This is a genomic window from Gloeomargarita sp. SRBZ-1_bins_9, assembly GCA_039794565.1.
Lineage (GTDB): Bacteria > Cyanobacteriota > Cyanobacteriia > Gloeomargaritales > Gloeomargaritaceae > Gloeomargarita.
This window is the reverse complement of sequence record JAUQVX010000003.1, coordinates 173,015-223,915: the sequence shown is the minus strand read 5'-3', so window position 1 is coordinate 223,915 and position 50,901 is coordinate 173,015. Positions and strand designations below refer to the sequence as shown.

The following is a 50,901-nucleotide window of genomic DNA, read 5'->3' as shown; positions in this document are numbered from 1 at the left end:
ATCGTTGCTCCCATAGCCACTCCGCCCATTGCCAGGCTTGGATAAAACTTCTGGGGTCGGCCTTCCCTTGACCGGCAATATCAAAGGCGGTGCCGTGGTCGGGTGAGGTGCGCACTAGCGGTAGCCCCAAGGTCACATTCACCGCCTGGGCAAACGCCAGGGCCTTGACGGGAATCAACCCCTGGTCATGGTACAGGGCCAGGCAGGCATCCCAAGGGGGTGGGTTATCGGCGGACCACCAGGCCTGGGCGGGGGCTACCCACAACGTATCGGGCGGCACAGGGCCGATCAAGGTCACCTGGGGAAACTGACGCCCCATCTGCTCCAGCCAGGGGATGAGGATGTCCTGCTCCTCCGTGCCCAAATAGCCCTGCTCGCCGCTATGGGGATTGAGACCAGCGACGGCAATCCGGGGATGGGTAAGACCAAAATCCCGTGCCAGGGATTCCACCAACAGACCCAACTTCTCCGTCAGACGGGCGGGCGTCAACTGCTGAGGCACCTGGGCCAGGGGAATGTGGGTGGTAACCAGCAACGTCCGCAACACCCACCCACTGTGGGGCGAACGGGCCAGAAAGAGCATGCCGGTTGCGGCTGATCCCGTCGCCTGGGCCAAAAATTCCGTTTGCCCAGCATAGGCATAACCCGCCGCCTGCCAGTAACCCTTGGCGATCGGTCCCGTCACCAACGCCTGGGGGCCTAGGGTCATCGCCCTTTCGAGATAGCGGACGCTTAAGGCACCGGTCAAGGGGGAAGGACACCCCGGTTGAATAGCCGCCGGCGCCGGCACATCCACCACCGTGAGTTTAGCCGGATCAACCGCTGGCTGCCCCCATGACCGCAACCGCTCATAGGTGCGCACCAATACATCTCCCGACCCGACCACCTGCACCGGCCAACGGGGTTGGTACAGGGCAGCCGCCCGTAAAATTAGCTCCGGTCCAATCCCCGCCGGGTCGCCCGTGGTCAGGATGAGGGTCACCGTAGGAGGAGTCGAGGCAATTTAAGAGGCAGCAGCTTTGGCTTCGGCTTTACCCTTGGCCGTCTTGCCGTTGCGTTCGACCTGGGTGAGGTGGATATGTTTATAACCGGGCTTAATTTCAAACTCATCCCCCGGCTTGAGGCCCATCTTTTGGGTGTAGGCCGCACCGATCACAATTTGACCGTTGCGATGGACCGTCACCCGATAGGTCGGTTCGCGACCGCGGCCGTCCCGTGTATTATCAATCTCTACACCTTTGGCCTGCAAAACCGCATCCATAAACTCGGAGACGTTAATCCGTATCCGGTCCCCTTTTATGCGGTAGTAGCCGCAGTATTTCGCCTTCTCCCGCCGGCTGAGATGACGTAGCTCCTCCAACTTTTTCAGTAGGGCTTTTCCCGTCAACGGTTCCTTGGGCAATTCCGCGAGATTTTCCATCGGCTTCTTCCTGCTAAATCCTGCAATTTCTAGCATAGCAGAATCACTTTTGCCATCCCAAGTGCAGCACCAGTTTTCTGGAAGCAAACCCCCTCAGGGTGTACGACCGGCCAGGGTTTTGAGATATTCGGTGTTGACCCCCGACTCGCGCACCAGGGCAATTTTACCCGTGCGGGCCATCTCCCGGATGCCAAACTTCTGCAACATCTGTATGATTGCCGCCATTTTACCTGGGTCGCCGGTCACCTCCAGGGTGAGGGAATCCTCGGCCAGGTCCACCACCCGGGCGCGAAACACCTGGGCAATTTCCAGGATTTCTCGCCGACTGACCGGTGTGGCGTTCACCTTGAGGAGCATCAGTTCCCGCTCGACACAGGGGATGTTGGTGATGTCTTGAACCTTGAGGACGTTGATCAGTTTGTAGAGCTGTTTGGTGAGCTGTTCAATGGCCCGGTCATCCCCCGGGACCACCATCGTGATCCGGGAGATACCTGGCTGCTCCGCTGGCCCCACAGCAAGGCTTTCGATATTAAACCCCCGCCGGGCAAACAACCCAGCAATTCGGGTCAGGACACCGGCTTCATCTTCCACCAGAACCGAAAGGGTATGTTTCATGGCGACAGGGACGAATTGCTGATTTCATTATCCCCGGAAAGGGTAGGGCGGGTCATCTGTTCCGGTTGCACCCAGGCGGCAAATTCCTCGGGGGTAAAATAGCCCAATTCTACACCGGCTTGGCAGAGGCTTTTTTGCTCCCGGTAGGCTTTTTGGGCAACCCGGGCGGCCCGGTCATAACCGATGTGGGGATTGAGGGCGGTCACCAGCATCAACGATGCCTGAAGATGACCTTGGATTTGGGTCAGGTTAGGGGTCAACCCCTGCACACAATGCTGGCTAAAACTACGGCAGGCGTCCCCCAGCAGGTGCAATGCTTGGAGTACGTTATAGATAATGAGGGGTTTGCAGACGTTGAGTTCCAAATTGCCCTGACTGTGGGCGAAATTGACGGCGCTGTGGCAGGCCATGACCTGGAGGGCGACCATGATCAGGGCCTCGGCTTGGGTGGGGTTGACTTTGCCGGGCATGATGGAACTCCCGGGTTCATTGGCGGGCAGGTGTAGTTCCCCCAAACCACAGCGGGGACCCGAACCCAACCAGCGGATGTCGTTGGCAATTTTGAGGAGGGAACCGGCCAGGGCCGCCAGGGCACCGCTGAAATGCACTAGGGCTTCGTGGCCGGCTAAGGCGGCAAAGGGATTGGTGGCTCTAACCCAGGGGATACCTGTCCATTGGGCTAACCGCGCTGCCACCCGTTGCCCAAATTCGGGATGGGTGTTGAGGCCGGTGCCGACGGCAGTACCGCCAATGGCCAGTTCGTAGAGTTGGGGGAGGCAACTTTCCAGGTGGGCCTGGTGGTGGGCCAGGTGGGCGGCGTAACCGGAAAATTCTTGCCCCAGGGTTAAGGGCACGGCGTCCATCAAATGGGTGCGGCCGATTTTCACAATGTTCCACCAGGCCTGGACTTTCTCCTGAATCGCCTGCTGGAGTTGGGCCAGGGCCGGTTGCAGGTGGGTGCGGTAGGTCAACACGGCGGCCAGGTGCATGGCGGTGGGAAAGACATCGTTGGAGGACTGGCCCAGGTTCACATGGTCGTTGGGATGGACGGGAGCTTTGCGGCCCAGGGGCTGGCCCAGGAGCTGGTTGGCCCGGTTGGCAATGACTTCGTTGACGTTCATGTGGGTTTGGGTGCCGGACCCAGTTTGCCAGACCCGCAGGGGAAATTGGTCGTCCCAGCGCCCTTCGGCTACCTCCTGAGCCGCTTGTTGAATGGGGCCGGCCAATTCGGGTGCCAAACAACCCAGTTCTTGATTCACCGCCGCCGCCGCTTTTTTGATCAACCCCAAGGCATGGATCACCGCCCGGGGCATCAATTCTTGGCCAATGGCAAAATACTGGAGAGCGCGGGCGGTCTGACTCCCCCAGTAGGCCTGGGCAGGAACGCTGACGGTTCCTAGGCTGTCGGTTTCGATGCGCATGTCGTTCATGACCCTTGACATCCCCCGTTTGGGTGTTAAAATAACGCATTACATTTTCCCAGACTTGGGCCGATCATGCCGGACCATCCCCGAACCGCCACAATGCAGGGGGTTTTAACCCTAAAGGAATTGGTGGCCCGTTCCCAGCGGGAGCATCGCAAGGTGCAGGAACTATTAAGCTACCTGGGGTCGGCGCTGCGGAATTTGCATAACTTGAATCAATTTTTGCAATTAATTCCGGTGATTGCTACGCGGGTTTGTGATGGGGAGGGAGCGGCCCTACTGCTGTGGAATGAACCGGAACAACGGCTGGTGCTGCACCAATTTCACAGTCACCGGCCGGAGGGATGGGCCACCCTGCGGGCGCAACTGGCGGATTATGTCCAGGGTTTACCGGCAACAACCCCGCCACAGGCCTTGGGTGAGCGTTTGGAACGGGAATTGCCGGTGGTCCTGGGGGTGGAGGTCGCCAGTACACCGGTGATCGTGGGGGGTCAGGTGCAGGGGTGGCTGGTGGTTATGAGCGAGCAACCGGGGGTGGTGACTACGGACGCCCGTCGGCAACTCCTCAACCTGGTGGCGGACCAGACGGCCGTAGCGATTGAGCAGGAACATTTGCGCTTGGCCCTGCGGGAACGGGAGCGGCTGGACCGGGAGTTGGAACTGGGGTCGGAGATCCAAAAACACCTCCTGCCGGAGTGTTGCCCGGAGATTCCCGGTTTGGCGCTGGCGTCTCGGTATGCCATGGCCCAGCGGGTGGGGGGGGATTACTACGACTTCATTCCGGTGGCGGGCGGGCAGCGTTGGGCCATTGTCATCGGCGATGTCATGGGCAAGGGGGTGCCGGCGGGGTTGATCATGACCATGACGCGGGGAATGTTGCGGTCGGAGGTGTTGCGGGGGCATTCGCCGGCGGACATCCTTAGCCACCTCAACCAGGTCATGTACGAGGATTTGACCAATTCCCACCGGTTTGTCACGTTGTTTTATTCGGAGTACGACCCCCAGACCCGCCGGTTGACCTTTTGCAATGCGGCCCACAATCCCCCGTTGCTCTGGCGTAGCTGTCCCCCTGCTATTCAAACCCTGGATACGGCGGGGATGATCATCGGCCTAGAACCCAACAGTTGCTATGAAAACGGCACGGTTTATCTCCAAGCGGGGGATGTGTTGGTGTATTACACGGATGGCCTGACGGATGCCATGAATGCCTATGGTCAGCGGTTTGAAATTGCCGGTTTGACCCAGGCGGTACAGGAGGCCTGCAGCCTACATACCCAACCCCAGGACATCCTGGAGTATCTGTTTATGCGGGTGAAGGCCTTTGTGGGACCGCAGGGGCGGTCGGAGGACGATATGACCCTGGTGGTCGCGCGGGTGATTGATTAACCTTGGCCTTCGATGTCCTCCTGGAGACGCGCTAACTCCTCCGGGGAGAGTTGTGCTATCTGATGCTCCAGCCAAGCTCGCTCATACTGTTCCCGCTGGCGGTGGTAGGTCATATCCTTACGCACTACCCGTACTGCATAGGTACTGATCCAGAGGATGAGACCGCCCATCAAAATCCCCTGGGTCCACACCCCTGCCGTCAGCCCCTCTAGCCCCAACAGCCGCAACAGGGCATAGATGACCCCCCCCGCTCCCAATACCCCCAGGCCAATGAGCAAGACATCAAGGCGCCGCATCGTCGGGTTTAGATGCTCCTTTCCCAGTCTAGTGTAGGGCAACTGGTTCTGGGTCATTCAGGGGGATAGATAGCGCAGGCAGGCTTCGGGGTAGAGAAGGAGTTCCCCCTTAAGAAATCGCTCCACCGGCACCCACAGGGCCAATTTCCGGCGCTCCCCCTCCTGAAAAGGGATGGAGTCCAGGGCGTAAAATTTGGGGTCGGCAAAGCGACAGCGATAAAGCTGGATGATCTCGTGGCCCGGTTGGCCGTTGTACACAAAGATGTTTTCCAGACAGCCCAGGTACGTGATGTCCGTCAGGGAGGCTTGCAACTCTTCCCAAAATTCCCGCTGCAGGGCCTTGAGGCTGGGTTCGCCGAACTCCACCCCCCCACCCAGCGCCCGGTAAAACGTCAACTGCCGCGCCGGGTCATAGCCCTGGGAAACAAAGACTCGGTCCCCTTCCTGGATCAACCCCAGGGCCAGCACCCGAATCTGACTCATGGGCGGAACTTGCGAAACGCCAGGGTGACATTGTGCCCGCCAAAGCCGAACGAATTGGACAAGGCCACCTCCACCAACATCGCCCGCGCCTGGTGAGGTACGTAATCCAAATCGCACTCTGGGTCCGGATGGTCCAGGTTGATGGTGGGGGGCACCCGGTCGTGGTAAACCGCCAGCACCGTTGCCACCGCCTCAATGCCGCCTGACCCCCCCAACAAATGCCCCGTCATGGACTTGGTGGAACTCACCGCCACCTGGTAGGCATGGTCCCCCAGTGCCCGCTTAATGGCCTTGGTTTCCGTAATGTCATTCGCCGGGGTACTAGTGCCGTGGGCGTTAATGTAACTCACCTGATCAGGGCGCAAATTGCCATCCTTTAAAGCCAATTCCATTGCCCGCGTCGCCCCCTCCCCATCCGGCACCGGCGCGGTGATGTGATAGGCATCGCAGGTGCACCCATAGCCCACCAATTCGGCATAGATACGCGCCCCCCGGGCCTGGGCATGGCTGAGGGCCTCCAGCACCAAGACGCCCGCCCCCTCTCCCATGACAAAACCATCCCGGTCTCGGTCAAAGGGACGGGAAGCCCGCTGGGGGTCCTCATTACGCAGGGACATGGCGCGACAGGCCGCAAAGGCCGCCATACTCAAGGGGGTAACTGCCCCTTCCGTACCGCCGCAGACCATCACCTGGGCGTACCCCTGCTGGATGAGCCGAAAGGCATCCCCGATGGCGTTGGCCCCCGCCGCACAGGCCGTCACCGGACAGGAATTGGGTCCCTTGGCCCCCAAGTGAATGGCCGTCAAACCCGCCGCCATATTGCAGATCATCATGGGCACAGTAAAGGGACTCAAGCGGTCGGGACCTTTTTGCTGCAACACCTGGTGCTGTTCCTCCATAATCCGCAGGCCACCGACCCCTGTGCCGATCACCACCCCCACCTGGGCAGCGTTTTCCGGGGTGATGGTCAACCCCGCGTCCTGAACCGCCTGCAAACTGGCGCACACGGCGAACTGAGCGAAGCGGTCCATGCGTTTGGCGTCCCGCCGCTCCAGGTACCCACAGGGGTCAAAATCCTTGACTTCCCCGGCAATGCGGCAGGCGTGGCCCGAGGTGTCAAACAAGGTAATCGGCCCGATGCCACTGCGCCCCGCCAGCAGTCCTGCCCAATAATCCGCCACCGTATTGCCCAGGGGCGTAATGGCCCCCAGACCTGTGACCACCACCCGCTCGCGACCTGCCATCCCCTACGCCGCTACCTTTTGTTGAGCAATATAATCCACCGCCTGCTGCACTGTGGTGATCTGTTCGGCGGCGCTGTCGGGAATTTCAATGTCAAAGGCCTCTTCCAGTTTCATCACCAGGTCCACCGTCGCCAGGGAATCCGCCCCCAGGTCATTGGCGAAATGGGCCTCGGGGGTCACCTTTTCCGCCGGCACGTCCAACGTATCGGCCACGATTTCTTGCACCTTGGCAAAAATTTGCTCCTTGTCCATGCCATCACTCCACGGGTCATTCTTAGCATCTTATCGAAATTGGGGGCGCTTGCTCCATGGTCATCCCGAAAACCCGCTCCATCTGCTGCACCAGGGCCTGTTGCACATGCATCACCGTTAACCCCGGACAGAACTGCACCAGGTTGCCCACCGGATAGGCGGCGATCCCGCAGGGAACAATCCGGCTAAAGGCGGCCAAATCCGTACAGACATTGACGGCAAACCCATGCATGGTCACGCCCCGACGCAGGGCAATCCCAATGGCCGCCACCTTGGTATCCCCGACCCACACCCCCGTATAACCGGTTTTCCGTCCCGCCGCAATAGCGTAGCTCCTGAGCGTCTGGATAATCACTTCCTCCAGGGCGCGCAGGTACTGGTGGACATCCAGCCCGTAGCGGGACAGGCGCAAGATGGGGTAGCCCACCACCTGCCCCGGCCCGTGATAGGTGACCTCACCTCCCCGCTCGGTGCGATAGACGGGAACCCCCAACTCCGCCAAGGGCAGGCGTAAAAACTGGAGGGACGCCCCCCGCCCCAGGGTATAAACCGGTTGATGCTCCAGCAGGGCCACCACATCCGGCAACTGGGGGTCGACCAAGCGCTGTCGCACCTGCTCCCGTTGCCAGGTCCAGGCTTGGGTATAGGGGATCCCCGGCCCCCACCACGCGTAATACACTTGGGTCATGGGGCGGATGCCACCGGACACCATCCCCTATACTAAAAAATATCTATTGCACATTTCTTGCAGCTATGCGGATCCTCAGCGGCGTCTTTACCGGGTTTTGGCCGTCCGCCAAGGGCAAGTTGAAATATATCCGCATTCATGACGGGGCGCAGGAGTACCCGGTGAAGCTGCCGAAATACCTGCGAGCGGGGTTGCTGCGAGAACTCCAGCCGGGAATGGCGGTGAAGGTGGCCGTGCGCTGGCATGCGGGGGGATGGCAGGCCACCGATATTTTGATTTTTGCCCCTGCGGAACCCCTAACCGTTACCGTACCCCCCTGTCGCGTGCAAGTCTGTCAAAAGGGCCGTTGTCGCCAGCAGGGCAGTGGGCCGTTGTTGCAAGAGTTAGGCGAGAAGGTGCGGCAGCGGGGCTGGGACGAGTGGGTGTTCGTCGAGGCCAGTGGTTGTCAAAAAGCTTGCAAGTACGGTCCCAACGTCTGTATTGACGGTCAAATGGTGCACCGGGCGCAGGTGGCCGATGTGTTGGCCTACTTAGCGCAACGGGTGTCCCAGCCGGTGGTTTGAATTTGAAGAAACCTGAAGAAGTACGGGCGGGGGCGAGGGTTCTGGTCTAAGCCTATAGATAGATTGGGCTGTGGGAGGACGTCAATGATTCGCAAAATTTTGTTGGCCGTATCGGGTACGGGTCACACGGAAGAAATGCTCAACGCCCTGATTGATTTGCCCGGCCTTCGCCAAGCCCAGGTGACAGTCCTACACGTGGTGACTCCCCAGGCGTCAGCCCAAGATATGGTTGCCAAACAAGCCGAAGGGGTGGAAATCTTGAAAAACGCTCTGGCCAAGATTCACATCTGCCGTGACGAAGGGGTTAGCACCGGTTGTTTGCCGCCTACGCAAGTGACCACCATGTTACGGGAGGGGGACCCCAAGGATGTTGTGCCCCGGGTTGCCGACGAACTGGAGGTGGATTTGATCATCATGGGGTCGCGGGGGCTAGGCCGGTTGCGGGCGATTCTGGAAAATTCCGTTAGCCAATACGTTTTCCAACTGGCATCCCGGCCCATGCTGCTGGTGAAGGACGACACCTATGTCGAGCGCATCCAGCGGATTCTGGTGGCCTATGACGGTTCCCCTGCCGCCCAGCAGACGTTGGAGCTGGCCCTGTTTCTCCTGCAGGACCTCAAGGGGGGCGAGCTGGTGTTGGCCGACATCAACCCGCGCCTGGAGGGGGTCACCCTAGAGGAATTGGCCCAGCGCCCGGAAGCCAACCCCATCCTAGCCGCAGCCATCCAAAAGATCCGGCAACGGGGTTTGAAGTACCGGTGTATAGTGCGGGAGGGCAACCCCGGCGTGCAACTATGCCAAATCGCCCAGGAGGTCAGCGCCGACCTGGTCATGCTGGGCTCTCCCGACCGCCGGCCGACCATCGCCCGGAGTTTGGTGGACCTGGACCGGTTGCTGGGCAATTCCGTGTCCGACTATGTACGGGTGCATGCGGACGCTCCGGTGTTGTTGGTGCGCGCCCCAGCTCAAAGTTAACGTTGACCTTCCCCGCGGCTGGCCGTTTGCACGTAGAGGATGATCAAAAACGCGCTGGGAATCAACACCAGCAACGCCGTGCCAATCAATGCCAGAATGTTGGTTTCCATGGGTTGTGCCCTCAAGTCCTCCAAGCTCTACTGTAGCCCAGAAACGGCCAGCCCCATTTCACGACGTTTATAATTGCCAGGCATCACCTACCCGGAGAGTTGACAGGCAGCCCAGTTTCAGCACCAACCCCAGGCAGTAATCCCATCCCCACCCCTATTCCCGGCACAATACCTAGAGTCCCTATCCTTGGCCTCAAAAATTACATAAACCCCTATAAACCAGAAAGGGGGCTGACGACTATCCAAGTTTCGTCTCAGACCCCTCACTGGTTCGCTCCTCACACAAACGAAGTGTAGCAGGAACCCCCCAGCTCTGTCAGCCCCCGGCCAGGCCAATAGCTATAAAAGTTTCTTATCAGAAAAACCCTAGCCGGCAGGGTTATGACGCCCATACCCCTGATGTGATCCCCTCGGCAGGGTCGGCAACCAGGGCAGGGTGGGGTCCCCAAATTCAGCCAGTGTTAACAGTTGGATGCCATGTTGGCGGGCCGTTGCCATTTGGGCCGGTGTGGTGTAGCCCCAGGTGGCCAGGAACAAGGGCACATCCTGCAAGGCCGGTGTTTGCTGCACCGCCAGGAGAGTCTCCAGCCGATCCTCCACCAGTCCCAGCACCGGTGCCTGTTGGCGTAACCGCTGTAGGGTGGTGGTTTTGGGTTCCCCAGCGCTTTTGCCGTAGAGCCACTTCTCCGGCCAGGTGATACCTACACTTTGCCATAGGGCCTGGACGAACCGTTCCTGCTTGGTGGTCACAATCACGGGCACAAAAGGGGCCTGGGTCAACCAACGCTGCACCTGGGCCGCCACCCCCGGATAAAAGCTGTGTAGGGCCAACCAGCCCTGTTCGTCCTGGGCGATCCAGGCATCCCGGGTGACATCCACCGCCTGGCCCAGTTCCTGGGGCGACCACCCCGTTTCCCGCAGTAAGCGCTGCTGCACCTGGGGCCAATCCGTCGCCAGGGTCTGGGGGTCTTCCCCTTGGACCAGGGCGTGCAACAGCAAGGGCATTTCCCAGCCGTGGGTCACCACCGGTCGCAACCGGTAAAAGGCTTCCCGGAAGGATGCCAAGCGGCCCTGGCAGCCCACCTCCGGGCACCACTGGCAATAGACCGCCGCACTTACCGCAAAGTATTCCGCCAGCCCATCACACAGAACCCCGTCGAAATCCAGGGCCAGCAGCGGCAGGTGACCCATGGAGCTAGTTGTCGGGAGAAACTGGGGTGCAAGGATTCGAACCTCGGAATGGCTGGACCAAAACCAGCTGCCTTACCACTTGGCGACACCCCATTGCCAATGCATTAGCTATATTAACAAGCTTGAAGCGCGACTGGCAACGGGGTATGCTGGCGGTATGGGGTGGGTATCCTGGGTCAATCGGTTGAGTCAGCGCGCCGGTCAAGTAGCCATGGCTCTGGTGCCCCTGCTGGTATTAATCGGCGCGTGGAATGTGCTCGGGCGCTACGTGGGCCGGGCGGTGGGCCGCAATCTTAGTTCCAATGCCTTTTTGGAATTGCAGTGGTATCTGTTTAGCGCCATTTTTTTCCTGGGGGCGGCCTACACCTTGCTCCACAACGGTCACGTGCGAGTGGATGTGCTGGTCAACCGCTGGTCAGAACGCCGCCGCGCCTGGATGGACCTGTGGGGGACGCTGCTGTTTCTCCTGCCTTTTGTGGTCTTGTTGATCTGGGTGACGGTTCCCCCGGTTGTGGCGTCCTGGCAGGTGGGGGAACAATCCCCTGACCCCGGCGGTCTGCCCCGTTACTGGGTAAAAACCCTGCCCCTGGTGGGATTTGGCTTGTTACTGTTGCAGGGGATCGCCCAGGTGGTGCAATTGGGGCAATTCCTGCGCCGCCGGCCGGATTAAAGCCTTAACATTGCGTTACTTTTGGGGACGGTGGGGAACCCCTTGACCTACCCTGAAGGAAGTCCCTGACTGGAGTGGTGTCCATGACGTTACCGTTGCTTGCCTACCGACCGACAACCCAGAACCATCGGGTGCGGGACTTTGGCCCGGCGGAAATCAACGAAGACAGCCCCCGCATTTATCGTCTGGAGGATGTGAGTACACCCGACGAAATGGATGCCCTGATTTGGGCGGCCTACCGGCAAATTTTTAGCGAGCATTTAATTTTGCAGTCCTGTCGCCAGGTGACGTTGGAATCCCAGTTGAAAAACCGGGCGATTACGGTGCGGGACTTTATTCGGGGACTGGCCCAATCGGACCCCTTTTACCGGCTGGTGGTGGCCGCCAATAACAACTACCGCCTGGTGGATATTTGCCTGCGGCGGATTCTGGGGCGGGCGGCCTATAACCGGGATGAGGAAATCGCCTGGTCTATCCGCATTGCCACCCGGGGGTTTCGCGGGTTTGTCAATGAACTGATAGACAGTGACGAATATACGGAAACTTTTGGGGATAATGTGGTGCCCTACCAGCGCCGCCGGATGCAGGGTCGTCCCTTTAACCTGGTTACCCCCCGTTACGACGGCAACTACCGGGCCAAGGAGGGCATCGGCTTTATTGATTGGAATTACGTGCTGATTCGCTTCTATCAGCAGCAGGCGCAAACCCGGCGGCGGAGGTTGGCGAAAGCGGGTGACCCGGAACTGTATCGTTCCCTGGCCCAGCAGGTGGCGACCCAACCCCAGCCCACCCCCAACGTGCGGGTACAGGAACTGGACTTTTTAGCCAAGGTGCCCCGGCGGCGGTAGTGGGACAGGGATTTCTGGGGAGCCTGGTCTTTTCCATGGCCTTACAGGTGGTGTACCCGCCGGCGTCCCATGAGACCACCGCCCCCCGCATTTTTTTGATTGGCACCCATGACCCCCGGGAACCGGTGTGGGTGAACGGGGAACCGGTTAAACGCTCGAGCGCCGGACACTTTGCCCCTTCGGTGCCCCTGGCGCTGGGGGACAACCTGATCACTGTGCGCGGGGGGTCGCAAACCCGAACGCTGCGGGTACGGCGGGTACTGCCTAGACCCCAAGCCACGCCCTTGGCGCCGGCGGTGGATGTGGCCCGTTTGCCAGGGGAACCCCTCTGTTTTCAGGCGGTGGTCCCTGCGGGTGCGGAGCCGGTTTTCGTCCGTTTGGGGTCTCTGCAGATGCCCCTAACGCCGGTTACGTCTGGGCTACCCCTGGCCAATGCGGACGTTTTGTTGACGGCAGCGCCTGCCACCGGAATTACCACCTTCTATCGGGGCTGTGGGCGGGGGTCTCAACCGGGTGTACTCGGGCGACCGGAACTGGTTTGGCGGGGACAGACCTGGCAGAGTCCCGGCGTCGTGACCGTCTTGGACCCCGACGACTTAGCCCTTGCCACGCTACAGGAGGAGGGAATTGCCCGCACGGGGCCTGGCACGGACTACGCTCGCCTGACGCCTTTACCGGTGGGGACGCAGGACCAGGTTACCGGCTGGGAGGGGGACTGGTTGCGCCTGGGCTATGGGGGTTGGCTGCACCGCCGGCAGGTGAGTCTGCACCCCAGCAGGGCCGTACCTCACACCGTTTTGCAGGGTGTCCGCAGTCAAGTGGGGGCCGAATGGACGGAAATTCACTTTCCCTTGGCCACCCCTATTCCCATCACCATTCACCAGGAACCCGGCGTGATCCAAATCACCCTATGGCACACCACCGCCCAGACGGATTTCATTCGCCTGGACCCCAGCCCCGCCGTACGCTTTTTCACCTGGCAGCAGGTGGCGCCCGGCCAAGTGCGCTATCGCTTTTATGCCCCCGGTGCCCAGCTATGGGGGTATGGGGTGAGCTACCGGGACAACGTCCTCGTTTTGCACCTGCGGCATCCCCCCCGTTTGGCAGTGGATTCCCTGCGGGGTGTGCGCATCCTGATTGACCCTGGGCATGGGGGGCCAGAGGACCTGGGCGCTTTAGGACCCGATGGCACGCCGGAAAAACAGGTGACCCTCCAGATATCCCAATTACTGGCGGAACGGTTGCGGCAGCGGGGGGCAGCGGTTTTTCTGACTCGCACCCAGGACGTGGCGGTTTCCCTGGCCGAGCGTGTGCGCCTGATCCAGGAGCGGGAACCCCATGTGGCCCTCAGCCTCCACTACAACGCCCTACCGGATGCCGGCGATGTGTGGGCCACCCAGGGTATCGGCGCTTTTTGGTATCACCCCCAGAGTCAGGACCTGGCCCGTTTCTTGCACGACTACCTGACCCGGCACGCCCAGCGCCCCAGCTACGGCGTCTTTTGGGGCAATCTGGCCCTGACCCGGCCCACCGTTTGTCCCGCCGTTTTGCTGGAGTTGGGCTTTATGATCCATCCCGAGGAATTCGAGTGGATTGTCAACCCGTCAGCCCAACAACGCTTAGCGCAGGTCCTCGCCCAGGGGATCGAAGCCTGGTTACGGCAAGCCGTGACTAGCACCGCCAGCGCTGCCAGGGGTCCAATACATCCTTAATCAAGGCCTCTTCAATCCAGACCCGGAACACCACCAGCAACGGCAAGGCCAAAATCAGCCCCGGCAGTCCCAAAAACGTGGTGAAAAAAATTTGGCCGATCAAGGTCAAAGCCGGCGGCAATTCCAAATGCTGCGACATGACATAGGGCGTCACCACATAGGCGTCATTTTGCTGAATAAGGAAATACAAAACCACCACAGCAATGGCCTTCCAGGGGGCATCCAACAGGGCCACCACCGCCGGGGGAATGACACTCATCGTCGGACCGATATTGGGGATCAAATTCAGCAGCGCAGCAATCAGGGCGTGGGCAAAATACAGGCGCACCCCCAGGAGGGAAAGACCAATAAAACTCAAAATTCCTACCACCGTCATAGCTGTGAGCGCCCCCAGCATCCAGGAACGCAAATTCACTTCGCAGCGCTGGAGAATGGTATCCACCCGATGGCGATAAAAGGAGGGAAAAAGACGAATAAACCCCCGGCGATAGGTGGTTGGGTCGGCCAAAAACATTGCCGCCAACGCCAGAATCAAAATCACCGACAACAGCCCACCAATGGTATTGAAAAAGAAATCAATCCCCCGCCCCAAAAAAGGTGCTAACAGGTTTTGCAACTGTCGGATTACATTCCCATTGTTGGTCACATCAAACACCATTTCGCCCAGTAATCGCATCTGTATTTCTGCCGACCAGCGGGCCAGGGCCTGAAATCCTTTGGGTAGCAATTTCACCAGCTCCTGAAATTCCTTGGTAAAGGGGGGCAATAACCAACTAATCAAAGCGCCGATCAACCCCAACAGGGTAAAAAACGTGAGGGCAATGGCCAGGCCTCGGGGAATCCGCCAGCGCCGTAACTGCTGCACCACCCCCTGCAACACCACCGCCAAGACCACCGCCGCAAACACCAGCAGCAGCAGCAGCCGGATTTCCCACAGGATGTACAGGGCAATGAGAAGAGCAATTAGGCCAACCCAATCCCCCAATTTCATAACCATTCCCGCCCTAAGTACGGTTGCAACACCTCCGGGACTTGAAGGCGACCGTCGGGCCGCTGGTAATGCTCCAAAATGGCCGCCATGGTCCGTCCCACCGCCAGGGCCGACCCGTTGAGGGTATGGACAAACTCTGTACCTTTTTTGCCCGTTTCCCGGTAGCGAATCCCCGCCCGCCGTGCCTGGAAATCCCCAAAGTTGGAGCAACTGGAAATTTCCCGGTAGGTGTTTTGGGACGGCAACCACACCTCCAGGTCAAAACACTTTTGCGCCCCAAACCCCAGATCCCCGGTGCACAACTCCACCACCCGATAGGGCAACTTTAACGCCTCTAGCAACACCGCCGCATCCCGCACCAGTTGTTCGTGTTCCTGGGGGGAGGTCTCCGGGCGGACAATTTTGACCAGCTCCACCTTGTTGAATTGATGCAGCCGGATGAGGCCCCGGGTATCCCGTCCGTAGCTACCGGCCTCCCGGCGAAAACAGGGCGTCCAGGCACAGTGGTAAATGGGCAATTGTTCGGCGCTGAGGATTTCCTCCCGGTAGAGGTTGGTCACGGGCACCTCGGCAGTGGGAATCAGCCACAGGTCGTCGTCCCGGCAGACAAAACTTTCCTGGGCAAATTTGGGCAGTTGTCCGGTGCCCACCATGGCCTGGCTATTGACCAAAAACGGCGGCAGGACCTCCACATAGCCCCGGGCGATATGTTGGGCCAGCATCCATTGAATCAGCGCCCGTTCCAGTTCGGCCCCGGCCCCCCACAGGGTCACAAACCGGCTCCGGGCCATTCTCGTCGCCCGCTCCGTGTCCAAAATCCCCAATTGCTCGGCAATTTCCCAGTGGGGCAGCACCTGGGTTTTGGGCTTGTACTCATCCCCCCAACGGTAGTGCTCCACATTGGCCGTTTCATCCTGACCAACGGGCACATCGGGCGCCGGCAGATTGGGCAACTGCAACAGGAGGTCCTGCAGTTGGTGGCGCAGTTCCCGTTCCTCCTGCTCCAGGGTCGCCAGCAGGTGTTTAATTTCCTGTCCCCGTTCCCGCAGTTGGGCAATGGTGTCGGGGTCGCCGCCGCTGCGCAGCAGTTGCCCCACCCGTTTGCCGATGTCATTGCTCTCGGCCTGGAGTTGGGCGCGTTGTTTTTCCCGCTGGCGCACCTGGGCATCCAAAGCCAAGAGGGGTTCCAGGTCAATGGCCATCTGCCGAGTCGCCAACCGCGCCGCCACCTGCTCCGGCTGTTCCCGAATTAATTTGAGGTCCAACACTGCACCTTACTTGCCCGACGGGCCATTTGCGATTGTACCGGAAGCCGGTTCAAAACTCGCGCAGCCCTGGCATGGCCCTAGGGGATTGACGGCACAGCGCAAAAGTTCCGACCGGGCATTGTAGAGACAGCGTCCATCGCCGATGATCCATTGACCCCGCCAGCGGTTGCGGTCCGGGTGGGCTACTTGCACCAGCAGGGCCATTTTGTGGAGTTGGTAGCGGCCCCCCCGGTATTGGTAGCGATGGCGGCGCTCTAAGACCATATAGAGCTGGCCGTTGACTTCCAGGGCATGTCCCGGTTGGGGTTGGTCGGGCAACAGAAACTCCCCCAGGAATTCCGTGGTCGGATTGAGGAGGATTTGCGTGGGTATGGCGTCGGGGGTCATGGGTTCCAGGGCAGGCCACCTTACCTTTAGGGTAGCGGCTTGGGCGTGTATTGGCCCTGAAGAAAATCATAAAGGTCCTGGTAAAACTCCCGCTCCAGGGGGTCGTCATGGACCGCCATGCGCTCGAGGGAGCGTTGCCCGAGAAAGTAAGCGCAGGCCGATTCGGTCATATAGCCGTAGAGTACTCCCCCATTGAGGTATTCCCGGAAGCGGCGCTGGCGTTCCCCTTGGACGGCAATCGGTTCGTCCAACTCCAGGTAGTACTCGATCTCGATGCCGGCGTTGCGTTGCTGGGCGGCCTGGGCGGCCTGGGCCAGATTCACCCCCCGCTGGTAGAACATGTAGTTGGGTTGCAAAAACGCCAGGTCAAAGTAGTAGTTTTGGTAGTCGTCGAGGAGGTGCAGGTTGTAGCTGCTGTAGAAGGGGATCCAACAAAACGCCCAGCCCATTTGGTGGATAAAGCGGCGCAATTCCTTGAGCAGCCAGTGGTCATCCACATCCCAACAGCGAAACACCGTCTCAAACATCCAGTACATCCCCAGGATGTGCACGTACTGTAAACGGGGTAGGCGCTTTTGCAATTCACTGATAAACCACTGGCAAGCGGCCAGGCGTTGGCGGGTGGCCCGGTCTAGGTTTTGGCCTTGGGTGGAAAAGTTCCAGCCCTGATAGCCGAAGTCCGTCTGGGTGATGTGGGGATAGGGAATCATCAAAACAGCGTTGCGCTTGTGGGGCAAGGGCTGGGGGATATGGGGGAGCAACTCGGCAATGGTTTGGTCGAGAGTGCGCAGGGTTTGGGCGTAAAAATCCAACAGTTCTTCCCACTCCTGGACACCGGCAGGCTGGGGCGAACAAACGGCAAAGAAGTCCCCTTCGCCGCTCATGGTGGTGCCCAGGTTGACATCGGCGCGATAGTCCCGCCCGGTGCTACTGGTGATGTTCAAAAACAGAAACGAATCAAATAGCCAGTCATGCCAGGTCCCCTGGGGGGATTGATGGGCCACGTAGAACTGTAAATCGGGAACCGTCCAGGGCCGGCTGGCATGGCCGTACATCAGGACAAGGTGCTGCAGATAGTTGTACGTGGGCTGACGGGGGGCAAGGTAGGACATGGGATGCAGCCGTGAGTTCTATTAGGCCTATGTTACCGGAAAGGGCTGTGCTAGGTTAGAAGCGGTTAGGGGGAAACGGTCATGGACGCACGCCGGCTGGGTTTGGGGCTGCTATGGCTGGGATTGGTGGGGTATGCCTTTTTCGGGGCGCCGCCGCCACAGCCAGATACGCTTGAGCTTATCCAGCACCTGGTGCGGTTTCAGGTGGAGGGGATCAATCCGCTCGTTGTCGCCCTGTTTAATCTGATGGGGGTTTGGCCGGCCCTGTACGCGGGGGTGTTGCTGACCGATGGGCAGGGACAAAAACTGCCGGCCTGGCCTTTTGTTGCCCTGGCGTTTGGGGTGGGAGCATTTGCCCTATTGCCCTATCTGGCGCTGCGCCGCCCGTTTCTACGCTGGCAGGGGTCGGAGTCTTTAGGGTTGCGCTTTTGGAACAGCCGGGTCTTGGGGGGTCTATGGCTGCTGCTATCGCTGGGGCTACTGGGGTATGGTCTCACCCAGGGAAGCTGGGCGGAGTGGTGGCAGGCCTTTCAGACCAATCGGTTCATCCACGTGATGAGTTTGGACTTTACCCTGCTGTGGCTGTTGTTTCCCCTGGCGGCCTGGGATGACCTGCAGCGGCGGGGGCTGGCACCTGGGGGGTGGTTGGCCCTGATGGCCCTGCCGGTGGTGGGGGCAGCTTTGTACCTGACGCTGCGACCGCCTCTGCCTAACGCCGCGCCTGGGACTGCTGGTGCGGAGTGAGCACGTGATACATCTGGCTGAGGGTGCGCAAACGCAGGGCGGCTAGCCGTCGAATTTGTTCTGGGGTCAAGGCCAGGTGGGGACTAGGGCGCCAGAGACTATCCCTGGTCCAGTGGGCCTGTTGTTCGGGGGTAAGGAGCGCGACGGCATCCGCCTCCGCCAGGGTTTGAATCTCCTGAATTTGCTCTTGCTGGGCAGGGGTCAAATGGAGTTCTGCCGACGGGAGGGGGTTGAGCACCGCCGCCGGACGCACTAATGGCGTAGCCACCACCAGCCCCAGTAGGACTGGCAACAGGAAAATATCCATCTGTGGAAAACCTTGAGCGCAACACCAGCCCCTTAGACGGTTCGCGCGGCCCAGAGTTCCCCCGGGCGTGCTACAGTACAACCAAATTGTGGTCAGGAGAAGCGATGGTGCTCCCCCGGGTGCAAATCGGCGTCATCGGTGGCAGCGGCCTGTACCGGATGGAAGCCCTCACCGACGTGGAAGAACACCATATCCCCACGCCCTTCGGCGACCCATCGGATGCCCTATTCATTGGGAAGTTGGACGGGGTACCGGTGGCATTTCTGGCCCGCCATGGGCGACACCATCACCTGTTGCCGACGGAACTCCCCGCCCGCGCCAACATCTACGCCATGAAGTTGCTGGGGGTGGAATATCTAATCTCGGTGTCGGCGGTGGGGTCGCTGCAGGAGGCGGTGAAACCCCTGGACCTGGTGGTGGTGGACCAGTTCATTGACCGGACGCGTAACCGGGTTTCCACCTTTTTCGGGGAAGGGATCGTCGCCCACATTACGTTTGAACATCCCGTATGCCCGGCGCTGGCCCAGGTGCTGGTGGAGGCAATCCAGGCGCTGAACCTGCCGGGGGTCACGGTCCATCCGCGCGGCACCTATGTGTGCATCGAAGGGCCAGCCTTTTCCACCCGTGCCGAATCGGAACTCTACCGCAGCTGGGGCGCGACCGTGATTGGCATGACCAATCTGCCGGAGGCCAAATTGGCTCGGGAGGCGGAAATCGCCTATGCCACCCTGGCTCTGGTGACCGACTACGACTGTTGGCACCCAGACCACACCAGCGTGTCGGTGGAGATGGTGCTGGCCAACCTGCGGCAGAATGTGGCCAATGCCCAGGCGGTCATCCGGGAAGCGGTGCGGCGCATTGCCCAGGTCCCCCCCGTCTCCAGGGCGCACCGGGCGCTGAAAAATGCCATCTTGACCCCCCTAGACCAAGTACCGCCCGCCACGATTGAAAAATTACGTCCCCTACTGGCGCGTTATCTGCCCGGTTAATATGTTCCCCATGAGGGGTTCAGTCTCTATCGCCAGGGCCGTCTGCGCCAGCGTAAGGTGAACCGGGAGGTGTTCTGGTTTGACCTACAGCGGGTGGAGGGGAGCTGGAAAATTTACGACCGTCGAGCTTTACGTTGATGTCCATGAACGGGTGGTTCGTGGTGACGGCAGTCGTAGGGGTGGCGATGGCCCAGGGGCAGGTTGCCGCCTTACTGCGCTCCTTACCCCGACCACCCGGCAGCCGCTCGGTTAATTTGGTGCGGTTAGGTCAGGCGCTGGGCCGGCAGTCTTTGGTCTATCACGTCTCCCTCCAGCCCGAGCAGGCCCTGCAATTTCTCCAGGAAACCTTGGGACAGCAGGGGTATCGCGAACGGTCTATCAATACCCTGAGCGGTCCTTGGGGATTTTATGCGGTGTTTGACCTACCCCCGACAACCCCCCTGGTGACGAGTACTCCCGGCCAGACGGTCATCCTGGTCTATCGGGGCACCGTGACCACCCCGGGGAATCTGCTGATTCAGGCTTGGTTGGTCCGGGAGTAACGACCAAGCAGCAATTCGTTAGCATCGTAGGCGACCGACGTTGTGGTGCTGACCTCCCCATGCCGCGCCGCTCCCTGACTGCTCTGGTGAATCCTCGGTTTGTGCGGGAACACTGGTGGGTCTCGCCGGGGTTGCGCAACCTGTTGTTTTTCGTCCTGGCGTTTGTGGGGCTGCTGGTGGTGGGGGTGTTGGGCTACTGGCTGCTGGCGGGCTGGTCGCTGTTGGACTCCCTCTACATGATGGTGATTACCATTTTTGGGGTGGGGTACGGGGAGGTACGGCCCGTCAATACACCGGCATTACGGCTTTTTACTATGCTGATTATTATCCTCGGCAGCGCCACGGTGGTGGGGATGATCGGCGCCCTGGTGCAGTTTGTGACCGAAGGGGAAATTCAGGAGGTTTTGGAGTCACAGCGCATGAACCAACAAATCGCTCAACTGCGGGACCATGTGATCATCTGTGGCTATGGCCGTATGGGTCAAATCCTGGCGCAGCGGGTCTGGGGGGCCGGACTACCCCTGATCGTGGTGGACTATAACGAGGAGCGCATCCGCGAGGCCACGGAACACGGCTATTTGGCCTACTTGGGTAACGCCGAAGACGAGGAAACCCTGCTGTGGGTGGGCGTCCAGCGGGCACGGGCTTTGGCCACCGTCCTGCCGGATGATGCCCTAAATGTGTTTGTGACCTTGACGGCGCGGGGGTTGAATCCCCAGTTGACCATCCTGGCGCGGGGGGAATTTCCGGCGACGGAGCGCAAATTACGTTTGGCCGGGGCCGACCATGTGGTGTTGCCTTCGACTATTGGGGCCTTGCGGTTGGCCTATTTGATTACCCATCCGGCGACGCTGGATTTTTTAGACCGCAATGATGGCCGCAGCACCATCAACGAAATCCTGGGGGAGATTCATCTGCGCATGGATGAACTGCTGGTGCCTGAGGGGTGCGTCCTGATTGACCAGACCATTGCTGATGTGGAGGTACGGGGCGAGCGGGCGTTTATTGTGGTGGCCCTGCGCCGGGCTGATGGCACCTTGATCGAAGACCCAGAACCGGAAACGGTCATCCAGGCGGGCGACACCCTGATCGTGGTGGGCCACCGAGGGGATATTCCCCACCTAACCCGTAAATTTGCCCTGCGCCGCCAGATGCAGTACCGGGGAACCCGCCACCGTTAGACTCTATAATGGGTTCACCCCAGGCGCTTGACCATGTTCAGCGACGAGACCCCCGACCTGGCCAGTCCCCTGGACGATTGGCAGGAGACCCCGCAACCGGACCCGGAGGTGATGCTGGCCCAACTGACGGCGGCTGACCCCTGGCAACGGATGCAAGCGGCCCGGGCTTTTTGTGAACTCCAGGACCTGCGGGCGGGGGAGCGGCTGATTCCCCTGCTCCAGGATGCCTGTCCTTTGGTGCGCCTGAGTGCTGCTTACGCCCTGGGCCGTAACCCCACCCCGGCAGCGGTGGAACCCCTGATGCAGCAATGGCGTCGGGAGGCCAACGGCTACGTGCGCAAGGGCATCATTTGGGCGCTGGGCTACAGCCGGGATGGGCGGGCCGTTACCACCGTTCTCCAGGCCCTGCAGGGGGATATTCCCGCCGTACGGCTGTGGGCAGCCAGCGCTCTAGTTCCCCTGTTACAAACCCACCGGGACTTACTCCCACGGGTGGTGCCGGTCCTTTGCCAAGCCCTGCAACGGGACCCAGTGGCGGCGGTGCGCAGCAATTGCACCTGGGCACTGGGCCAATTGCCGGTGGACCAGTTGCCGGAAGCCTTGTATTTGCAGGTGGTGGAAACCCTGCGGGCGGGACTCCAGGATGGAGACGCGGGGGTACGGGACGACAGTTGGACGGCTTTACTCAATTTGGGCGTGACGGCGGGGTTGCCGGCTCCCGATGAATTGCCCCTTTGAACCGGGGGAGGGTGATGGTCACCCGCGTACCTTGCCCCGGTTGGCTGTGGAGTTGGATGCTGCCTCGATGGACCTGGACAATGCTGCGGGCGATGGCTAACCCCAAGCCGGTGCCGCCCCCCCATTCCCGCGCCCGGTCCACCCGGTAAAAGCGGTCAAATACCCGCGGCAGGTCCTGGGGCGGAATGCCCACACCCGTATCCTGCACCTCAATCACCACATCCTGGCCATCGCCATGGCAGCGCACGGTCACCTGACCCCCTGGGGGCGTGTATTGCCAGGCGTTGCGTACCACGTTGGTCAATAGGCGCAGCAACTGGGAGCGATTCCCCCACACCCACAGCGGCTCCGGCCCTAGCTCCGCCTGCATCGGCACCCCCTTTGCTGACGCGAACACTTGCTGTTCGGCCAAGACCTCCTTGACTACATCATTGACTCGGCAGGGTTCCCCCACCCCCAAGCCTTGGGTCTCCTGCCGCGCCAGGAAGAGTAAGTCATCCACCAGGCGCCCCAACCGTTGAATGAGGTGACCCATGGCCCGGATGGGGGGCTGGTCGCCGTACTGACTATGGACCAACTCCCAATTCATCTGTAAACTGGCCAGGGGACTGCGCAGCTCGTGGGAGGCATCCGCCGTAAATTGCTCCAGTTGCTGATAAGACTGGCGCACCGGAGCTAGGGCTAGCCCTGCCAGAAACCAGCCCGCCACCGCCACCACCATCAAGGCCAGGACTCCCCCGACCGTCAAGTCCACCAGCAGTTGCCGGACCGGTTTAGTCACCTCAAACCAGGGATGGCTCACCCGCAGATACCCCAGCAATTCTCCGTCTCGATAGATGGGCTGGGTCACCTGACGCAGGGCTTCTCCAGCCCCAATGCTCACCGTTTCCCGCCAGGGTCCCGGATGCAACGGCGGCACCACCGTCATATCCAACGTGCTCCACAGGCGCTCCCCCGTCGGCGCAAACCACTCCAGAGCCACCTGGTCCTCCTGGACATCCGTGGGCCACACCGGGGGCTGCTGGGGCAAAGTCGCCTGTACCACCTCCACCACGTGGTCCAACGTGTCGTCAATGCGATCGCTGAGGGTCGCCTGCACATAGCCATAACCCGCCACGGCAAACAACACCACCAGTACCGCCGTCACCCCCGTGTACCACAGGGCCAAACGCCGGCGCATTCGACCAAAGAGGGGATCACTCATAGACCACTCATATACTCCCCCCAAAGTTGAGCCGCCAAGCTGCTGCTGCCCCGCGTCGGTTGGTTGTTGTCATTCCCCAACCAAATGCCCGTGACCAGGCCCCCGGGAATATACCCCACGAACCACAGGTCCCGCGCCTCATTGGTGGTGCCGGTTTTGCCCGCCTCCCCCCGCCCAAGAAAGGCCGCCCTCCCGGTTCCCTGGGTCACCACCGCCTGTAACATTTGGGTTAGGGTCACGGCCACTTCCGGCGCGATCACCGGTTCCCCCTGGGGCGCGCGATAAATTTCCCGGCAGGTGTCTGGGCGCTGGGGGTGGGTGCAATCGCTGCTGTCGCGGATGCGGGTGATGGTATGGGGCAAAACTCTGACCCCTTGATTGGCCAACACCGCAAACGCCCCTGTCATCTCCCACAGGGTGACTTCGCTTTGGCCCAGCACCAACCCCGGTACCGGATTCAGGGGAGACGCTACCCCCAACTTACGCGCCCAGTGCACCACCGTCGGCAAGCCCACCTGTTGCGCCAACCGCAGGGCAATCACGTTTTCCGATAGGGCCAGCCCCTGGGTTAAGTCCAAAGGCGCGCTCCCGGAGCGACAACCGGCAAAGGATACCCCCTGCCACACCAGCGGCGAGCAATCCAGGACTAACCCCGGCGAAATCCCCTGCTCCAGGGCCGCCCCATAGACAAACACCTTGAACACCGACCCCGGTTGCCGCTGCGCCTGGGTTACCCGGTTGTACTGGCTCTGGCGATAGTCCCGCCCCCCCACCAGGGCCAAAACGCCTCCTGTTGGAACATCCAGCGTCACCAGCGCCCCTTGGTCAAAGCCGTAGCTGCTTCCGTAGGTAGCCACAAACTGCGCCAAGTACTGCTCCGCCCGTTTTTGCGCCTGGACATCCAGAGTCGTTTCCACAAAAAAATTTCCTTCCTGGGCCAGTTGTTGCCCCAACAGTTGCTGCAATTCCGCCAATACCGTGTCGTAGAAGTAGGGGGCCATCGTGCTTTGCAGATTCGCCTTCGCCCGGGGACTAATTTCGATGCGGGAGCGGCGGGCGCGTTTAGCCTCCACCGCCGTAATCATCCCCTGGGCCTCCATGCGGTCAATCACCCGGTTGCGCAAAGCCAGGGCCGTGTCGTAATCCTTGACCGGGTTAAAGCGGTTGGGCGCCGGTAACAGGGCCACCAGCGTTGCCGCCTCCGCCAGGGTCAAATCCCGCGCCGATTTGTCGAAGTAAAACCGGGCCGCGTCCTCAAACCCATAGCCGGCCACCCCCACATACACCTTATTCAGGTACGCCGTCAGGATGGTTTTTTTGTCGTAGTGGGCCTCCAGTTTCAGGGCCACCACCATTTCCCGGAACTTGCGCCCAAGGGAATCCTCCGTGCCCACATAGTCCCGAAACAGGCTCCGGGCCACCTGTTGCGTGATGGTGCTCGCCCCTTCCCGTACCTCCCCGCCAGTGAGATTCACCACCATCGCCCGCAGAATGCCGATGGGGTCCACCCCCGGGTGCCAGTAAAAGCGACTGTCCTCGGAGGCGATCACCGCCTTGGGTAAGTAGGGGGAAAAGTCCTCCAGTCGGGCCAGCTCCCGGTGTTCCGGTCGCCAGGGGGGCGTCAGGGGTGTCTGGCCATCCCGGGCCACAACGACCAAAGGTCCCTGAGGGCCACTGGGCAAAGGCGTCACATCCACCTTGGGCCACTCCAGGGCAACTGCCGCCGCCAGCCCTGCCACAGCCAAGCCCAATCCCCCCAAGGCATAACGCAGCGCCCGCACATACCAAGGCGGTGGGTCGTCGTACACCACCTGCACCACTTGCGCCAATTGGGGCGGCCCCAGGGTCAAACGGTCCCCATGGCGCAGGACGTGCTGTTCAACCGGTCGTCGGCCCCGGTAAGTTCCGTTCGTGGATTTTTGGTCCACCCACACGTAGCGCCGTCCCCGCCGTTGCACCAGGGCATGGACCTGGCTGACCAGCTCCGACCGCACGGGAATATCGCAATTGCGCCGGCTGCGCCCCAAAAAGTATTGCTCGGCGACGAGGGGAATCACCTCCGGTTCCGGGGTGTTGGGGTAGTAAATCAATAACTTGGGCACCCGGGCACCCGGCCGGACCAGCGCTTTCCCGGCATAAAAGGTTTGCAGAATCTGGCTAAACCCAAAGCGCGACGGCGTGGTCATGGGCTTGTCTCTGCCTGTGATTGCCATTGTAACCAGCTTGACCAAAGCCCTCATGATCCGGCGACGGTGACCCGGCCCTGGGGGTTTCCCGTCCCATTCTGGTAACCCTGATAACCAAACCGCCGGCCCACCTATAAGAAAACCTAGGGATAAATCCGCCTTTGATTACAAATCCCGTTGAGTGGGGACAAGTGGTGTCATCCGTTCTATGGTGATGAATGGGGTGTATCCCCTGTCTGCGATCATCCATTCAGAGGAGAATCTCCTATGGCGACGTACAAGGTGCGGTTGGTCAATCCCGATCTGGGGATCGATACCACCATTGACTGCCCGGATGACGAGTACATCCTGGATGCGGCCGAAAGCGCCGGCTTGGATTTACCCTACTCCTGCCGGGCGGGGGCTTGCTCCACTTGCGCGGGGAAGTTGCTGGAAGGGTCACCCCCCGACCAATCGGACCAGTCCTTCTTGGATGACGACCAAATTAGCCAAGGGTACGTGCTGACCTGTGTGGCCTACCCCACGGGCGACTGCACCATCCTCACCCACCAGGAAGAAAACCTGTACTAACTAGGTCTCCAGGGGGGGAAGGGTAGCCCACTTCTCCCCTATCTCCAGCCGCAGGCCATTGACCCAATCCTGGCCGGACATGGTCTTTTTGCCCGCTGGCTGTACGATTTGCAGCAATAGATGTCCTTCGCCTGTAGTGACCACAGGGCCCCATTTTTTCAGCAGGGCCACGACTGTACCTGGCGCCTCCCCTAGGGGCAAATCCGGCAGCACCAACGTGGGAAACCGCGCCTGCACTTGGGGCCACACCGACGACACCAGGGGGATGGTTTGCAGCACCTTCACCCGCTGCCCCCGGAACTGACCAAAGCACTCCGGGTAAAAGCCCCGCACCTGGTTGTGGAGCGCCAGGGCCGGCCGTCGCCAATCCAGCAGGTAGTGCTCGGGGCGCAGCAGGGGGGCATAGGTAGCTTGCCGCTCATCTTGGGGGATGGGGGTCAGCTCCGGTAGCCGGTGCAACGTCTCCACTAGTAACTCAGCGGTTAATTGGGCCAATTGACCCCATAGCGTTGGCAAGTTTGTAAACAAATCCACCGGCACCGACCGCTGCAACAAAAGAGGGCCTGTGTCCATGCCAGCGTCCATCTGCATGGTGGTCACACCGGTTTCCTTCTCCCCGTGATACAAGGCCCATTGGATAGGGGCGGCCCCCCGGTACTTGGGCAGTAAGGAGGCATGGCCGTTAATGCACCCCCAGCGCGGCAGAGCCAACACCTCCGGCGGCAGGATTTGCCCAAAGGCCACCACAACAAACACATCCGCCTCCAATGCCCGCAGAGCCGCCAGGATTTCCGGGGCACGGCGCAGGCGTTCGGGTTGCCAGCAGGGCAGGGCGTATTGCTGGGCCAGGGTTTTCACCGGCGATGGCTGCACTTTTTGCCCTCGTCCCTGGGGTTGGTCCGGTTGGGTCACCACCCCCACCACCTGAAACGCCGGTTCCCGGAGCAGCGCCTGCAACGTCGGTATAGCAAAATCCGGCGTCCCGAAAAACACCACCCGCTGCCTAGCCATCCCCCATGCCCGCCAACTGGTCTAGGTAGCTCTGTAAAAGCTGCAACCGCTGCTGCATCTGTTGCCGGCGCTGGGCCTGGGTTATCGGTTGCCGGGCCGCCTGCCAAAACAGCACATCCGTCTTAAGCAGGTGCAACTGCTTGTGGATTTCCACCACCAGGGAACAGGCCGCCGGCGACAACTCCGGAAACGTGGGGGGAATAGCCGCAATGAAGCGCTCAAGTTCCGGCATTACCCCGGCGCTGGCAACCCCCTGGCCCCAGTCCTCCACAAAGGCCTGCAGTTCCCGGTAAATCCCCGGCAGCGCCATTAGCCCACCTTATCCCGCCACCGCTCCAGCCGCAGCAACCCCGCCGGAAAATCCACCATCTCCTGCACCCCCGTAGCCAACCACTTCACCAGCACCTGCCCCATCGCCGCCTCCGCCTCCCCGATGATCACACAGGCTTTGCTCCCCAACCTATCGGCCCGCTTGAGCTGCTTACCCACCGAGCTGGCTGTCAAATCCATTTCCACCCGCAGCCCCAACTGCCGCAGTTTTTGCGCCACCTGCAAGGCCAACGCCCCCGTTCCCGCCCCAAAGGCCGCCACATACACATCCGGCCCCGCTACCGTCACCTCCCCCTGCTGTTGTAGGAGCGTTATCAGGCGTTCTAGGCCCATGGCCCACCCCACTGCCGGCGTCGGCGGTCCCCCCAGGGTGGCCACCAAACCGTCGTAGCGCCCCCCCCCCACAACCGCTGCCTGCGCCCCTAGGGCCGTCGTGGTGATTTCAAAGGCCGTCCGGGTGTAGTAATCCAGGCCGCGCACCAGCCGGGGATTGAGCACGTAATCGATCCCCAACGCCCCCAATCCCGCCTGCACCTGGGCCAAGTGCTCCTGGGCCGCTGGACTCAGGTAATCCGGCAAGCGGGGGGCCTCCTGCAAAATCGCCTGCGTCTTGGGGTCTTTGCTGTCGAGAATGCGCAGGGGATTTTTGTGCAAACGCACTTGGGAATCCGGGTCCAGCTCCTGGGCATAGGGCGTCAGGTAGTCCACCAGCGCCGCCCGGTACCGCTGCCGGTCCTCCGGGTCCCCCACGGAATTCAGCTCCAGGGTCAGCCCCGTCACCCCCAACCCCTGCAACAGCTCCAGCGCCAGGGCGATGACCTCCACATCCGCGCGGGGGTCCTCACTGCCAAAAACCTCCACCCCCAACTGGTGGAACTGGCGGTAGCGCCCGGCCTGGGGACGTTCGTAGCGGAACATCGGCCCCAAATACCAGTAGCGCTGCACCCCCAGGTGAAACCACTTGTGTTCGATGAAGCTGCGCACCACCCCTGCCGTGCCCTCAGGCCGCAACGTCAAGCTGCGATTCCCCCGGTCGGTGAAGGTGTACATCTCCTTACTGACGATGTCCGTCCCCTCCCCGATCCCCCGGCTGAATAGCTCCGTCGCCTCAAAAATGGGGGTGCGAATCTCCTGGTAGCAGGCCCGCGTCAAGACCTCCCGCGCCTGCTGCTCGACCCGTTGCCAAAGGAGTACTTCCGCCCCCCAGATGTCCCGCGTCCCGCGGCTGGCCTGGAGTGGTTCGCCCATGCATCCCCGTTAACCTCGACCCCCTATTTTTAGCACAGCAACGGGGGTTACAGGTCTTTTTTCACTAGGTAGAAGTCCACCTTTTCGGGATAATTGCCTTCCCGACGCTGGCGCAATTCCTCCACCGTCTTCGGGGGCGGCTCGATCACCCGTTCCCCCTTGTGCCAGTTCGCCGGCGTCGCCACCTTGTACTCCCGACTAGTTTGCAGGGAATCCAGCAGGCGCAGCAACTCATCCAAATTCCGCCCGTTGGTCAAGGGGTAATACACCAGAGCTTGGATGATGCCGTCCGGGTCAATGAAAAACACCGCCCGCACCGTCGCCGTGGAACTGGCCCCTGGGTGGATCATCCCGTACAGGCTCGACACCTTCATATCAATGTCGGCGATGATGGGGAAGGGCAACTCGATACCAAAGTTTTGGCGGATATTCTCCAACCAAGCAATGTGGGAATGGATGCTATCCACGCTCAACCCCAACAGCTTGGCATTGCGCTTTTCAAATTCCTCGTTCAGCTTGGCCAGGCCCACCATCTCCGTCGTACACACGGGCGTGAAATCCGCTGGGTGGGAAAACAAAATCACCCAGTGGCCCCGGTAATCCGACAGCCTTTTTACCCCATGGGTGGTCATCACCTCAAAATCCGGCGCCGGGTCCCCAATTCGCGGAATCGGCTTTAACTCCACCGTCGCTTGCGTCATGGCACACCTCCGACTCATTTTCCGTAGTCATTTCGACTACAGATTTTAACTATAGCGGCAAAGGGGTCTCTAGGGAGCCAAGCTTAAGGGAGTTTTAAGCACTGCCGGCCCACCACCGTTGCAAAGCCACCCCTAGCAGCAGGCCCAGACCGCCGAAGCGCACCGCCTGCCAAAAGGGTTGTTTGAAGCTGCTCCAAGTCAGCAGATGGCTTTCTAGGATCAGTTCCAGTTCCGCCAGTTGTTTTTGGATCTGTTGCAGTTCCGCTTGAGCTTCCCGGTCCTGGTGGCGGCGCAGGTACTCCCGAATTTGCGCTTGCCGGTGGCGCAGTTCCGCCTGGGTGGAGCGGGCCTGTTGAATCTGGGCATAACGGGCCTTCAGGGCGGCCAGCTCCTGTTCCACCTGGGCCAGGGCCTGCTCCCACTCGCTGAAATCCACCGCTTCCCCCACCCGCGCTACAATGGAAACCAGTTTTGATTGTATCCCCATGTGGGCAGCGGACGCCGAAACCCGGCAATTGGCGCAGGCGTTGTGTGACCGGTTGCGCATCTCGCCCGAGCAGTGGCACCGCCTTAAAGGCAACCGCCAGGCCCGGGCCGCGGAACAGTTGGCTGCCGCCTTGAATTATCTACTCCACGACCGGCCCGATCAAGCCCTCCCATACCTCCAACAGGCCCAGGGGTGGTTAGACCGCTCGGTTCAACCGTTGCCCTGTCCTGAGCACAGTAGCCCTTGAATTTTGTTATCCTAGGCTATTGGCCTTTTACTGCAGGACATTCATGAGTACACCTGAGTCCTCCACCTTAAATCCCCTGGACGAACCGCCGCTGGTGATTCCTACCCTCCGGGAAATCCCCATTGACCAACCGGCGGATGTCATCCCCACCCCGGCGAACGCTTCCATCTTGAACTGGTTGGAGTCCATTGGCCGGATTGACGCCAGCCCGGTGGGGGATTATCGGTCCCTGTTGGATGAAGATGGGGAAGGCTTAGATGAGTTGACCGGCGACGAGGACGAACTCTACGACGATGAGGACCTGGAGGAGGACTTGTTAGGGGAAGAGGAGGAAGAGTTCTAACCGCTGGGTTAGAATGCAGACGGCGTAAGCGGCCAGGGTTAGCCCATGATGACCTCTCTTCCCTCTGGCTGGTTGGTTCTGGGGTTAGCAGCACTACTACTGCTGGTATTGGGATGGATGACTCCCCAGGTCCCTTGGTTGGTCCTGACCCTAGGGCTGGCTACCGGTGGCGCGGCCCTGGCCGGATACCTGGCTTTGCCCTGGTTACGCCGGCTGAAGTTGGGGCAGGTGATTCGCCGGGAGGGTCCCCAAGCTCACCTGAAAAAAGCCGGGACGCCGACCATGGGGGGGATTTTTTTTCTGCCGGTGGCGGTGCTGGTGACGTTGGGGGTGCTGGCTGGCCAAGGTCAGACCCTATCGGCGCTGGGTTGGGCCGTAGTGATACTCACGTTGATCTACGGAGCCATCGGCGCCCTGGACGATGCCCTCATCCTGCTGACCCAGTCCAACCAGGGGTTAGCGCCCCGCCAGAAACTGTCCTTGCAAATCTTAGCAGCGGTGGGATGGACCCTGTGGCTGTGGTGGCAAGGCGACCTACCAACCACTATTGCCCTGCCCTGGAACATCACGCTGGATTTGGGGGTGTGGTTTTGGCTGCTGGTGGGTTTTGTACCGGTGGCCCAGAGCAACGCGGTGAATCTCACCGATGGTCTCGACGGGTTGGCGGCGGGGACCTGTGGGGTGGCGTTAACCGGTCTGGGGATAGCCTGTGCCTCGACCCATCCTGACCTCAGCGTGTTCGCTGTAGCCCTGGCCGGCGCCTGTTTAGGGTTTCTGGTGCATAACCACCATCCGGCCCGGGTGTTCATGGGAGATACGGGTTCCCTCGCCCTGGGCGGAGCGCTGGCGGCCATTGGCATCGTCACCCAGCAGTTATGGCTGTTGCTGGTGCTGAGCCTGTTGTTTGTGTGGGAGACCGTCACCGTCATGGCCCAGGTGTGGTATTTCAAGGCCACCAAGGGACCGGATGGGGTGGGCAAGCGCCTGTTTAAGATGACGCCCTACCACCACCACCTGGAGCTGAGCGGCTGGACGGAAACCCAAATCGTGGCCCTGTTTTGGGGTTTAGAGACCCTATTGCTGGGTGGCTGGTTGTTCGGCTCACATCTCGCGTAGGGCTTCCAGGACGTTTCGGTCCTCCAGGGTGGACAGATCGCCGCTAGGGGCTTCTCCCGCCGCAATCGCCCGCAACAGTCGCCGCATGATTTTGCCGGAGCGGGTCTTAGGCAGGGCATCGGTAAAAGTCAGGTCACTGGGTCGGGCAAGGGCACCAATTTGTTGTACCACATGGTCCAGGAGTTCTTGCTTCAGGGCTTCGCTGGGCTGGTAGTGGCTTTCTAAGACCACAAACGCCACCACCGCCTCCCCCTTGAGTTCGTCGGGACGGCCTACCACCGCTGCTTCTGCTACCGCCGGGTGGGACACCAGCGCCGATTCGATTTCCATCGTCCCCAGCCGATGCCCCGCCACGTTAATCACATCATCCACCCGCCCCATGACCCAGAAATAGCCATCCTCATCCCGGCGCGCGCCATCGCCGCTGAAGTAGAAGTATTGGCCATCCCGGGGCGGGATTTGCTCCCAGTAGGTGCGGCGGAAGCGCTCCTCGTCCTGGTAAACCGTGCGCATCATTCCCGGCCAGGGGTGGGTAATGACCAGGTAACCCCCTTGGTTGACGGCCACCGGATTCCCCTGGCGGTCTACTACCTGCGCCTGAATCCCTGGCAGGGGCAAGGTTGCCGAACCCGGTTTGGTGGGAGTTGCCCCTGGCAAGGGCGCAATCAGGATCCCCCCTGTTTCCGTCTGCCACCAGGTATCCACGATGGGGCAACGCTCCCCGCCGATCACCCGGTAATACCACATCCAGGCTTCCGGGTTAATCGGCTCCCCCACCGTCCCCAGCAACCGCAGCGAGGACAAATCCCGCGCCCGGGGGTGTTCTTCTCCCATCTTGATAAACGCCCGGATAGCCGTGGGCGCCGTATAGAAAATCGTCACCCGGTGCTGCTGGATCACATCCCAAAAACACCCCGGATTACCCGTGTGGGGGGCACCCTCATACATCACCGTCGTTGCCCCGTTCGACAGCGGTCCATAGACTACATAACTGTGTCCCGTGATCCACCCCACATCCGCCGTACACCAATAGACGTCCTCCTCCTGCAGGTCAAACACCCATTGGGCCGTGATGTGGGTATAGAGGTTGTAGCCGGCGGTGGTATGGACAATGCCCTTCGGTTTCCCTGTGGTGCCGGACGTATAGAGGATAAACAACATTTGCTCACTGTCCTGGGGTTCTGCCGGGCAGTCTGGGGAAACCTGCGCTTCTAACTCGTGCCACCAGACATCCCGCCGGGGGTCCATGGCGCAATCCCCTGCCCGTCGCACCACGATCACCCGTTCCACCGACGGCACCCGGTCATCCGCCAACGCCACATCCACCTGGGGTTTTAAGGGCACCACCTGTCCTTTACGCCAACCCCCGTCGGCCGTGATCACCACCTTCGTCTGGGCCGCCCGCAGCCGTTCCCTGAGGGCCTCCGCGCTGAATCCCCCAAACACCACCGTATGGGCTGCGCCAATGCGAGTGCACGCCAGCATAGCCATCGCCGCTTCAGGGATCATGGGCAAGTAAATCCCTACCCGGTCGCCCCGTTGCACTCCCAATTGCTTGAGGGCATTGGCCCAACGACCGACCGCCTGGTGCAATTGTTCATAGGTAATGACCCGCACCTCCCCCGGTTCCCCCTGCCAAATAATCGCCGGTTTCCTGCGCCGGGGCGTGGCCAGATGCCGGTCCAGACAGTTATAGGACACATTGATTTGCCCGCCGACAAACCACCGGGCCTTGGGGGGTTGCCAATCCAGCACCTGCTCCCAACGGCGGAACCAGTGCAACTCCTGTTCGGCCAAGGCAGCCCAAAAGCCCTGGGGGTCCTGGGCAAACCGGTCGCACAACTGCCGGTATTGGTCCAAAGAAGCGATCCGGGCGCGACTGCGAAAGGACTCGGGTGGGAAAAACCGCCGTTGCTCCTGCAAAACCGACTCAATCAGCGCCTCGGTCATCGTCGCTTCTAGAACCCACTTTAGACTATAGTACCGGATGAGCTGCCGGTCGAACCAGGACCTAAAATCTATTCCGTCGTTTAAGAAAATTTTGCATTTTAGTCGATCCCGGACCCTAGCACTTTGATCCCTGACCTGTTATGATCAGGGCAATTTAATAAACCCCGTTAGGAATCACCCCTGTGAAACCGATTTCAGAAACCGATTTTGATCAGCGCGTATTGCGGTCGCCCCTACCTACCCTTGTTCACTTTTACGCTCCCTGGTGCGGCCTATGCCGGTTGGTTGATCCGCTGCTATTGCAACTACAAAAGCAGTACGGTGAGCAGTTGCAGGTAGTTAGGGTTAATGCGGACAGCAGCCTGCGGTTAGCCAACCGTTACCGTTTACGCATGTTACCTACCCTGCTGCTGGTACGCAATGGGGAGATATGGCAGCGCTGGGAGACATTCCAGAGTCGGGATCAGCTCTATCAGCAGCTGCAGCAGGCGGTCCAGGCGATTTTAGCTACACCTCTGGTCTAGCGGGCGGCGGCAAAAACCTGGCGGGCGTAGGCTGAACCTACATAGCGCCAGTGCCAAGGTTCGAACATCACCCCTTGAGGATTGTTGGGGGGAAACGAGAGTTCAAAGCCGTACTGGTGGGCGTGTTGCTGCAACCACCGGTAAACCGGACTTTGTCCAAAACTCTCGGTAACGTCCCTTTCCCCCCTAGCCGCAGCGGCACCATCCCCCAAATCAATGGCCAAACCGGTGTGATGTTCGCTGTAGCCGGGGGGAGCGCTAATGCGAGCAGCAGCCATTTCTGACCCCTGTTTTTGGACTTGTCGTTGAAACAACTGGGCCTGGTAATCCACGGTGCGAAACCCCGAAATGGGGATGATCCACAAACCCTCATCGCGGGCGGCATTCAGCAGGCGAAACAGCGCCAGAGCAGCTTCCCTTTCCATTTCCACATAGCGTTGATACTGCCCCCGCCCATAGCTAGCCACCACAATCAAGCGGTCACGACTGATTTCTGCATAGGGGAAATGGCCATATTTCGGCGCCATAGAAACAGGAGTTTCCGGAGTTGGGGTTGGCATCCTTGTCGGTGGTGTAACAGGGGGAGAACTAGGCGGTGATTGAACTTGATAGCTTCTTTGATAATTTAAGGCAGAAGCGGTAGAAATAACAACCACCAACGCCACGACAAACCCCCAGGCAAACCATCCCCAGAAAGACCCCTGCCGTCCCATGGCTGTCTCAGTAACACCCCAGTCGTTATTGTAGGGGCATCGTCCACCCCCAAATTAGCGAATACGCCAACGCCTTTAGCAGCCGGAATTCAGGAGTTGCAAGAAGCCCAGGCCTGCACGGCTGAACAAATCAGCGCCAATGCCCCAATCATTCAGGAATGGGGGAATCTATGCCGACATTGGTCAACTGATGCAGATTCTCAGCCGCAACTACCCCAAAAGTCGCCAAGATAGCGATAATTAACCGTGAGCAGGGCTTCACTTTGTACTGCTTAAAAGAAGTTTATCTTGGATGTGTTAAAGGTTGGGCTGTTTTAGGGAAACTTAAGCTATGGGAACCCTGGCTGTCGCTCTAGCGGCTACCTTGGCAGGCGGGTGATTCCGGTCACAGGCAGGGGTACGGGGATATGTTAGCGGTATAGGTAGCATATCCCCACCAGGGGGAGTCCAAATCCTCCTTAAATAACTAGATCCTCATCCTCTCGGGAGTTAAGGCTATGGCTCGTTCGCAGCAGGTACGGCGGTTACGTTTGCAGCGGGGTGTTCTTGCTTGGTTACTGAGTTGTTACTACCGCAGTCGCCAAAATAGTGGGTTTGTCCTACCGACGGCAACGCTGCTGATTATTGTGGCGTTTTTAGTGATGATGGGTCTGCTGGCGCGGACGGCCAATCGGTTGATTTTGGTGTCTGGGCAGCGGGAGCGGGTCATGATTGAAGGGCCGACGGCGGAATCCCTTGACCGGGCGCGGGCGAAGCTGGAGTATTTGTTTACGCAGGAAAGGGGGCTGCCTACCGACCCCTCTGAGCAAGACTATGAAGATGCTTTAGGACACCGCCGGCGCCGGTCGGATGGAACGGTTGAGGCCCGGCCAGGCAATGACGTTTACACCTTGCCAGATGAAGTTCGATGTGGTGCCCAAACGGGCAATTGTTTAGATGCTCCGGCGGCATTCACTCCCGATAACCTGGCGCCGACGTGGGCCTATCGGGTGGATTTAAACGGTAATGGTCGCACCGATGACCCCAGCGATGGGATAGCAGTTTATAGCATCATTGGGCGGGTATTCCGGGGGTCGAATTCGGCGGTGCCTGTATTAAACCCCGACGGTACGCCTAATAACAGTTACACCCATTTGACCGATCGGCGCGCGCGGGCGGCTAATTTTCTGGTTAACAATGCACCGGCGCAAGCAGAGCGAGCTGATGCCTTCTGTGCCGGCGCGCAAGGGAGCGTGGACGAGCGGGGACGGTTTTTTAGTGGTAGTAGTGCCACGGAATTAAAGAATTTTCAAATTTATGCGGTCACTATTCCCAATCGGTCAGACCCCCAATTGACGGCCAATGCAATGGTTTTGCAGCAGGACCGCCAGTTTGTGGGGGCGAATAAATTCGGGGCCTGGTTTCGGTATGACCTGGAGATATTTCCGGGGCCACAATTTAACTGGAACGGGGCGATGCACACGGAAGGCAGTCTGATCTTGACTTCGGGGGCCGGCTTTGGCAGTTTTCTCATCAGTGCTCCTAACTCCTGTTATTACTTGCCGCCGGCGAACTCGGAAATCTCGGTACGGGGCCTGTTTATGAGTGGTTCTAACCGGGATAACAATAGCAATCCCGGCAATAACACCTTCATTCATCTGCAACCGGCCGGGCGTACACCGCCGACTCACCAGATGCGAGTGGTAGCTACGGGTGCCCATCAGACCCCTAGTGGTCCGGGTGATCCGACGAACCCGGCGACGTTCACCAGCCCAGATGCCGTTCAGGATCGGTTCCAGCCGGTTGATATTTCTATGGATCCCCTGTTTTTGTTGACTGACAATCTGCCGGTGCCGCGGCGGCGGGAAGGGGGCAGCACGAGCTACGACACATACAAAGACAACAATTGGGGTGGGGGTCTGGCGCAACGGATTACGATTGATAAGTGCGAAGTGCCCCCCTACGTGGATGATACCTATCGAGCGGATAACCGCCTGGGTCCTAAGTCTTCCTATGCCCGTGGCAGTTGCAGTGGCGCTGCTCGGTGGCAAGGTCGAGCGGGTGATTTGATTACCACAACGGTTCTGACGGAAGACCCAAACATCCAACATAGCTTGGAGCAGTTGACCCGGAATGTGACCTCGCCGGAGGAACCGGATGAATATGGCCTGGATGGCTATTGGGAACGGCGTGCCCTGGGCCAGGGGATGAAGGTGATCGTGGGTCAGCGCCTGGAGCTGGGGAATGTGAGCGTCTGGGGCGGCTGGCGGACCTACGGCACCCGGGAGGGGCAAAACAATTACCGGCAGTCTGACTGGCAGTCTTGGACAGCCAATCCGTCGAAACGGGGAAGCATTATCAATGAAAATCGAGACGATGACCGTAATGCCTACTTCGGTAGTGGTACCAACCAGCAAAGTCGGCAGATTTTTGGCCTGTTTTTCCGGCCCGATGTGAATATCTCCGTTGTTGGGCGAGAACCCATTTGGTCACCTGGTGCAGCCGATCCCTTGTACCCACCATTATTCTTGAATTTAATCACCTCATCCGCAGGTGATTACAATTGGGGTAACATGCCGCCGAGTAACCAACTGAGTACTAACCGTTTGAACTGGCAGTTACACCGGCGGACCCAGCGGGACAATCTGGCGGCAGTCCAGGCCACGGCGGTGTACCACCACACCAATCCGGGGCCATCGTTGAATGAATCGCTGCCGTTGCTGTGTTTGTCGAGTACGATTCACCCGGGAACTGAGGCTAGCTATTTTAACAGCATCACCTTTGGGGACCCGGTGAGTCCGGCGGACCCGACCTCGGCCTCGGGGCTGACTCGGTATCCCCGCTGGAATGCCAACTTTGTGCGGCCACCCCAGACACAGGCCCTATTTCCGCCAGCAGATTTCTTCACCGGCAGGGGAACGGCGAATGTGGAGTATGGTCGGGCTGGTACGCCTGACAGACCGCCCTTTGAGGTGGGGGATTTTCGGCCCCAGACGGCGCTGATGCAGGCCCTGGAGAATCTGGCGTACTTTGCCGGGGACCCCAACGGGGCCTACCCACCCTTACAGCAGCCACGAGGCCGTACCCAGGTCCATCCTGACCCCATTATGACCATGTGGGGGAATTTCTCGAACCTGCGGCGGACGATTGAAGCCATCAATAGTGGTACGGCTTATGCCGAGCTGTCCCCTGCGGACCAGGCCAATCTCCACACGGCAGGCTGTACATTGGGGATACTGGCCAATAACCTGAGCCATTACCTGAATTTCCCCTTTTATGTGAGCACTCTTAATAGGTCAGTTAATTTGAGTCTGCAGCCCCATTCCCGTATTGAGAAACCCTTTACTCCCCCGGGCGACCCCAATAACCCCCTAGACCCCCGAAAATACCAGGAGGCGGATCCGGTCGATCCCGTCAGTGGCTTACGGCGGGTGGACTTGCAGCGGTTGGCCTATGAGCTGTGGCGACTCCAGGATGGTGTTCATCGGGAACATGAGGGTAACTATGAAATTGGCCAAGGGGTGTTGGGGAATATTCCAACAGTCTGTTCTACTCCCACCCGCAACCTTAACTGCTACAACATCCCGGCGGAGTTTTACATTGCGGCGCTGGCGCAGATTCGGGACAACACACGCTTTGGCAATTTTAGCCGGGATCCCAACTCGCGCTATCAGTACTGGAATCGGCTGGTGTACCTGGCGCGGATGCTGAATATGCGCTTGCAGATTGTGCGGGACCGGACCTATGGGTTCAACGAGTATCTGCCGGGGCAGTGGTTGGGGGGTATCAAGACGGTTGAGCAGAATTCGGGAGACGGTAATGACCCCTTGACCAATGTACGTCACCCCAATAATGAACGCTTGGCGTACCGCCGCCAAACCGAGGAGCAGGAGACCATCGTGGATTTACCCTGTGACCTGAGTCTGGCGGATATCAATTACTTTGGTTACAAATTTGAAGGTCTGGAGCGAAACAATTCAGACCACAAGGGAATCGAACAGGAGATGATTGCCCTGGCGCGGCTATGTCCAACCCAGCCGAAGTACCCATCTTTGTACTATCTGTTCCCGGGGGATTTGAACTCGGATGGGGTTGTGGATAATCGAGATGACCATGGCCATGATGGGACCGCTGGGGATGGGATTGGCCTGCGCAACAGTGACAAACCCTCGCCCTACAATCAGCCCAGCGGTAGTCCTCAAAACCGCAACGAGCGCTTTTCCGAGCCTTATGTCCTGAGCGACTACATCGCCAATGTGAACCGCATGGCTGTTTACAGAGCCTTCCAGGCGACCGGGGGGTTGACCAATTTGGGGACGCCTTCTATTGAAGGGATTCGTCTGGAGGCGCGTACCCGTTTTGATCAGTGGCAACTGCCCAATGAGCCGCTAGTCACTGGGCAACTAGCCAATCATAACAACCTCTACCAACGGGAAACGGACCTGATTATCAGCGATGAGAGTGGTCCAGGCCAAGGGGCACGTCTGTCGGCTTACCGGCTAGGGCTGGCAGAAAAGGCCCTGTACGACGGGCGACAGCTCCAGACAGCACGGGTGATGGACTTTGACCTGGACTTGCTGCGGCGGGTGGATCGTGGGCCCCGTGGCAGTAACGATGCTTGGCTGGCTGTGGGTGTGCCACCGACACCTACGACACCAGCCCGGGCGGGTGGGATCATTTATGCTTTCCGGGAGGATGCGGTGCGGGAGGATGCTATCCTGCGCCCTGCCAACAGCACCTGGACTACCTATTTAACCCAGTGGCAGACGAACTATGCCGATGGGCCAGGATTGGATTTCCGCATGAATTACGATCCGCGTAACCCGTCTGATCCGCCACTGGCCCCCAATGGCATCAGCGGCAAACCGGTGGATTATTACGCCGACCCTGACCGCCGGGTACATGGATTTCGCCTGGTAAACGGGAATGATATTAGTCGTGTGGGGGTACCGCCGGAACGAAATATTTACGGTCTGACCTTTGTGACGGATAATCCCCTGTACATCATGACTCAGTTTGCTCGGGGCCAGAGTGGATTTAATCTCCACATGAATAATGCCGGAGTCTTGATCGAAGAATTCAACACATTGTTGCCCTTCCCTTACAACTTTAACCAGTTCTACGTCAACCGGACCAACCGTAATCTTGCTTTTGCTAAGGCCGACCAAGACACCTGGCGACCCGCTGAGATCCTGGCCGATGCGATTACCCTAATTACTCACAATTTCTGTGACGGGTATCTGGAGCACGGCATTCGCAACGTGACCGACATTGATGGGCAGTTCGGCAATGAATGTACCACCGGTGGGCCGTCCTTCCGGAATACACCTGCAATTACCACAAATCCTTTGCCGAGAAGAGAAGAGTGGGCGCGGGAAAATCCCTATGATTTGGGTTCTCCCATTATTGTGGGCAGTAATGGAACGCACCGCCGCATGGAGAATTCTACTCAGATTTCCATCGGCGTTGATGACTACCAGCCTCTTAGAAATCGAGCGGCTGTGCCGACGCGGGGTACAGACTACGCGGTCAATGCAGTGATTATTAGCGGTCTGGTGCCATCCCGTCGCAACCAGGCCTATGGTGGTCTGCATAATTTCCCCCGCTTCTTGGAAAGTGGCAGCGCCCTAAGGATCCAAGGTTCCTTGATCCAGCTGAACTTCAGTAACTATGCCACGGCCCCCTTTGACTTCGACTCCTTTGAACGGCAACAGGTGCCAATCGCTGAGGAACACATTCCCTACTACGGCCCACCGTCCCGTTTCTGGGGGTATGATCCGGCGCTGCAATATGCCCCAGCCGGTCCGGTGGCCCAGCGGTTTAAGATACTCTCCAATGCCCGCAACGAATATGGGCTGGAGTTGACCGCCCAAGACCCCTATATTTGCCAACTGCGGCGGTTTGTCACCCCTGGTTTGACCTGTCCCCTGTCCTTGCCCTGATGGAGGTACGGCAATGCTACTAGCTAGGCCATTCCAGACACCCAATGATGGATTCAGCTTAATTGAAGTGGTGGTGGCCACCGCCATCATTGGTATAACGGCAGCCCTGATTCCACCTATCGTGACGCTCTCTGTTGCTGCCCGTGCCCAAAACCAACGGGTTGAACAGGCCAACCTGGTGGCCCAAGGGTATATTGACCTCATACGGTTGCGGATGGAACGGGGGTTGGCCGGTAGGACGCTGGCGGAATTTATTAACGACCTAGATCGCTTAGCACCTATCCATGGTGCCGCTTCCCTAGATGCTGTACCCCCGCCTTCGGCCAGTGCGTTACGTAATGCTGATCTCTGCATCCTCGAAGGGGACTTGAGAAGCCCAGACCGTACTCAATTGCGTAGGGCACCCTGCCGTTTGGACATCAACAACGATGGGCGACCGGACTTTGGCATTCAGGCCTTCCGGATTCGGCAACAGACAGCTCCCAATGGCAGACCCTTGGCTTTTCTGTTTGGGGTGCGGGTGTATTCCCGGGCGGTGGTGCAGGGAACCTACACGGGGCCGCTGGGAACGCAACCGGCATCGATTCGCTTGGGGGCATCGGAAAGTCTCAGTAACCCCCTAGCAGTTCAGTATGGGCGGGTTTTCATGCCGGATTCGCCGGATTCGTTGGGGGCCATCTGCCTATCACTGGGCGGTAGTGTTACCCGCTGCAGTCCATAAGGATAGTAGGAGGGGGGATCAGTCATGGGTCAGTGGTTGCTGCGTAGGCTCCGTGCGGGAAGTGATAAACGCTCTCGGGCTTCCAGAGGGTTCACCGTAGCGGAGTTGTTGATTGGGGCGACGGTGGGTGCACTGTTGTTGACGGGCCTGCTTTACATGGTCACGGAAATGATCCGCATCGAACGCACGGAAACGGCCCGGGGCGAAACGGAGCGGGAAATGGCCCAAGCTCTGGACTTCATTGCTTCCGAGCTACGAGAGGCAGTGTTGGTGTATGACCGCAAGTGCTTGGGAGGAACTGGGGAGGGGGGTGGTACGACTTGCCCAGGTCTTCGCCTGCCTCGCAATACGGTGTTGGCCTTCTGGAAGCGGGAAGATTTACCAGATTTGAATCTTTTGAATATAGCGCCCCAAAACTTGGGTGAATATGCAGTTTTGGATTGGTTTGCGCGCAGGTGTAGCAGCGCAGTAAATCAGCAGGTTAGGCAAGATTGTGAACAAGTAGCAAACCTCACCCGCACGCAGTATAAGTTGGTGGTTTATTTGCTGTGTGCCAACCAGTATCGTCCTGGTAATGGAACTAATGATGATTGTCCTTGGGCAGGTGAGGCAAGCGAATCATCACGGGGACCGGCACGCATTGAGCGAGGCCATTTTGCTCAGTACAATTGGGAAGGTCTGAATCAGGATCAGGAAAATCCTCCTAATGTAAAGCAATTTAACCGCTTAGCCGGCCTCGACCCATTGCAGGGACCGACATGGCCAAATACCATTCCAGCTCCAAACCCTAACTCAAGATGGAATAGCCAGGGAGTTCCCAATACAGAGACGGCCACTCTTGTTGCCAATGTGGATTGGCAGAGAACTCGGATAAACATCCCTTGTCCGCCGGGTTACGTTTCTTCAACGGGAATCAACTCGGACACCGGTTTTCCTTCGTTCTATGCCTGTGTGCGGGAGCGGGTTGGGGCGGAAACCGGTTTTGTGCAGGATGTGTACATCTACCTACGGGGCAATGCGGCGGAGCGGGCTGGACTGCGAGAAATTGAGCAGAACACCAACCAATACCGGCCTGCAGTAGAAACCCAGGTGCGCACCCGGGGCACCTACAACCGGCAACCCACATAAAGAAAGGAGGGAAAGGGCTATGCAACGTCTGGCAAAAGATACGGGTTTTACGTTGATAGAAGTCGTGGTTGCCGCTGTCATCATAGGAATTCTGGCAGCGATTGCAGCTCCCAGCTGGCTCAGCATCCTGACCCATCAGCGGCTGTATAACGCGCGCGCCAATGCCCTAGCCAAAATCCGCGAAGCCCAAAGCCAGGCCATCCGCACGGCCCGCTCCTGGGAAGTCTGTTTCCGTGACCGCAACGGTTTTGTGGAGGTTTCCGTCCAGCCAGCCAGTTCGGAACGGGGACGAAATATCAATAACTGCCGGAATCACACCGCTTGGCAACCCCTCATGAATAGCGCTGCCGACGCACGGTTAGTGGCTATTAAGACAAATGAAACTCCTGGCCCCCGAACCAGTCTGGATGGTAATCGCACGAATGGCTATAGTATCCGGTTTGGGTCTAGGGGTGAGCGCATGGGTGGGACTGGGGCAGTTTCTAGCTGGATAGTCTTTACCCCCCGCGATAACCCCCAAGGACCCTACTACTGCGTTTATGCCGAAAGCATCATCGGTCAGTTTCGGGAAGGGAAGATTCCTGCTGGCCAAACCGCATGTCGCTGATTTCAGCCTACAAGCGGTGACCGCAGGCGGGGCAAAAGCGGAATTCATGCTGGATGGGAGCTGCACAGGCAGGGCATTCTGTACGTTGGCGGGGACGTTCCGGTAGGCCAAACATTTGGTCATTGCTCCGGCCCGGCTTCACCATTGGGTAGCAATTTTCCGTGGGGTTGACATGCACATCCATCAACACCGGCCCCGAATGCGCCAGCATTTCTTTAAGCGCCGGCACCAGTTCTTCCCGCCGCCGCACCAGCATCCCCTTGACCCCGTAGGCCCCCGCCAGCTGGACAAAATCCGGCATCCCTGCCTCCATGGCTGAGTGGGCGTAACGCTCCTGGTAAAACGCCTCCTGCCACTGGCGCACCATCCCCTGCCAAAAGTTGTTGATAATCACCGTCTTCACCGGCAGCTTGTATTGCACCAGCGTCCCCAGCTCCTGAATGTTCATCTGGATACTGGCATCGCCGCTGACACAAATCACCTGGGCCTCCGGGAGCGCCACCTGCACCCCAATCGCCGCCGGCAACCCAAACCCCATCGTCCCTAAACCAGAGCTGGAAATCCACCGCCGGGGACCATTGTGGAGAAACTGCGCCGCCCACATCTGGTGCTGGCCCACATCCGTGGTGTAGTAGGCATCGGGCGCCAATTCCCCTAGGGTCACAATCACTTCCTGGGGCGAGAGCCATTCCCCCTCCCTAGGCACCACCAGCGGGTAATCCCTGCGCCAGGCAGCAATCTGGGCTAACCAAGGTTTGGTGCGCTCTGGGTCCGGCGCCGGCCCCTGCTGCAAATACTGCAACCAATCCACCAGCACCTGCCGCACATCCCCCACAATCGGCACATCCGGCGCCCGGTTTTTCCCCACCTCTGCCGGGTCAATGTCCACATGAATTACCTTGGCATGGGGGGCAAACTCCGCCAGCTTGCCTGTCACCCGGTCATCAAACCGCGCCCCCAGGGCAATCAGCAAATCGCACTGACTTACCGCAAAATTGGCATAGGCCGTCCCGTGCATCCCCAACATGCCCACCGACAAAGGATGCCGCTCATCAAAGGCCCCCTTGCCCATCAACGTCGTCGTCACGGGAATCTGGAACCACTCCGCCAATTGCTGGATCTCCCAGTGCGCCCCCGAGATGATTGCCCCTCCTCCTACGTACAACAGCGGTCGCTTGGCCTCCCGCAGCAACTGACTGGCCAGCGCAATCTGGCGTGGGTTGCCTTTAATGGTGGGCCGATACCCCGGTAACTTCACCTGCCCCGGCAACACCGGCACATAGTCAAACTCCTCCTCCCCCACATCCTTAGGAATATCAATCAACACCGGCCCCGGGCGCCCCGTACTGGCAATGTAAAACGCCTCCGCCACAATCCGCGCCATATCTCGGGGGTCTCGCACGACATAAGAATGCTTCACAATCGGCAACGTAATCCCAAAAATATCCGTTTCCTGGAACGCATCGCTCCCAATGGCTGACCGCCGCACCTGTCCCGTAATCACCACCAGGGGAATGGAATCCATATGGGCCGTGGCAATGGCCGTCACCAGGTTAGTCGCCCCCGGTCCCGACGTACCAAAACACACCCCCACTTTCCCCGTCGCCCGTGCATAGCCATCCGCCCCGTGACCCGCCGCCTGCTCGTGCCGCACCAGGATATGCCGCATCTTGCCTTCGGCCTCCCAGCGGTACAGCTCGTCGTACACCGGCAAAATCGCCCCACCCGGATAGCCGAAAATATGGCGCACCCCGTGTCGGTACAAACTGTCAATCAGGGCGTGGGCACCCGTACACCGGCGGGGGGTGGTCTCAACATGATTAGTCGGCGCCGTCGTTGCAGCCGTAGCAGGGGTCTTGGTCGTCAACAAGGCAAGAACGGTGACAAAAACTACAAAATGGTTGTGTTTCCCTAGTGTAACGACCGATTTTCCCCTTGTCTAGGGTGTATAGGGCCGTAGGAGGACCAATTTGTTTAAGAAATTTTAAGGACTCGACTCGCACCAGTTTGGGAACGACGCCAACGGCTCTGGTGATCCGCCCCCGGGCAGGCCATAATAGACCCTGAAGACGTTGCTACCGCACTGATGATTACGGTTGAGCATCTGACCAAGCGCTACGGTTCTACCCTGGCGGTCCAGGACCTGAATTTCAGCGTGGAAAAGGGGGAAATCCTGGGCTTTTTGGGACCAAACGGGGCGGGAAAAACCACCACTATGCGGATGCTCACCGGTTACATGCCCCCCACCAGCGGCACGGCCAAAATTGCCGGCTACGACGTGCTGGAAGACTCCCTGGAGGTGCGGCGGCGGATCGGTTATTTGCCGGAAACCCCCCCCCTGTACCGGGACATGACCGTCGAGGGGTTTTTGCACTTTGTCGCCCGCATCAAGGGAGTCAGCGCCGGCGACCGCCCCAAACGGGTGGATTGGGCCATCCAGCGCTGTGGGTTATCCGAACGACGACACCAGCTCATCCGTAAATTATCCAAGGGGTTTCGCCAGCGGGTCGGTATTGCCCAGGCCATCGTCCATGACCCCCCGGTGATCATCCTGGACGAGCCCACCGTGGGCCTGGACCCCAAACAAATCATCGAAGTGCGCCATTTGATCAAAAGTCTGGCAGGGGACCACACCATCGTCCTGTCCACCCACATCCTGCCGGAGGTCAGCATGACCTGTGACCGGGTGGTGATCATCCAAAAAGGCCAGGTGGTGGCGGTGGACACCATTGACCAGTTGCTCAACCGCTCGGATAACCGTACCCAATACGAACTCCAAGTCAGTGGCGATGTGCAGCCCTTGTTGGCCAGCCTGTCCCAGCGCCCAGAAATCACCGGTGTGCAAACCCAAAGTCAGGGGGATAACCACGTCATCACCGTGAGCACCCAGGGTCCTACCGACATCGGCCCTGAACTGACCGCTTTGGTGGTGCAAGCGGGACTGCGGCTGTATGAGATGCACCGCCGGCGGGCCACCCTGGAGGACGTGTTTTTGCAACTGACCACGGTTGAGGAAACCCCGGAGACGGAGGAATAGTCGCTCACGCAAGCTGTGGTAGGATAGACGCCGGAAGTGGGGGGATGGACGTGCGCACTGCTTGGGCCAATTTCGTTGCCATCTACCGCAAGGAACTGCAGGGGTATTTTGCCACGGCCCTGAATTATGTGATCGCCGGGGTGTTCTGGTTTGTGGCCGGGGTGTTTTATATCATCCTGTTCAATGCGGTCCAGGCCAATGTGGCTGCTCAGGATTTGCAAGGCCAAGCCGGGTTAGCCGCTCCCCCGGTGGATGTACCCGCTGTCATTTTGGAGAACTATCTGGGGGTACTGGGGTCCCTGTCCTTATTTGTGCTGCCGCTGCTTTCTATGAATCTGTTTGCCCAGGAGCGCCAACAGGGAACCTTGGAGTTGCTGGCTACGTCTCCCATCACCACAACTATGGTGGCCATCGGCAAATTGGCGGGCGTGCTGACGTTTTATGTGACGTTGCTGTTGCCCATTCTGTTTTACGAGTGCTTGACCCTGCTGCAGGCAGAACCGCCCTTTTCCCTGGGGTTAATCCTACTGGGGCATGGGGCGCTGGTGTTGCTGGCGGCGGCGATTTTATCTTTGGGGTTGTTTATTTCCGCGACCACGGAGAGTACTCTGCTGGCGGCGGTGGGGACCTTTGGGCTGATTTTGCTGCTGTGGATTTTGCAGGCGGTGGCGGACCGGACAACAGGGTGGTTGGCAGCAGCGTTGCGGCATCTTTCCCTGCTGCAGAACTACACCAGTTTGATCCAGGGGTCCATCAGCAGCACCAGTATTGTGGTGTTGCTTAGCTACGTGATACTGGGGCTGTTTTTGACGGTGCAGTGGGTGGATGGCTTGCGGTTCCAGAGGACCTAGGCGATGCAGGGGCTAGTCAAGTTTGTCCGTAACTATTGGCCGACGTGGTTGGGGGTGGCCCTGGTGACGGCGGGGGTGGTGCTGGTGTTGGTGGGACCGGCCAATCCCCCCTGGGGCGCGGTGGTGCTGGGGATGGGTATTGCCCTGCTGGCCTATGCCCTGTTTCGTTTGCCTGTGTGGGACCGGCGGGCGCTGGAGGTGGGGGGCAATGTCCTGCTGCGGACTTTGGCAGTGCTGGTGATTTTGGGGCTGGTGAATTTTTTGGCCGCCCAGTATCCCCTGAAGGTGGATGTGAGCGCCAACCAGCGCTTTACCCTGGCACCGGAATCCCAGCGGTTGTTGCAAAATCTCGGAGCGCCGGTACGGGTGGTTATTTTTGACCAGCAAATTAACCAAGGGGTGCGGCAGTTGTTGGAGAACTACCAGCGGGCGTCCCGGGGGAAGTTGACCTATGAGGTGGTTGACCCCCGCCGCAACCCGGTCCTGGCCCAACAATTTGGGGTGCAGGGCTTTGGGGAGGTGTATCTGGAAAGCGGCCAGCGCCGGGAACGCCTACGGGAACAGCTGAACGAGCCTAATTTGAGCAATGCCATTTTCCGGTTGACCCAACCCGATCAGGGTAAGGTGGTGTTTATCCAAGGGCATGGGGAACGGTCGTTAGAGCCGGCGGCGCAAGGACAACGGGCGGGTTTTTCCCAAGCGCAACAAGCTTTGCAAGCCCGCAACTTTGAGGTGCAGTCCCTCAACCTGACGGAAACCCCCCAGATTCCCCAGGGCACGAAGGTGGTGGTGGTGGCCGGGCCGCAGCAGCCATTTTTGGCCCCGGAGGTCAAGGCCCTGGAAACCTTCCTGCAACAGGGGGGTGGGTTGTTGCTGCTGCTGGACCCCTTGGGGCCGGAGCGTAACGAACGGGGCCTGGGACCCTTGCTGCAACGGGCTGGGGTGAAACTCGATGGCCGGATCATCGTCTCCCAGACGGAAATTATTCAGGGGGCGGGACGGGGGGTGGCGGTGACCACGCGCTATGCCGACCATCCCATTACCCAGGATTTCGGCCAGAGTCTGGCTTTGTTTCCCATTGCCCAACCGGTGGATGTGGTGGGGGAAGGGGAAAAAAATGGCGTGCCCTTGTTTCTGACTGGGCGGGGCGTCTGGGCCGAAAGCAACACCCAAGAGGAACCCTTTTTTGACCCCCAGCAGGACCGGGAGGGGCCGTTGCCGGTGGGGGTGGCTGTGACCAAGGGCAAAGGACGTCTGGTGGTGATTGGGGATTCGGATTTTGCCGCCGATGGCCTGTTTAACGTACAGCGCAACGGGGATATTTTTCTCAACAGCGTGGCCTGGCTGGCGGGGCAGGATAGTCAACCCTTGTCCATTCGCCCCAAGGACCCCACCAACCGCCGGTTGAACATTTCTGCGCCCCTAGCTACTTCGGTGAGCTTGCTGGCCCTGGTGGGGTTGCCGGGGGGAGCGTTGGTGACGGCGGCAGTGGTCTGGTGGCGGCGACGGTAAGGGGAGTTTATCCCCCTTGACACCAATCCTTATGGTTCTACGGGGGACGATCCTCGGGCTTTGCCGCTAGAGTAGGATTAGCGTGATGGCTCTGGCCTATGACGGTTGCCCCAGCGACCACCACGACCCAACTACAGCTAGCGACTCCGGCGCCGCCCCACCCCTATTACGGCATGGCCTTGGGGTTGGTCTCGGCCCAGAGTTTGCCGGCGCTGGTGGGTATCGCCGATATGATGCTCAAGTCCGCCGGCGTGCATTTGGTGGGTTACGAGAAAACGGGCAGCGGCTATTGTACGGCGGTGGTGCGGGGGGATATTGCCTCGGTACGTTTGGCGGTGCAGGCGGGCATCGAGGCGGCGGAAACCTTTGGCCAGCACGTCTCCAGTTTGATCCTGCCCCGACCGGCGGAGGACCTGGAGCGGGTGTTGCCCATTAGTCCTAGCCTGGCCCTGCTGGCGCGCCTGGGGACCCCGGACCCGGATAACGGTCAAGCGGTGGGTTTACTAGAAACTCGGGGATTTCCGGCTCTGGTGGGAGCCGCTGACGCCATGCTCAAGGCTGCCGATGTGCACCTGGTGGGCTATGACCATACGGGGGCGGGGCTATGTACGGTGATCATCCGGGGGCGACTGGCGGATGTGACGATGGCCATTGACGCCGGGATGGAAACGGCCCAACGGATCGGGGAACTACACGCCATTATGGTGATCCCGCGCCCGCTGGAGGAGCTGGTGCATACCTTGCCCCAAGCGGCAGCAGCGACGCCAACGACCCCGCCCTTGCGGTTACCCCTGGTCGTGCCCCAGCGGGAGACCGTTTGGGTGGATGTGGTAGCCCAGGAGGGTTGAGAAACGGCTCAAACCGTGTAGAATGGGGGCAGGCAAGGGCCCAGGGGACGCACCAATGGCAACCGTCTTGGTGGTGGAAGACCAAAAGACCCAGCGCGAATTGATCGTGACCCTGCTGCGGCAGGAAGGTTTCCAGGTCCTGGAGGCGTCGGATGGGGACGAAGCCCTGGAGATGGTCAGAAGTGGGAAGATTCCCGACCTGGTGGTCATGGACATCGTAATGCCCCGCATGAACGGCTACCAACTGGTGCGGCAACTGCGCAGTGATCCCCAGACCAGCAAGATTCCGGTGTTGATGTGCTCTTCTAAAGGGGAAACCTTTGATAAACACTGGGGATTGAAGCAGGGGGCGGATGCCTATATCGTGAAACCCTTTGAACCCCAGGACCTGATTGGCACCGTGCGGCATCTGTTGCGAGCTTCCCGGGAAACGGCCCATGGTTGAAACGACGGGGGGACCTTGGGAGAGGGACAAGGGCGGCCCAGCCACGGGTATCCAGGGGGAATTGCACCTGCGATTTGTTCTGACCTCGGGGGAGGAGTTTGCCCTGCCGGCGATGGGGGTGCAGGAGGTCGTCGGGATCAGTCCTGACCGGATTAGCCCGGTGCCCAACGTGCCGCCTGTGGTCCTGGGGGTGTACAACTGGCGGGGACAGGTCATCTGGGTAGGGGATTTGAGCCAATTTTTGGGACTACCACCCCTCAACCCTAACCGGCCAGAATTGTCGGTGATCGTGATCGCAGATGGCGGTGTCACCTGTGGGTTGGCGGTGGAACGGGTTATCGGTGCGGAGTTTTTGGATGTGCAATTGCTGCGTCCCCCCCTGAGTGCAGAAGGGCCTTTACAGCGTTTGGTCCGGGGGGAATGGGTGGTGGGTGAAGGAGCAGCCGTGGTGCGTTTACTCCAGCCGAAAACCCTGGTGGACTCCCGCTTATGGCTGGCAGCCACCTAGGTACATCATTGAGGAAAAAAAGCTAACCGAGTAAAATGGGCACTAGCTAGTGTTGCACATTCCCCGCCCCGTTGTCAGGAGCATTGCTTTATCCCCCGGTAGGAGGAGTCAGGGCCATGGCCACCAGTCATTACCTCGATGAGTATGAACGGGCAACCGGTGCCTATATCAGTGGTGACTATGCCGAGGCGGCGCGGATTACGGATGCCCTGCTCGGGGAGTATGACAATGTGCCCAATCTCCATTTGTTGCGGGGTCATATTTACCTGTGTACCCAGAACTATGCCCAGGCCCGGGAGCATTACCAGCGCGTATTGGCCCTGACGGACGACCCGGAACTGGTGGAGTACGCCCGCAATGGGATTCGTGATGTGGAGCAATATCTCAGTCAAGGGGGTACGGCAACTGTTGAGGATGTGACCCATCCCCTCAATGACGAGAGCATTCCCAATCCTTTTGTCGTTAGCGACCTAGAAGGGACAGCGGCGGCGGATGCCCCGACGTGGGTTTTTGATGCGCCGAAGGAGGAAGTGGTGGATGCGCCTAGTGGCAGTCCC

52 protein-coding genes, 1 tRNA gene and 2 pseudogenes (1 of these 55 running past the window's edge) are annotated in these 50,901 nt (G+C 59.6%); 28 read left to right on the top strand and 27 right to left on the bottom strand.

Features of this window, described 5'->3' with window-relative positions:
• The 4 genes from pdxA to fumC form a co-directional block, all read right to left on the bottom strand.
• The coding region (pdxA, locus tag Q6L55_05305; GenBank protein MEN9258133.1) for a 4-hydroxythreonine-4-phosphate dehydrogenase PdxA at positions 1-982 on the bottom strand (982 nt) is incomplete at its 3' end.
• A gap of 21 nt (positions 983-1,003) precedes the next feature.
• A complete protein-coding gene (locus tag Q6L55_05300; protein MEN9258132.1) occupies positions 1,004-1,420 on the bottom strand; it encodes an AbrB family transcriptional regulator in 417 nt (138 codons plus the stop codon).
• A 93-nt stretch (positions 1,421-1,513) separates the two neighbouring features.
• Positions 1,514-2,035: an acetolactate synthase small subunit gene (ilvN, locus tag Q6L55_05295; protein MEN9258131.1), complete on the bottom strand. Its 522-nt coding sequence runs from the start codon at positions 2,033-2,035 to the stop codon at positions 1,514-1,516.
• On the bottom strand, positions 2,032-3,465 hold the full coding sequence (fumC, locus tag Q6L55_05290; GenBank protein MEN9258130.1) for a class II fumarate hydratase: 1,434 nt from the start codon (positions 3,463-3,465) through the stop codon (positions 2,032-2,034). Before fumC ends, ilvN begins: the two co-directional genes overlap by 4 nt.
• Positions 3,466-3,531: 66 nt before the next feature.
• Here fumC and Q6L55_05285 point away from each other — a divergent pair, with 66 nt between their 5' ends.
• Positions 3,532-4,845: a SpoIIE family protein phosphatase gene (locus tag Q6L55_05285; GenBank protein MEN9258129.1), complete on the top strand. Its 1,314-nt coding sequence runs from the start codon at positions 3,532-3,534 to the stop codon at positions 4,843-4,845.
• Here Q6L55_05285 and Q6L55_05280 read toward each other — a convergent pair.
• From Q6L55_05280 to lipB, 5 genes are read right to left on the bottom strand one after another with little or no spacing between them, the layout of a single operon-like run.
• Complete coding sequence (locus Q6L55_05280; protein ID MEN9258128.1) at positions 4,842-5,141, bottom strand: DUF3007 family protein; 300 nt, start codon at positions 5,139-5,141, stop codon at positions 4,842-4,844. The genes Q6L55_05285 and Q6L55_05280 overlap by 4 nt on opposite strands.
• Before the next feature lie 57 nt (positions 5,142-5,198).
• Positions 5,199-5,624 carry an NUDIX hydrolase gene (locus Q6L55_05275; GenBank protein MEN9258127.1) on the bottom strand — a complete coding sequence of 142 codons (426 nt, stop codon included), beginning with the start codon at positions 5,622-5,624 and terminating at the stop codon, positions 5,199-5,201.
• Positions 5,621-6,868: a beta-ketoacyl-ACP synthase II gene (gene fabF / locus Q6L55_05270; protein MEN9258126.1), complete on the bottom strand. Its 1,248-nt coding sequence runs from the start codon at positions 6,866-6,868 to the stop codon at positions 5,621-5,623. The genes Q6L55_05275 and fabF overlap by 4 nt, the downstream gene beginning before the upstream one ends.
• A 3-nt stretch (positions 6,869-6,871) precedes the next feature.
• Complete coding sequence (gene acpP / locus Q6L55_05265) at positions 6,872-7,120, bottom strand: acyl carrier protein (GenBank protein MEN9258125.1); 249 nt, start codon at positions 7,118-7,120, stop codon at positions 6,872-6,874.
• Positions 7,121-7,142: 22 nt separating this feature from the next.
• Positions 7,143-7,808, bottom strand: a complete 666-nt coding sequence (gene lipB, locus Q6L55_05260; GenBank protein MEN9258124.1) for a lipoyl(octanoyl) transferase LipB — start codon at positions 7,806-7,808, stop codon at positions 7,143-7,145.
• 65 nt (positions 7,809-7,873) lie between these two features.
• Here lipB and Q6L55_05255 point away from each other — a divergent pair, with 65 nt between their 5' ends.
• Both Q6L55_05255 and Q6L55_05250 read left to right on the top strand, forming a co-directional pair.
• Complete coding sequence (locus tag Q6L55_05255; protein MEN9258123.1) at positions 7,874-8,371, top strand: (2Fe-2S) ferredoxin domain-containing protein; 498 nt, start codon at positions 7,874-7,876, stop codon at positions 8,369-8,371.
• A gap of 84 nt (positions 8,372-8,455) precedes the next feature.
• Complete coding sequence (locus Q6L55_05250) at positions 8,456-9,346, top strand: universal stress protein (protein ID MEN9258122.1); 891 nt, start codon at positions 8,456-8,458, stop codon at positions 9,344-9,346.
• On the opposite strand, the gene psbM is transcribed toward Q6L55_05250, so the two are convergent.
• From psbM to Q6L55_05235, 3 genes are all read right to left on the bottom strand, one after another.
• Positions 9,343-9,456, bottom strand: a complete 114-nt coding sequence (psbM, locus tag Q6L55_05245) for a photosystem II reaction center protein PsbM (protein MEN9258121.1) — start codon at positions 9,454-9,456, stop codon at positions 9,343-9,345. The two genes, Q6L55_05250 and psbM, sit on opposite strands and share 4 nt — an antisense overlap.
• A gap of 366 nt (positions 9,457-9,822) precedes the next feature.
• Positions 9,823-10,647: a hypothetical protein gene (locus Q6L55_05240; protein ID MEN9258120.1), complete on the bottom strand. Its 825-nt coding sequence runs from the start codon at positions 10,645-10,647 to the stop codon at positions 9,823-9,825.
• A 21-nt stretch (positions 10,648-10,668) separates the two neighbouring features.
• Positions 10,669-10,740 (bottom strand) — tRNA-Gln (locus Q6L55_05235).
• A 64-nt stretch (positions 10,741-10,804) separates the two neighbouring features.
• Here Q6L55_05235 and Q6L55_05230 point away from each other — a divergent pair.
• The 3 genes from Q6L55_05230 (at position 10,805) to Q6L55_05220 (ending at position 13,877) form a co-directional block, all read left to right on the top strand.
• The gene (locus Q6L55_05230) at positions 10,805-11,317 is read left to right on the top strand and encodes a TRAP transporter small permease subunit (GenBank protein MEN9258119.1); all 513 of its coding nucleotides are present in this window, start codon (positions 10,805-10,807) and stop codon (positions 11,315-11,317) included.
• A gap of 83 nt (positions 11,318-11,400) precedes the next feature.
• Positions 11,401-12,165 (top strand): phycobilisome rod-core linker polypeptide, encoded by a 765-nt coding sequence (locus Q6L55_05225; GenBank protein MEN9258118.1) that lies wholly within the window; start codon positions 11,401-11,403, stop codon positions 12,163-12,165.
• A gap of 35 nt (positions 12,166-12,200) precedes the next feature.
• Complete coding sequence (locus Q6L55_05220) at positions 12,201-13,877, top strand: N-acetylmuramoyl-L-alanine amidase (GenBank protein MEN9258117.1); 1,677 nt, start codon at positions 12,201-12,203, stop codon at positions 13,875-13,877.
• Here the strand turns inward: Q6L55_05220 and Q6L55_05215 are convergent.
• Genes Q6L55_05215 through Q6L55_05200 form a run of 4 tightly spaced genes read right to left on the bottom strand, consistent with a single transcriptional unit; the run spans position 13,837 to position 17,635 of the window.
• The gene (locus Q6L55_05215; protein MEN9258116.1) at positions 13,837-14,874 is read right to left on the bottom strand and encodes an AI-2E family transporter; all 1,038 of its coding nucleotides are present in this window, start codon (positions 14,872-14,874) and stop codon (positions 13,837-13,839) included. The genes Q6L55_05220 and Q6L55_05215 overlap by 41 nt on opposite strands.
• Positions 14,865-16,136, bottom strand: coding sequence for a serine--tRNA ligase (serS, locus tag Q6L55_05210; protein ID MEN9258115.1), 1,272 nt, complete (start codon positions 16,134-16,136; stop codon positions 14,865-14,867). Before serS ends, Q6L55_05215 begins: the two co-directional genes overlap by 10 nt.
• Before the next feature lie 6 nt (positions 16,137-16,142).
• On the bottom strand, positions 16,143-16,523 hold the full coding sequence (locus Q6L55_05205) for a DUF6464 family protein (GenBank protein ID MEN9258114.1): 381 nt from the start codon (positions 16,521-16,523) through the stop codon (positions 16,143-16,145).
• 26 nt (positions 16,524-16,549) lie between these two features.
• Entirely contained in the window at positions 16,550-17,635 is a 1,086-nt protein-coding gene (locus Q6L55_05200; protein MEN9258113.1) for a DUF4855 domain-containing protein, read from the bottom strand.
• Between the two features lie 81 nt (positions 17,636-17,716).
• On the opposite strand from Q6L55_05200, the gene Q6L55_05195 reads away from it, so the two are divergent.
• Positions 17,717-18,379, top strand: coding sequence for a hypothetical protein (locus Q6L55_05195; GenBank protein ID MEN9258112.1), 663 nt, complete (start codon positions 17,717-17,719; stop codon positions 18,377-18,379).
• Here the strand turns inward: Q6L55_05195 and Q6L55_05190 are convergent.
• Positions 18,345-18,686 carry a hypothetical protein gene (locus tag Q6L55_05190; protein ID MEN9258111.1) on the bottom strand — a complete coding sequence of 114 codons (342 nt, stop codon included), beginning with the start codon at positions 18,684-18,686 and terminating at the stop codon, positions 18,345-18,347. The genes Q6L55_05195 and Q6L55_05190 overlap by 35 nt on opposite strands.
• 104 nt (positions 18,687-18,790) lie before the next feature.
• Here Q6L55_05190 and Q6L55_05185 point away from each other — a divergent pair, with 104 nt between their 5' ends.
• From Q6L55_05185 to Q6L55_05170, 4 genes are all read left to right on the top strand, one after another.
• Positions 18,791-19,675: an S-methyl-5'-thioadenosine phosphorylase gene (locus Q6L55_05185; GenBank protein MEN9258110.1), complete on the top strand. Its 885-nt coding sequence runs from the start codon at positions 18,791-18,793 to the stop codon at positions 19,673-19,675.
• 143 nt (positions 19,676-19,818) lie between these two features.
• Positions 19,819-20,217 (top strand): hypothetical protein, encoded by a 399-nt coding sequence (locus tag Q6L55_05180; GenBank protein MEN9258109.1) that lies wholly within the window; start codon positions 19,819-19,821, stop codon positions 20,215-20,217.
• A gap of 59 nt (positions 20,218-20,276) precedes the next feature.
• Positions 20,277-21,398 carry a potassium channel protein gene (locus Q6L55_05175; GenBank protein ID MEN9258108.1) on the top strand — a complete coding sequence of 374 codons (1,122 nt, stop codon included), beginning with the start codon at positions 20,277-20,279 and terminating at the stop codon, positions 21,396-21,398.
• 33 nt (positions 21,399-21,431) lie between these two features.
• Positions 21,432-22,136, top strand: coding sequence for a HEAT repeat domain-containing protein (locus Q6L55_05170; protein MEN9258107.1), 705 nt, complete (start codon positions 21,432-21,434; stop codon positions 22,134-22,136).
• Here the strand turns inward: Q6L55_05170 and Q6L55_05165 are convergent.
• Together Q6L55_05165 and Q6L55_05160 are read right to left on the bottom strand one after the other, a co-directional pair.
• Positions 22,084-23,316, bottom strand: coding sequence for a HAMP domain-containing sensor histidine kinase (locus tag Q6L55_05165; GenBank protein MEN9258106.1), 1,233 nt, complete (start codon positions 23,314-23,316; stop codon positions 22,084-22,086). The two genes, Q6L55_05170 and Q6L55_05165, sit on opposite strands and share 53 nt — an antisense overlap.
• Before the next feature lie 20 nt (positions 23,317-23,336).
• Positions 23,337-25,526 carry a PBP1A family penicillin-binding protein gene (locus Q6L55_05160; GenBank protein MEN9258105.1) on the bottom strand — a complete coding sequence of 730 codons (2,190 nt, stop codon included), beginning with the start codon at positions 25,524-25,526 and terminating at the stop codon, positions 23,337-23,339.
• Positions 25,527-25,793: 267 nt separating this feature from the next.
• Between Q6L55_05160 and Q6L55_05155 the strand changes: the two genes are divergently transcribed.
• Positions 25,794-26,096 carry a ferredoxin gene (locus Q6L55_05155; GenBank protein ID MEN9258104.1) on the top strand — a complete coding sequence of 101 codons (303 nt, stop codon included), beginning with the start codon at positions 25,794-25,796 and terminating at the stop codon, positions 26,094-26,096.
• Here Q6L55_05155 and fmt read toward each other — a convergent pair whose 3' ends face one another.
• From fmt to Q6L55_05130, 5 genes are all read right to left on the bottom strand, one after another.
• A complete protein-coding gene (gene fmt / locus Q6L55_05150) occupies positions 26,097-27,107 on the bottom strand; it encodes a methionyl-tRNA formyltransferase (protein ID MEN9258103.1) in 1,011 nt (336 codons plus the stop codon).
• Positions 27,100-27,417, bottom strand: coding sequence for a heterocyst frequency control protein PatD (gene patD, locus Q6L55_05145; protein ID MEN9258102.1), 318 nt, complete (start codon positions 27,415-27,417; stop codon positions 27,100-27,102). The genes fmt and patD overlap by 8 nt, the downstream gene beginning before the upstream one ends.
• A complete protein-coding gene (hisS, locus tag Q6L55_05140; protein ID MEN9258101.1) occupies positions 27,417-28,685 on the bottom strand; it encodes a histidine--tRNA ligase in 1,269 nt (422 codons plus the stop codon). Before hisS ends, patD begins: the two co-directional genes overlap by 1 nt.
• Positions 28,686-28,732: 47 nt before the next feature.
• Positions 28,733-29,404 (bottom strand): peroxiredoxin, encoded by a 672-nt coding sequence (locus Q6L55_05135; GenBank protein ID MEN9258100.1) that lies wholly within the window; start codon positions 29,402-29,404, stop codon positions 28,733-28,735.
• A 76-nt stretch (positions 29,405-29,480) separates the two neighbouring features.
• A complete protein-coding gene (locus tag Q6L55_05130; GenBank protein ID MEN9258099.1) occupies positions 29,481-29,873 on the bottom strand; it encodes a hypothetical protein in 393 nt (130 codons plus the stop codon).
• Here Q6L55_05130 and Q6L55_05125 point away from each other — a divergent pair.
• Genes Q6L55_05125 through mraY form a run of 3 tightly spaced genes read left to right on the top strand, consistent with a single transcriptional unit; the run spans position 29,872 to position 31,579 of the window.
• Positions 29,872-30,120 (top strand): DUF6439 family protein, encoded by a 249-nt coding sequence (locus Q6L55_05125; protein ID MEN9258098.1) that lies wholly within the window; start codon positions 29,872-29,874, stop codon positions 30,118-30,120. The two genes, Q6L55_05130 and Q6L55_05125, sit on opposite strands and share 2 nt — an antisense overlap.
• A 43-nt stretch (positions 30,121-30,163) precedes the next feature.
• Positions 30,164-30,463, top strand: coding sequence for a DUF3134 family protein (locus Q6L55_05120; GenBank protein ID MEN9258097.1), 300 nt, complete (start codon positions 30,164-30,166; stop codon positions 30,461-30,463).
• A gap of 45 nt (positions 30,464-30,508) precedes the next feature.
• Positions 30,509-31,579: a phospho-N-acetylmuramoyl-pentapeptide-transferase gene (gene mraY, locus Q6L55_05115; GenBank protein ID MEN9258096.1), complete on the top strand. Its 1,071-nt coding sequence runs from the start codon at positions 30,509-30,511 to the stop codon at positions 31,577-31,579.
• Here mraY and acs read toward each other — a convergent pair.
• Positions 31,565-33,529: an acetate--CoA ligase gene (gene acs, locus Q6L55_05110; protein MEN9258095.1), complete on the bottom strand. Its 1,965-nt coding sequence runs from the start codon at positions 33,527-33,529 to the stop codon at positions 31,565-31,567. The two genes, mraY and acs, sit on opposite strands and share 15 nt — an antisense overlap.
• Before the next feature lie 182 nt (positions 33,530-33,711).
• On the opposite strand from acs, the gene Q6L55_05105 reads away from it, so the two are divergent.
• Positions 33,712-34,053, top strand: a complete 342-nt coding sequence (locus tag Q6L55_05105) for a thioredoxin domain-containing protein (GenBank protein ID MEN9258094.1) — start codon at positions 33,712-33,714, stop codon at positions 34,051-34,053.
• Here the strand turns inward: Q6L55_05105 and Q6L55_05100 are convergent.
• On the bottom strand, positions 34,050-34,580 hold the full coding sequence (locus Q6L55_05100; protein ID MEN9258093.1) for a M15 family metallopeptidase: 531 nt from the start codon (positions 34,578-34,580) through the stop codon (positions 34,050-34,052). The two genes, Q6L55_05105 and Q6L55_05100, sit on opposite strands and share 4 nt — an antisense overlap.
• A gap of 683 nt (positions 34,581-35,263) precedes the next feature.
• On the opposite strand from Q6L55_05100, the gene Q6L55_05095 reads away from it, so the two are divergent.
• The 4 genes from Q6L55_05095 to Q6L55_05080 all read left to right on the top strand — a co-directional run bounded on the left by Q6L55_05095 (position 35,264) and on the right by Q6L55_05080 (position 43,143).
• A complete protein-coding gene (locus Q6L55_05095; GenBank protein MEN9258092.1) occupies positions 35,264-40,687 on the top strand; it encodes a hypothetical protein in 5,424 nt (1,807 codons plus the stop codon).
• Positions 40,688-40,700: 13 nt separating this feature from the next.
• Entirely contained in the window at positions 40,701-41,408 is a 708-nt protein-coding gene (locus Q6L55_05090; protein MEN9258091.1) for a prepilin-type N-terminal cleavage/methylation domain-containing protein, read from the top strand.
• A 123-nt stretch (positions 41,409-41,531) separates the two neighbouring features.
• The gene (locus Q6L55_05085) at positions 41,532-42,536 is read left to right on the top strand and encodes a hypothetical protein (GenBank protein ID MEN9258090.1); all 1,005 of its coding nucleotides are present in this window, start codon (positions 41,532-41,534) and stop codon (positions 42,534-42,536) included.
• Positions 42,537-42,555: 19 nt separating this feature from the next.
• Positions 42,556-43,143 carry a prepilin-type N-terminal cleavage/methylation domain-containing protein gene (locus tag Q6L55_05080; protein MEN9258089.1) on the top strand — a complete coding sequence of 196 codons (588 nt, stop codon included), beginning with the start codon at positions 42,556-42,558 and terminating at the stop codon, positions 43,141-43,143.
• Between the two features lie 7 nt (positions 43,144-43,150).
• Here the strand turns inward: Q6L55_05080 and ilvB are convergent, their stop codons facing one another.
• Positions 43,151-45,010, bottom strand: coding sequence for a biosynthetic-type acetolactate synthase large subunit (ilvB, locus tag Q6L55_05075; GenBank protein MEN9258088.1), 1,860 nt, complete (start codon positions 45,008-45,010; stop codon positions 43,151-43,153).
• Between the two features lie 219 nt (positions 45,011-45,229).
• On the opposite strand from ilvB, the gene Q6L55_05070 reads away from it, so the two are divergent.
• The 8 genes and pseudogenes from Q6L55_05070 to Q6L55_05035 all read left to right on the top strand — a co-directional run.
• Positions 45,230-46,180 (top strand): ABC transporter ATP-binding protein, encoded by a 951-nt coding sequence (locus tag Q6L55_05070; GenBank protein MEN9258087.1) that lies wholly within the window; start codon positions 45,230-45,232, stop codon positions 46,178-46,180.
• A gap of 44 nt (positions 46,181-46,224) precedes the next feature.
• Positions 46,225-47,031: an ABC transporter permease gene (locus Q6L55_05065; protein ID MEN9258086.1), complete on the top strand. Its 807-nt coding sequence runs from the start codon at positions 46,225-46,227 to the stop codon at positions 47,029-47,031.
• A gap of 3 nt (positions 47,032-47,034) precedes the next feature.
• Positions 47,035-48,543 carry a Gldg family protein gene (locus Q6L55_05060; protein MEN9258085.1) on the top strand — a complete coding sequence of 503 codons (1,509 nt, stop codon included), beginning with the start codon at positions 47,035-47,037 and terminating at the stop codon, positions 48,541-48,543.
• Between the two features lie 173 nt (positions 48,544-48,716).
• A pseudogene (locus tag Q6L55_05055) lies at positions 48,717-48,935 on the top strand (BMC domain-containing protein).
• A 69-nt stretch (positions 48,936-49,004) separates the two neighbouring features.
• A pseudogene (locus Q6L55_05050) lies at positions 49,005-49,289 on the top strand (carbon dioxide-concentrating mechanism protein CcmK).
• Between the two features lie 157 nt (positions 49,290-49,446).
• On the top strand, positions 49,447-49,836 hold the full coding sequence (locus tag Q6L55_05045) for a response regulator (protein ID MEN9258084.1): 390 nt from the start codon (positions 49,447-49,449) through the stop codon (positions 49,834-49,836).
• Positions 49,829-50,344, top strand: a complete 516-nt coding sequence (locus tag Q6L55_05040; protein MEN9258083.1) for a chemotaxis protein CheW — start codon at positions 49,829-49,831, stop codon at positions 50,342-50,344. Before Q6L55_05045 ends, Q6L55_05040 begins: the two co-directional genes overlap by 8 nt.
• A 116-nt stretch (positions 50,345-50,460) precedes the next feature.
• A protein-coding gene (locus Q6L55_05035) for a methyl-accepting chemotaxis protein (GenBank protein ID MEN9258082.1) crosses the window boundary here: on the top strand, positions 50,461-50,901 show its beginning. The gene runs 1,758 nt beyond the window's last position; only the first 441 of its 2,199 coding nucleotides appear in the window; the start codon lies at positions 50,461-50,463; its stop codon lies beyond the right edge, outside the window.

Bases quoted from the DNA above. Each gene is read 5' to 3' on its own strand.
- Q6L55_05040 (MEN9258083.1), top strand. From the start codon at position 49,829: ATGGTTGAAACGACGGGGGGACCTTGGGAGAGGGACAAGGGCGGCCCA.
- Q6L55_05125 (MEN9258098.1), top strand. From the start codon at position 29,872: ATGTGGGCAGCGGACGCCGAAACCCGGCAATTGGCGCAGGCGTTGTGT.
- Q6L55_05205 (MEN9258114.1), bottom strand. From the start codon at position 16,523: ATGACCCCCGACGCCATACCCACGCAAATCCTCCTCAATCCGACCACG.
- Q6L55_05120 (MEN9258097.1), top strand. From the start codon at position 30,164: ATGAGTACACCTGAGTCCTCCACCTTAAATCCCCTGGACGAACCGCCG.
- Q6L55_05230 (MEN9258119.1), top strand. From the start codon at position 10,805: ATGGGGTGGGTATCCTGGGTCAATCGGTTGAGTCAGCGCGCCGGTCAA.
- acs (MEN9258095.1), bottom strand. From the start codon at position 33,529: ATGACCGAGGCGCTGATTGAGTCGGTTTTGCAGGAGCAACGGCGGTTT.
- Q6L55_05090 (MEN9258091.1), top strand. From the start codon at position 40,701: ATGCTACTAGCTAGGCCATTCCAGACACCCAATGATGGATTCAGCTTA.
- Q6L55_05275 (MEN9258127.1), bottom strand. From the start codon at position 5,624: ATGAGTCAGATTCGGGTGCTGGCCCTGGGGTTGATCCAGGAAGGGGAC.
- Q6L55_05240 (MEN9258120.1), bottom strand. From the start codon at position 10,647: ATGGGTCACCTGCCGCTGCTGGCCCTGGATTTCGACGGGGTTCTGTGT.
- Q6L55_05175 (MEN9258108.1), top strand. From the start codon at position 20,277: ATGCCGCGCCGCTCCCTGACTGCTCTGGTGAATCCTCGGTTTGTGCGG.
- Q6L55_05065 (MEN9258086.1), top strand. From the start codon at position 46,225: ATGGACGTGCGCACTGCTTGGGCCAATTTCGTTGCCATCTACCGCAAG.
- Q6L55_05195 (MEN9258112.1), top strand. From the start codon at position 17,717: ATGGACGCACGCCGGCTGGGTTTGGGGCTGCTATGGCTGGGATTGGTG.
- mraY (MEN9258096.1), top strand. From the start codon at position 30,509: ATGATGACCTCTCTTCCCTCTGGCTGGTTGGTTCTGGGGTTAGCAGCA.
- patD (MEN9258102.1), bottom strand. From the start codon at position 27,417: ATGGCGCTGCCGGGGATTTACCGGGAACTGCAGGCCTTTGTGGAGGAC.
- ilvN (MEN9258131.1), bottom strand. From the start codon at position 2,035: ATGAAACATACCCTTTCGGTTCTGGTGGAAGATGAAGCCGGTGTCCTG.
- Q6L55_05280 (MEN9258128.1), bottom strand. From the start codon at position 5,141: ATGCGGCGCCTTGATGTCTTGCTCATTGGCCTGGGGGTATTGGGAGCG.
- Q6L55_05285 (MEN9258129.1), top strand. From the start codon at position 3,532: ATGCCGGACCATCCCCGAACCGCCACAATGCAGGGGGTTTTAACCCTA.
- Q6L55_05180 (MEN9258109.1), top strand. From the start codon at position 19,819: ATGAACGGGTGGTTCGTGGTGACGGCAGTCGTAGGGGTGGCGATGGCC.
- Q6L55_05190 (MEN9258111.1), bottom strand. From the start codon at position 18,686: ATGGATATTTTCCTGTTGCCAGTCCTACTGGGGCTGGTGGTGGCTACG.
- fumC (MEN9258130.1), bottom strand. From the start codon at position 3,465: ATGAACGACATGCGCATCGAAACCGACAGCCTAGGAACCGTCAGCGTT.
- Q6L55_05080 (MEN9258089.1), top strand. From the start codon at position 42,556: ATGCAACGTCTGGCAAAAGATACGGGTTTTACGTTGATAGAAGTCGTG.
- Q6L55_05170 (MEN9258107.1), top strand. From the start codon at position 21,432: ATGTTCAGCGACGAGACCCCCGACCTGGCCAGTCCCCTGGACGATTGG.
- fabF (MEN9258126.1), bottom strand. From the start codon at position 6,868: ATGGCAGGTCGCGAGCGGGTGGTGGTCACAGGTCTGGGGGCCATTACG.
- Q6L55_05160 (MEN9258105.1), bottom strand. From the start codon at position 25,526: ATGACCACGCCGTCGCGCTTTGGGTTTAGCCAGATTCTGCAAACCTTT.
- Q6L55_05200 (MEN9258113.1), bottom strand. From the start codon at position 17,635: ATGTCCTACCTTGCCCCCCGTCAGCCCACGTACAACTATCTGCAGCAC.
- Q6L55_05215 (MEN9258116.1), bottom strand. From the start codon at position 14,874: ATGGTTATGAAATTGGGGGATTGGGTTGGCCTAATTGCTCTTCTCATT.
- Q6L55_05100 (MEN9258093.1), bottom strand. From the start codon at position 34,580: ATGGCGCCGAAATATGGCCATTTCCCCTATGCAGAAATCAGTCGTGAC.
- Q6L55_05220 (MEN9258117.1), top strand. From the start codon at position 12,201: ATGGCCTTACAGGTGGTGTACCCGCCGGCGTCCCATGAGACCACCGCC.
- lipB (MEN9258124.1), bottom strand. From the start codon at position 7,808: ATGACCCAAGTGTATTACGCGTGGTGGGGGCCGGGGATCCCCTATACC.
- Q6L55_05045 (MEN9258084.1), top strand. From the start codon at position 49,447: ATGGCAACCGTCTTGGTGGTGGAAGACCAAAAGACCCAGCGCGAATTG.
- Q6L55_05185 (MEN9258110.1), top strand. From the start codon at position 18,791: ATGGTGCTCCCCCGGGTGCAAATCGGCGTCATCGGTGGCAGCGGCCTG.
- fmt (MEN9258103.1), bottom strand. From the start codon at position 27,107: ATGGCTAGGCAGCGGGTGGTGTTTTTCGGGACGCCGGATTTTGCTATA.
- Q6L55_05300 (MEN9258132.1), bottom strand. From the start codon at position 1,420: ATGGAAAATCTCGCGGAATTGCCCAAGGAACCGTTGACGGGAAAAGCC.
- Q6L55_05225 (MEN9258118.1), top strand. From the start codon at position 11,401: ATGACGTTACCGTTGCTTGCCTACCGACCGACAACCCAGAACCATCGG.
- Q6L55_05250 (MEN9258122.1), top strand. From the start codon at position 8,456: ATGATTCGCAAAATTTTGTTGGCCGTATCGGGTACGGGTCACACGGAA.
- hisS (MEN9258101.1), bottom strand. From the start codon at position 28,685: ATGGGCGAACCACTCCAGGCCAGCCGCGGGACGCGGGACATCTGGGGG.
- Q6L55_05155 (MEN9258104.1), top strand. From the start codon at position 25,794: ATGGCGACGTACAAGGTGCGGTTGGTCAATCCCGATCTGGGGATCGAT.
- Q6L55_05130 (MEN9258099.1), bottom strand. From the start codon at position 29,873: ATGGGGATACAATCAAAACTGGTTTCCATTGTAGCGCGGGTGGGGGAA.
- Q6L55_05135 (MEN9258100.1), bottom strand. From the start codon at position 29,404: ATGAGTCGGAGGTGTGCCATGACGCAAGCGACGGTGGAGTTAAAGCCG.
- psbM (MEN9258121.1), bottom strand. From the start codon at position 9,456: ATGGAAACCAACATTCTGGCATTGATTGGCACGGCGTTGCTGGTGTTG.
- Q6L55_05060 (MEN9258085.1), top strand. From the start codon at position 47,035: ATGCAGGGGCTAGTCAAGTTTGTCCGTAACTATTGGCCGACGTGGTTG.
- Q6L55_05255 (MEN9258123.1), top strand. From the start codon at position 7,874: ATGCGGATCCTCAGCGGCGTCTTTACCGGGTTTTGGCCGTCCGCCAAG.
- Q6L55_05070 (MEN9258087.1), top strand. From the start codon at position 45,230: ATGATTACGGTTGAGCATCTGACCAAGCGCTACGGTTCTACCCTGGCG.
- Q6L55_05165 (MEN9258106.1), bottom strand. From the start codon at position 23,316: ATGCGCCGGCGTTTGGCCCTGTGGTACACGGGGGTGACGGCGGTACTG.
- acpP (MEN9258125.1), bottom strand. From the start codon at position 7,120: ATGGACAAGGAGCAAATTTTTGCCAAGGTGCAAGAAATCGTGGCCGAT.
- Q6L55_05095 (MEN9258092.1), top strand. From the start codon at position 35,264: ATGGCTCGTTCGCAGCAGGTACGGCGGTTACGTTTGCAGCGGGGTGTT.